This window comes from Tardiphaga sp. (assembly GCF_041424195.1).
Classification (GTDB): Bacteria; Pseudomonadota; Alphaproteobacteria; order Rhizobiales; family Xanthobacteraceae; genus Tardiphaga.
This window is the reverse complement of record NZ_JBGMOE010000205.1, coordinates 115,344-171,778: the sequence shown is the minus strand read 5'-3', so window position 1 is coordinate 171,778 and position 56,435 is coordinate 115,344. Positions and strand designations below refer to the sequence as shown.

The following is a 56,435-nucleotide window of genomic DNA, read 5'->3' as shown; positions in this document are numbered from 1 at the left end:
GGCGATGTCAGGAGATCTGAAACCGCGCGACGAAAAGAACCTGTCAGAATCGATCAAAATGGCAGCGGCGGCAAAAATGCCGTTGATTGTCAGTGGCGCTGGCAGCAAGTCAGGTATAGGCCGGCCGAATGGATATGCGATGTCTGTTACGACACAGCGTATGCAGGGAATATCGCTCTATGAGCCAACGGAGTTGGTGATCGGGGCTCTTCCCGGAACACCACTGTCCGAGATCAATCAGACGCTTGCAACACAGAATCAAATGCTGCCGTTCGAGCCGATGGACTATCGGCCGATTTTCGGCGGGCGCCATGAGCCGACGATCGGAGGAATCGCAGCAGGAAACGTTTCAGGACCGCGGCGGATCATGGCGGGAGCCTGCCGTGACAGTCTGATTGGCATCCGGCTGGTAAACGGCCGCGGTGATGTCGTGAAATCGGGCGGACGAGTCATGAAGAACGTCACCGGTCTCGACCTGGTAAAGCTCAATTGCGGAGCGTGGGGAACGCTCGGTGTGTTCAGCGAGGTTATTTTCAAGGTTCTGCCAAAACCGGAATGTGCGTCTTCGCTGGCGCTGCGCGGGTTGAATGATGCGACGGCAATCGCCGCATTGACGACGGCTTTAGGGTCTCCATTTTCCGTCTCCGCTGCTGCGCATCTGCCGAAGGGTGTGATGTCAGAACCCTTGACCATCGTCCGTATTGAAGGGTTCGCGCCTTCCGTGGCGTATGGTTGCGGCGAGCTTGCCAAGCTTTTGGGACCATATGGAAAGGCCGATCTTCTAGAGGAAGAGGTGGGCACAGATATTTGGTCTGATGTGCGGGATGCGCGGTGGCTGGCTGATCCAGCGGAGAGTGCGATATGGCGACTCTCGCTGGCTCCCTCGAAAGCATCGGGTATCGTTGCTCACATTGGGCGGGTACTTGATACGCGGCATTTCTATGATTGGGGAGGCGGCTTGGTCTGGCTCGCTGTCAACGCGTCGGAAGATGCGGGGTCCAAGGTGATCCGGGATGCAATGCGCGGCCTCAATGGTCACGCGACGCTTCTGCGCGCACCGCCGCAGGTTCGAAGCAAGGTCGATATATTCGAGCCGCTTCCGCCTTCGCTCGCAGACCTGACCCGAAGGATCAAGTTTGCGTTTGACCCTGACCGTATCCTGAATTTCGGAAAAATGTACTCCGGTATTTGAAGCGCAGATCGGAATTCTATGCAAACGAACTTCTCGCTGACAGCGCTCCTCGATCCGCACATGATCGAGTCGGAGAAGATTCTTCGCGCCTGCGTCCATTGCGGGTTTTGTACTGCCACGTGCCCGACCTACCTGCTGTTGGGAGACGAGCTCGACAGTCCGCGCGGACGAATCTATCTCATCAAGGATATGCTCGAGAATGAGAAACCGGCGAGCGAGAAGGTCGTCATGCATGTGGATCGCTGCCTGTCCTGTCTCTCATGCATGACCACCTGTCCATCCGGTGTAAACTATATGCATCTCGTGGACCATGCGCGGACGCACATTGCGAAGACCTACAAGCGCCCCTTGGTCGATCGTGTTCTGAGGAGCATGTTGGCGTCGGTGCTGCCATATCCGAAACGACTGAGATTGGCGCTGTTGTCGGCTGTCGCGGTCAGGCCGATGAGGAAATGGATCGCCCGACTCCCGGGAGGCGCACGACTCGCTGCTATGGTCGATCTCGCTCCGGTTCTGAAACTGCGAAGGTTCGCTCCTCAGGGATCGGTTTTGCAGGGCAGGCGCGGCAGGGTCACAATATTGACGGGTTGCGCCCAGCAAGTCATCGATCCGAACATCAACGACGCCGCGATCCGGCTGTTGAATCGTCACGGGATCGAGGTGACAAGTCCCCGCGGCGAGGGGTGTTGCGGAGCTCTCGTGCATCATATGGGTTACGAGGAATCGGCGCTGGAGGCAGCCCGACGCAACGTTGATGCCTGGACACGGGAGCTTGATGAGGGCGGTCTTGATGCCATCATCGTCACGGCGTCCGGCTGCGGAACGACTGTCAAGGATTATGGATTCATGCTTCGCGAGGACAAGGCATATGCTCGCAAGGCTGCGCGCATTTCCGCACTCGCACAGGATATCTCGGAGTATCTCTATAAACTTCAGCTTCAGGGGCCCGTTAGGACTACGGGTCAGATCGTCGCGTATCATTCGGCGTGCTCGATGCAGCACGGTCAACGCATCGCGGATCAGCCGAAATCACTTCTGACGCAGATGGGATTTGTCGTTAGGGACGTGCCTGAAAGCCACATCTGTTGCGGCTCTGCTGGGACCTACAATATTCTGCAGCCCGAGATCGCAGACCGGCTCCGGTTACGCAAGGTGGCGAATATCGAAAAGATCAAGCCGCACATCATCGCGAGCGGCAATCTTGGGTGCATTACACAGATCGGCGCCGGGACGGCTATTCCGATAGTTCACACCGTAGAGTTGCTTGATTGGGCCACTGGCGGTCCCTTACCAGATGCCATGGAAGGCCGCTTCAGCTAAGTTCGCGTTTTATTCTGAATGGCGCGCCAAATTGCCACCACTCAGAATAGAACCGCGAACTCGTACAATTTCCATGTCCTACGAAGGCCAAGTTGAGAAGAGTGAGGAGTAGCGTTGAGAACCGTGATTATCCTCGCGAAGTGGACGCCGCCCATTGAGAGCGAGGCGCTTTATCATCCACGCCAGTGCCTTCCGTCGGCTAAAGCGCGCGGCAAAACGCATTAAGCTCCGTAGCCTCATGAGATCACTTTCCGCGCGCGCGGTCGATAAGCATGTCGATTTCCCGTTCAGCTGCCGCTGCGGATTCTTCAATCGACTCGCGGATATCGTCAGTTGACGCCATGAAGGATTGATAGTTCGACAGGGCAATGTGCGGGTTCTTTTTGGCGCGCAACCGCGCCGCCTGCGCTTCCCATGACGGGATCGGGTCGGATCTGAATTTGTGAGGAAAGTTGGTTTTCAGCCATTCAACGAGCTGGAGCATATTGCCGGTCCAGCCGCTATTGAATGCGAACTCCTTGCCCTCTTTTGAAAATGCGAGACGCCATGCCTGCGTATCAAGCACGGCACCGTCCCGTGTCGTTTCTTGTCCCTTGTAGACTCCGTCAGCAATGATATCGATGCAGGTATCCTGCTGCGAGATAATCTGGTCCATCTCGTCGGCAAGAATTGCGATTGTGTGGAGCGGGTCGTGATTGCAAGCTTTACGCAGCGCCTCGCATCCATTCGAGAAATCGTCGAACCCGCCGGGAAAGAATGTATCTCTGCGAAAATACTTCTTTGCCCGTTCGGGGAGCCGCTGGTTTGAACCCCAGCCTAGACCGCGCGATTTGTATGTGCCGAGATAAGCGCAGGTCACATCGAAATAGAAAAGCGCGAGCGCTGGAAGAATCGGCTCATGCTTGAGGCCGAGGTGATAGACCTCATTTCGATACCCATGCATGATCGTAATCGTCTGCGCCAGTTCGTCAGTCAGGCCGCCTTCGATCTTCGCGAATTTCACCTTGGCGTCAAAGTTTCTTCCGAGTGCTTTGTCTAGCGCGGCTTGATGCGGGTATTCCTCGCGACGCCACGAATACATTTTGATGTCAGACACCTTGTCTTTTGCGATCTGGTGCAGGACCAGCTCCACCGCGTTGTCGGTAAGCATTAGGCCAAAGCGTGCATTATGAATGTCGCCCTTGGAGATGTGCTCCAAAGCGAGATCAAGCTGCTCAATAACAGAGGCGAGAAACAATAGCATCTATGGAGAATGGACGAAAGTATGATTTCTGGGAAGCGAGGTTTGCTAGTGGCCTCACACCTTAGGGGCTTCCCGCGTCCTCCACGGCGTGGCCGGGAAATCGGCGCCTGAAATGTATAAGCGAACGTCGTCGCCATCGACAAGGATGAAATCCGCGCTGTTCGAAATGGAGCCACCCCGATCGCGAGCGCCGCGGACTCTTCCGTGCGGCGTATTGAACCTAACGTCCTCGTTAATCAGGTAACCATATCGGGCGAAACCGGCACCGTACAAACCGTCCGTGCCCTTTGGATAATTAGCGAACTGAACTTTATTGTATCCGGGCTTCAAAAGGCTCACGAATGCTTTCTCAGCGTCCGCCACGACTCTCTTTCTCTCAAGCTGACCAGAGAAGTCGTCATCGTCGAAATCGTGTTCCGGTTCGAACGTCTGCATAACGAGTGAATTTGTCCGAAACAAAAACAGGTAGGTTTCGTCCGAGACTCGTGCTCCCGGATATCGCTGCGGCTCATTGGCCAAGATTTCGGCTCTGGCGTGATGCCCTTTTGCGATGACACGATCAAAGCTGTCGCCGGTTTTGGCAATGCCGACATAGAGAAGGTCGTAAACGGCAAATTCTGCGTGCCGGTCTAGTCCCTCAACGCCGGGTCTTCCATGCGACCGGTCCATAAGTAGTTTTTCCGTGGTGAACCACCCGTCACTGTTTGGACCGTAGCCTGGCTCAAACGGAATCTCGTCGTCAAACTCGTAATCTTTGTTCATGAAGCGACCGGCGGCAGAGCAGGAATATCAACAGCACGACCGATGGGAACGGGTTTCGGCGGTCAGCGCCTGCAGGGGCTGATTCCCGATGTGAATCATAGCAGGCCACCCGATAGTGCATAGGAGTGGATCGCGGCCTTGGTCGCCGAAGAGACGGCGGTCACCGCCATTGGAACGAAGCCGAGCACCGAACTCGTGTAGGCAATGACGGCGTCCTCCTTGTCCTTGAGGTGCTCCACCAGCGCGCCCGTTTCGCGGATCGGACCGACAAGATGCGTGGCGACCGTATCGAGGAGCAACTTTTCCTCGACCCGAACTGTCTAAGAACCCGTACCAGGGCCCTTCGACGAGCAGGCCATGGCTTTGAATTATATAGCAATATCAATTATATAAGAGTTCGCAGTTTTATTCGGAATGGCGCGCCATTTCGCGATGTTCTCGCGCATTTCCTGGCCACATCTTTCGATCATTTCCGGCCCCGCCCGTGCGAGGCCCGGTCCCTTCGGAGGTTGCCGGATCTTCTCTATCGATCGTTGCCGCCGATCATCTTGCCTTTAAGGCGGTCGCAGACAAAGCCGGAAATGGAGCCTCAAGTCGCAATTCGTGTCGCACGCTGCATTTGGATTGAGCAGGGTTGACGAGAAGCGGACCGCTCGGGCGGTGAACGGCTGAAGTTTACGGCTGTCCGGGCCGGTTCGCCGCCGCCTCCATATTGATTTTGCTGTATCGCGGATCTCCAGTTATTTCCTCTCCGATCCAGTCCGGCAGTTTGAGCTCGAAATCCTCTCGCTTCAATTCGACTTCGGCGGTCACGATCCCCGTCAAGCTGCCGTGATAGACATCGATTTCCCAAGTCACTCCCGCATGCGGAACGTAGTGCCGAATCTTTTCCACAATGCGGCCATCGCACATCGTGTGCAGGATTTCCTCGGCATCCGATACCGGGATCGCATATTCGAACTCGGAGCGTGCCAGCCCATGACGTTGACCTTTGAGGGTTATCGTGGCGCGTTCTCCGATGATCCGAACCCGCGTCTTGCGGCCATTGGTATTGGCGACGAGCCCGTCCTTTATTCGAGCGCTCTTGGCGACGGATGATCTCCATCGATCGTCGGCGAGCAGAAATTTTCGCTCAATTTCCTGGGCCATGACGGCAGCCTACCCTTTATCAAAGTGCCGAGTGGCTACTTCCTATGCCGCCGGGTGCATGCGCGTCAATTTCGGATGCGCCCGATCGAAGTCCGGGTGCCAGCGGCAGCGCAATGGACATGCGATCATGGCGATGTGTCGTGCGGAATTGGAGATTCATGGACGATCTTGAAGGAGCTGACGAAGAGAAACGAGGCTCTTGATGAAGGTATTTTCGTATCCATGTTGGGGCTCGAATACGCTCATAACGATGAGCCCGCCCAAGTGAAGAGAATGATCGTCGCTGCCGAATGGCGCTTCGGTGAGCTTGTCAATTAGGTTCTCGCGTTCAAGCGCGATGCGCCTAACGCCGACCTGAGGGTGTGACGGTTGAAGCTTTCAGAAAGGCAAGAAGGTCGCCAACCTCACCATCCCACAGCCCCCAGAACCGCATCGTTGTGCCGGGAACGACTTTCTTTGGATTTTTCAAGAACGCGGCTAGCGAACTGTCATTCCATACCAGGCCAGCGTTAGCTGCGTCTCGCATTCCTGTTGAATATTTGTAGTCAGGCACCGCGGCTGCATGCCTGCCGAGGACGCCTTTAAGGCTCGGACCAAATGTACTGCGCTCGGATTCGAGAGTGTGACAAGATGCGCAAGCCTGGTAGATACGCCGCCCGCGCTCAATATCTTCCGCGACAGTTTGAGAGGCAGTAAATAGGATAAGTAAGTATGCCGCGCAGCGGATCGACGCTCTCACTCAGTCGTCCTTTTCAAGCGTATCCGACTGCCGTCGCACGTCAGGTGTTGCCGCTTCATCGTGCCCACTACGGCTGCTGTAGAACATCAAGGCCATAAGACCACAGCCGATAAGCAAGGAAAACGTTACGCCAAGGATAAGCGCGATCCATCCGTGGATTGACATCTGTACGTCTTCCGCTGATGTCCAAGCCATGGAGGCCCACACCACGGCGAACAGCAACATGGCGAATAACGACAGCAAGATAATGGCTTGACCCACACCGATCTTTCTCACTGCAGGGGCTTTCAATGGGTTCGGCATCACGGCGCTCCATTACGAGAGACTGGTCGTGTGAGACCTTTGAAACAGCCTTGTTCCATCATCGCCGATCTTCCTGCACACGAAGTTCACTGAAATTACCGTCCCAGCCCACCTCGTGACACCGGCCACTTCGGTTCGGTCAGTTTGCAACACGTATCACCCAATGAAATCTGAACCATCAGAAATTTCGGAGCGAGCGCGCCGGAATGAGCCTCAGATGAATTGCAATTCGATAGTCGCGCCCGATCCCGATGAACCGGGAGCATGGGAGAAGATGCGTAAGCGAAACTGACCTATCCCCAGAGCAACAAGGGTACGCGCGACACGGATTCATTCCGTCGAAATAGCCAAACACCGTGCAAGACCCGATAAAGATATCGCGCCTCGACAGAAGGCGGCCGTTCACTCAGCCATCGACAGAGTAGAGACGGCTATGATCAACGGATCGAACGCCATGAAGCACAGGCGAATTTCTAAAGATTGAGGATGAAGCCCGAGCAGTTGGAGATCGAGCGGCTGCGGGGTGAGGGCGACACGTCGCCGATCATGGCGGGCATCGCTACGGCGAAGGCCGCGTTTCCTTCTCCACGTTAGCATCAATATATGGTGATGCTTACATCCTAGTCCCGATAAGGGTCTTCCGCTAAGTATCGAAGCTGAGAAGTCTGTTGTTTGCGCCCCCGGGGGACGTGCAGGGTTACGCAACAGATCTCAGGCGAGTATGGAAGCGAGGAGAAAGACATGGTCGGTCCAAATGACAAGAGCCGTGCGCATGCGCCGCTGCATCCGTTTTTTGTTGGATTGGGTGGCGCGTTGCTCATGGCCGCTCTATTCACCGACTATATGTACACGAGCAACTCGCTGATGCAGTGGGCCAACTTCTCTGTTTGGCTGATCACTGGGGGGCTCGTGCTGGCGCTTATCGCCACGATCTTCCTGGTCATTGACTTCGCGCTCGGGAGGGCCGGGCCGATCCGTTGGTTTGATTTTTGTTTGGTAGGGGCCGCCGCAATTCTTTCGCTGGTCAACGTCTTCGTTCATACGCGAGACGGGTGGACTTCGGTTGTCCCGACCGGCATTGGGCTATCGATCATCGTTACGATGCTGCTGCTTGCCGCCGGTCTTCGCGGTTGGTGTGTTACCGCCGTCAAGACTGCGGGCTAGGGAGAAAGCGAATGATCGCGAATCGAGTTCGAGCGGTTGCGGGGCTGATGATTCTCACGCTGGTGTCCGCCTGCACTGACCAAGGCGGCGATCCATCAAAACAATATGGATCGAATCCAGAGCTTCCCGAACCTCACCAATATCTGGTGCCGCCCATGAGCGTACCGCAGGCGGTTGGCTGGAAGGCTGAGGAAACACCAACAGTTCCCGCCGGCATGCGCATCCAGGCGATGGCGACCGGACTGATGCATCCGCGCATCGTCTATCCATTGCCCAACGGCGATATCCTCGTCGTCGAAAGCAACGGTCCCGGTACCGTGCCATTCCGCCCCAAGGATTACATCTCAGGAAAAGTTAAGGCGCGAGCCGGTGCGTCCGACAAGGGCGGCAATCGCATCACTTTGTTGCGTGACGCCAATGGCGACGGCGTTCCGGAGATGAAGACTGTTCTGGTCGACCACCTGCACTCGCCGTACGGCGTAGCGTGGGTGGCGGACACCTTGTACGTCGCCAACACCGACGCGATCATCGCCTTTCCGTTCACACCGGGACAGACGCAGATTACGGCGCCCGGCACAAAGCTTGCCGATTTGCCCGCAGGCCCGATCAACCACCACTGGACCAAGTCAATGGTGGCCAGCCCGGACGGGTCAAAGCTCTATGTCGGGGTCGGCTCTAACAGCAATATCACCGAGAATGGGATAGACATCGAAGAAGGGCGTGCGGCCATCTACGAGGTCGATCGCCTGACGGGGGCCAAGCGCCTTTTCGCGACCGGAACGCGGAATCCGACGAACCTCGCCATCCAGCCTGGAACGGGGCAATTGTTCGCTGTAGTCAACGAGCGGGACGAGATCGGGCCGGATCTGGTTCCGGATTATCTATCTTCCATCAAGGACGGCGGTTTCTACGGCTGGCCCTATAGCTATTGGGGACAGCACTTGGATGAACGCGTCCATCCGCAGAATCCTGCAATGGTGGCGAAGGCGATCAAGCCGGATTATGGCCTCAGCTCCCATGTTGCGGCACTCGGCCTCGCATTCAGTCAAGGAGAAACGCTGTCACCGACGTTCGCCGATGGCGCGTTTGTGGGCCAGCATGGCAGCTGGAACCGTGACCCGCTGAACGGCTACCAGGTGATCTTCGTTCCATTCGTGAATGGACGGCCGAGCGGGATGCCGACCCCGGTGGTGACGAACTTCCTTGCACCGGATAGAAAAACGGTTCACGGGCGGCCGGTCGGCGTGGCGCTTGACCGGACCGGTGCTCTGGTCGTTGCTGACGATGTCGGGAATACGGTCTGGAGAGTGAGCGGCTCGGTCGGCCGAGAAAAGTTATCGACTAGTCAGTAGACGCGTCGGGACTCCTCGCGATGGCGCGCGGAATTTTCCGCGGGCTGTAGTCAGTCCGAACATAACTGAATCGGCTGTTGAAGCAGTATGCTCTGCTCGCGCTTCCTTTTCGATGGCTACGGATCGATTGCCGTGTCGGTGCTCCCGGGGGCTCGCTTGTCTCCGCCGGCGGTTGGAAGCCGCCAGCTGTATCTGATCCCCATCACGCGAAGAAAAAAGCACAGTGCCAACCCCACGGTCGTTACGGGGACTTGAGGAAGCTCTAGTGCATGACCTATGACCACAGCTGCTGCGCCGGCCAACGCCGCGACCGCATAAAGTTCTGCACGCAGCACGGTCGGGATTTCGGCCAGCAGCACGTCGCGAACCATACCGCCGCCGATCCCGGTCACCATGCCGAGCACTATCGCCATGACCGGGTTCAGTCCGTAGGCGAGCGCTTTGGACGCACCTGCGACGGCAAAAAAAGCGAGTCCTGCGGCGTCGAATAGAGAGACTGGGTTCGACATCCGAACGACCAAGGGGGAGAAATAGAAAGTGACTACGCCGGCAAAGAGCGACACGGCGAGATAGCGCCAGTCATTGATGGCGCCGGGAGGAATCGCGCCGATCAGAACGTCTCGGGCGATGCCTCCCGCAGTAGCCGCCGCAAACGACAATACCAGAACGCCGAATAAATCCAGCTTTCGTGTGACGCCTGCCAATGCGCCGCTAAGCGCAAAGACGAAGGTACCAGTCAGATCGAGCACAAGCGGGAGTTGCTCCATAAGCGGGCTTTCAGGCGTTCAACCGAAAGGTAGATGCGCTTTCGGTAAATGGGATCCAGTCGACTGTCATATCTTACACCGTCAGCCATGTGCGGGTTGCCACGACCAGCGTTTCAACTCCCATTTGTAAGGTGGGATGGAGAACGGGTGCGAATTTTGGGCTGTGGTTCACCGGAAGTTCGTTGAGCCGGTTTGCCTCTTTCGCCTTCGTATAAGTCTCCGGATCAGTACCGCCGACAAACCAGAAAACCGAGGGAACGTGCCACCCCGATCCAAACGATCCGAAATCCTCGCTGGCCGGCGCCGGGCCGGTTTCCCGGACCCGGTCCGCTCCAAAATATCCCCGGAATGCGTCGACCACCCGCTTGCTTGCGTCTCGATTATTGACGTTGAGCGGATAGCTATCGAGCGTCGTGATCTCGGGCGGGCGGGGCGCGCCGGAAGCGGCCGCCTCGGCGTTGACGATCCGTTCGATTGCGGCCAGTACCCGTGTCCGGACGCCGGCATCGAACGTTCGGACATTAAGCTTGATGATGGCTTCGTCGGGAATGACATTCTCCTTGGTGCCTGCCTGCAAAACGCCAATCGTAACTACGGCCGCTTCAGCGGCCGCAAGCTCGCGCGACACTATAGTTTGAAGCCGCATGACCGTGGATGCGGCCATGATCACAGGATCAATACTTGCTTGCGGCATTGAGCCATGCGCGCCGCGTCCGAACAGGCGGATCTGCAGACTGTCCGCCGCGGACGTGATGGCGCCGGCGCGTCCGGCGACCGTACCCGAAGGCCCCACCATGACATGCTGGCCGAGGATCACGTCGGGCTTTGGGAAACGCTTGAACAGACCGTCCTCGATCATGGCCTTTGCACCTTCCGCCGTCTCTTCTCCCGGCTGAAAGACCGCCATCAAAGTACCCTGCCAGCTTGTTCGAGCGTCGGCGAGCAGCCTGGTTGCACCGGCGAGCCAGGCCACGTGCATGTCGTGGCCGCACATATGCGAAACAGGCACCGTCTGGCCTTCCCGATCTGTCGCTGTAACCTTACTGGCGTAGGGCAGGCCTGTCGTTTCCTGGATTGGCAACGCATCCATATCAGCGCGCAGCATGACAGTTGGGCCATCGCCATTACGAAGCAGGCCAACCACACCGGTCTTGCCGACGCCCGTCGTAACTTCATAGCCGGCCGCGCGCAGGCGGTCCGCCGCGAGCTTTGCAGTTCGCGTCTCCTGCATCGACAATTCCGGGTGTGCATGCACATCCTTGTAGAACTCGGTCAAATCGGAGAGCAGGCCGTCAAGATTGCGTAAGACCGGGTCGGAAGAGTTCGCATTGTTCGTGTTCATCGACGCCTCCCTCGCATTCTCAAAGTCATGCAACCTTGCCCTCTTTTGGTCGAAGCACAAGCCGTGAGCGAGGAACGAAATCAAATTGCCGCGAGGTCATCCTGCGACAGTCGCGCCGCTGGACTGGCGCGACCAAGTCTTTGCAAAGGCCCCAGGTGCTCAGTGCAAATCAAGGCTGGTAGCCTATTTCTCAACCTGATCGTCTATCTGTTGAAGAGGTCTTCATTCGACGATTCATCGAACACGATGGCGATGCTCACAAAACTCATTTCTCGTTCTTTGCCGGTGCGGACGCACCAGGTCTCATCGCGCAACAATCCATTACGTATAACCTTGGACGGCGTATAGTAAGCCTCCTCGTATCTGCCTTGCATGCTGCGAGCGTTAATATCCGTGCTGATATCTCCCGGTCATGGGTGGTGTGACCTCACTACGGCGGCAGGAGCAGCGCCGGATACGCTTGCCGATTTCGGATGAATTTCAACGGTCGCGGTCATACCCACGACGAGCCGCACATCCGGCGGACATCTCCGATCACGCCGTCTGTTGTCTGTCCGGCGGAGGAGATGGGCGCAACTTTTCCGGCTTCTTGTCGGCAAGCTTAGACCAGGAGCGGTAGTAAGCGACCGCCGTCATCAATGCGATGCCGACGACGCTCACAACAATCTGCATCCAGATAGCGCTCGAAACCTCAACCAGAATGACATGGGCTGCGACCGCGAGAAAGACGCCGATGCAGAACACCTCAAGAGATTGCTGGCCGCACTTGATCATAGGCTGCAGAATGGGCCATTGAAGGCCCAGCCAGTCGCGCGGCATAAACCGTGAGATGAAGAAGAATAGTACGACGAAATGGAGAAGGCGGTAAGGTGCAAGATTAGTCTTGTCGTTCGGGTTAAATGTATCGACGAGCTTTGCGGGCATCAGGTGGGCGACTTCCGGAAATCGACCAGCCATCGTCATGACCAGAGCAAAGACGAGATAGACGCTACCCAGCACCAATAGCGCTCGCGATCGAATTAACGACCTCGACTCGATTGATCCCCCAAGTGCGAACCATCCGCCGAAGACGAAAAGAAGCTGCCAGCAAAATGGATTGAAGTACCAGTACCCGGTTGGGTAAGCGCGCAGATTCCAGTCGAAATAACGCGCTGCCAGATAAAGAAGAAAGGATAGTGCGAGCGCTAAGTTCGGCCGTCGCAACATCACCCACAACACAAGAGGGAAAATGACCATGAGGAGAATATATAGTGGCAGAACGTCCATATTTACGGGCTTGAACGCAAGTATGAGGCCTTCATACAAGGTTCTGGCTGGATCATTCATAAATCCAGCAACGTTGAAGTCGTTGTTCAGGTTTGGATCGCCATAGCGGTGAGATAGATATCCGATTTCAGCGATATACATCACGAACAAGATGATGTGCGCGACGTAAATCTGCCAAGCACGCTTGATGAGACGGGTCCCACCTATAACGAAGCCTCGTTCAACGATCATTCGCCCGTAGACGAATGATGCCGTGTAGCCCGAGATGAAAACGAAAAGGTCAGCAGCGTCGCTGAATCCGTAATTGCGTTGAGTGATCCAATTGACCACGTTGTTCGGAATGTGGTCGAGAAAAATCGCCCAGTTAGCAAACCCGCGAAGCAGATCAAGGCGATAGTCTCGCCCCCTTGGCGGCAAAATGACCTCGATTGTCACGGTGTTGCTCCCTCTGCCTCATTTACGACGCGGCATTTACGGCCGGCCCCACTTCGCTGGAAGCACGTGCCGACAGATAGCTGCGGTACTCGCCTGGCCGCCAATATCAACGTCGCATCTTCCGACGCGCTGGATCGACCTTCCTCGGTGTTGAATCAACTTGCTTCAATACCCAACGCCCATGATTTTGGAAGACAACGCGGCCCGGCTGCTGAAGCTGGAGCCGAAGTAACGAGGCGCCCCGTACGCGTCGTGGCGCAAAGATCAAGGCTCGGCAGCAACCGGACGGCGGGCTCTCTGTCACGCGGCGAATTGCATCTCCCTGTCCGTATTGATGCTCGCCGGCAACATCGAAGGGCGGTGCCAATCACCCGGATACTGCGTTTTTCTGGATCATGAAGTTATCGAAGAATGCAGCAAGCCGGCCAAACCCGTCGAGTGGAAGAACGTCCGCGATATATTGGTCCGGTCGTACGATCACCATGCAGCCGGATCGGCGATCGATGCCGCGCATAGTAAAAATGTCGCCGCCCTTCACGTCCGGACAGAACATTTTCTCGTAATCGTACAGTCCGTAACGCCCCCTCCGGGGCAATAGAAATGGGGGCATGGCTTCGATGGCAAGTTCGCGACGGTCCTGCTGGAATACCGCACGAACGTCGATCACGGAATCGATGTCCTGGCCCGCCGGGGTAAATTTCCGCACGGGAGAACTGGGGCTGTCCAGAAATTCGCACAAGGCTCGAATGCCGGAGTCGGAAGCGGCGGGGTCCTCGGCTCCGGAAAATGCAAAAATCCGCCACCGGCCATCGGCCTTGGCCACGTGACCCAGATGAAGTGGCCTGGCGTCCGCTAGGCGGATCACGGGTGCGGAATGAAAGCGCATGCCGATCACCAGCCCTTCCGCAAGATGCTGATGGGTCGGTTCGCCGGTGAGTATCGACGGACGATAATGCGCCGCGGTGCCCGCCGTATAGCGTCCGTGCCGGACAAAATATCGCTGGGTCTCGGCGGCATCGAATCCTTCGCTCGATCCAAGCAAGGCAGCCCATTCGCGGTCGAAGTCGATCAGTTCCTTCGCGACGGCTTGACGTTCCGCCGAGTAACTGTGCAGCAAGTCCGGTACGCACCGTTTGTTCAGCACCGACGCCAGTTTCCAACCGAGATTGAAAGCGTCCTGCATGGAAACGTTCATGCCCTGGCCGGCCTTCGGGCTGTGCGTATGGCAGGCATCCCCGGCAATGAACACGCGCGGCGAGCGCCGTGCGATTTCCGCTTCCGGCACGTCATCGAACTTGTCGCAGATGCGCTGGCCGATCTCGTACACCGACCACCACGCCACTTCCTTCACGTCCAACACGTACGGTTTGAAAATGCGCTGAGCTGCCGCTATCAGGTCCTCGGCCGTGATCTTGCGGTTCGAAACCCGCTCGCCAGCCTCGAGCTTATCCATCTCGATATACAGCCGAACGAGATAGCCGCCCTCCCTCGGGATCACGAGTATGGTACCCTCGTTGGCGGACTGGATCAGTGACTTGCACCGGATATCGGGAAAGTCGGTAACGGCCAGCACATCCATGACACCCCAGGCATGGTTGGCCGAGTCCCCGTGTAGGGTGCGTCCGATCGACTTTCGCACGGTGCTGCGCGCGCCGTCGCAACCCACCACGTAGCGGGCTTTGACAGTTTCGATCTGCCCGGCATGCTCGAGCCTTGCCGTTACCGGATACGCATGAGCATCGTCGGCCGCGACCGATGTATCGATCTGAAGATCGAGTAGCTGGCGCGCGTAGTAAGGCTCCAGCGCTGCCGGTGATTTTTGCATCACGTCGAGATAGAAGTCATGGACGCGCGCCTGGTTCAGCACGACATGCGGGAACTCCGACAGCCCGTCCTCGGTGTCCTGCACGCGGCCACTGCGGGCAATGGTTGCTTGCCCATTTTGCGCGGGCTTCCAGAAGGTTGTCTCGTTGATCCAGCAGGCTTCCCGCAGCACCCGCTCGCTGAAACCGAAGGCCTCGAACATTTCGACCGTGCGGCAAGCCACACCGTCGGCCTGGCCGAGAAGCAGCGGGCCTGCTTTTTGATCGACGATGCAGGTCTTTATTTCGGGAAAGGCCGAGAGTTGGGCGGCCAATGTTAGTCCGGCAGGTCCGCAGCCAATAATGAGGACGTCCACTTTCTCCGGAAGAGTCCCGGAACTTCCGGAAGTGAGATGCCGCTTTGCGGTATCCGAAATATCCGGGTCACCGGGTTCGAAACCATTGAAATGAAATTGCACGAAGCCTCCTATGTCGAACGCCGCCCGGCATCGGCTGGGCGCACCGGGGCTCGAGATGTCTCGTTGTTTAGATCGACAAGCCGTGCCATCAGCTTGAGCAAGGTCTTGCGATCGGCCGGCTTGAGCGCCGCAAGCATTCGGGACTGGGCGCCGCTGACGGCCGGCTCGACACCGCGCAACTCGTCTGCTCCGGCGCGTGTCAAGTAGAGCAGCTTGATGCGCTTGTCGTCAGGGCCGGCTTTGCGCGCGAGGAGTCCTTTCGTCTCGAGTCGTTCGATGACACTGCCAAGCGTCGAACGGTCGAAGGCAATCAGCGCAGAGAGCCGCGTGGCATCAATCCCCGGATGCGCGCGAATTGCCACAAGCGCGGCATACTGCAGCGGCGTCATGTCGAACGCCTTGCACTCCTCCATGAAGATAGCGACGGCGATCTGCTGCATTCTGCGAAACAGATGGCCCGGCATGCCGTAGAGATCGTCCATTGACATCAATGGCTCCTTGACTGTCTTCGCACTCTTGGTCCGGGCCTGCATCCACAAACGCCTTCATGTTTCTCAAGCTGCGGTGCGTTGCCGCGGCGGGTATGCGACGGATCAGATTCCAGGATATCGGGACTGAAGCGTCCAAGGCCCCTCGATATCCAAGAGCACCATAACGGGGATGACATGCCGCAGCGGAAAGCCGCGCGCCCTAACATCCTGCGGAATTACTCTGATCGTCGTTTATCAACGATAATCGACAGTGTACAGTCTTTCAGTATACTGTCAATCAACTTGCTAGGCGCACCCCTTATGAAGCCATCCGCACGGCAGGGTCAAACAGCCAGACCGCTTCCAGCTTGATCCGGTCTACGTGACCTCGGGGCTGAACACGTTATTTTTGTCGTGAAGGGGGGGCGGTTTGTGTTCGCCGAAAAAGTGGTCCCCGGCGATCACCCGATTACCGTAACGACAGGTTGGCCGCTCTCTGCCCGTCCGATAACACGCGCGTACGGATGACCATCCTCGACGATCTGGCGCGTGATCGCCTCCGCGCGATTTGCACGGCAGGCAATCAGCAATCCGCCTGATGTTTGCGGGTCGGTGAGGAGTTGGCGTTGCCATTCGGGACAACCAGGATCGAGGCGAACCTCGTGTCCGTAGCTCGCCCAGTTGCGACCGGAAGCTCCGGTCAGGAACCCCTGTTCAATCAGCTGTTGAGCCTCGGGGAGCGGGGGAATATCCGCTGCGTTCAGTATGATGCTGACGTTCGACCCGCGAGCCATTTCCAAACTATGCCCGAGCAAGCCGAACCCGGTCACATCCGTCATGGCATGTACCGACGCATCTGCAGCGAGCTTCGTTCCGACGCGATTGAGCCGTGTCATCGATCCAATCATATCGGCATACGCGACGTCCGATAGCGCACCTTTCTTGAAAGCAGCCGCATAGACGCCGACGCCGAGCGGTTTGGTCAAAATGACGGCGTCTTCGGCCTGCGCTTCGGAATTGCGGCGGATATGTTTTTCCTTGCAGGTGCCGATGACGGCAAGTCCGTAGATCGGTTCGGGAGAATCGATGGAGTGACCACCCGCGACTGGAATACCGGCGGTCGCGCAAACTGACGCCCCGCCCGCGAGAATCCTTGCCGTCATCTCGGTGGGCAACTTGTCGACGGGAATTCCGAGGATTGCCAGAGCCATGATCGGGGTTCCGCCCATGGCGTAAATGTCGGATATCGCGTTCGTCGCGGCGATACGCCCGAAATCGTAGGGATCGTCGACCATCGGCATGAAAAAGTCCGTCGTTGCAATAACGCACGTTCCATCTTCAAGCCGCCATACCGCAGCATCATCACCGGTCTCGGTGCCGACCAGCAGCTGTGCAAAAGGCTGCGCCGCGGGTTGATGCGCGAGCAACTGTTGCAGAACCGAAGGCGCCAATTTGCAGCCGCAGCCGCCGCCATGCGCAAGGCTGGTGAGACGTATGTCGTGGATCTTCATGTGTTCAACTCATGCGATGTGGATGTGGCGTTCCCGCGGATCGGAAGACGCGCATGCGCTGCGGATTGCCGAATGCTACGCGCAGGCAGCGCAGCATCGCGCTGAATACAGCAGGATCGATTGGTGGCGTGGCTCTGTAGTCCAGATAGATGGGCTTCACTGTGATCGTTGTCGTTTCACGATCTTCAAGCGATGACCTCCGGCGCGCACCCGCACCGTTGTGGCGATTCAGGTCGCTGCGATCAGGCCGGCAGATTCCACGACATGACCGCGAAAGTCTGCTCCTGGTTGCTATTCCGGCGTTTGACGAGGAGAAAACTGCTTCGCTGGCCCTTTCAGATCTTTGCCCGTTGCCATCGCGGGCTGATCCTTTGCCGCTTCGGCATCTTGCGAACCGGTGGTTTGACCGATCGTTTGAGAGTTCTGGTCGCGGGCTCCGCCAGTCCAGCCCGTCGAGCCCTTGCCATCCGGCGTGGTGCCGGAGCCACTGGAGTGCGGAGCTGCTGCGGGTCGCTCCATCGCATTGGTCGACGGGTCGTTGTTCTGGGCAAACGAAGACGTTCCCGACACCATGATAACGGCGGCCAATGGAATAAGACCGATGTTTTTCATCATTGCCTCCGATGTGGGATGTGATGAAAAACGGCTGGCCGGAACAAAAGGTTCCTGGGCTCGGAGAAGAGCCGACGAAATAAAACGGGTGACGCAAGCGCGGGGCCCGCTGAATATGGTGGCAACTCCGCATCACGTCGCCGTCATGGCGCCTGAGCCATCGCCTGCCGGGGAAGTCCTGCCACCAGTGAGACCGCGGCGCCGGCCTTCAAGAGATCGCGTCGATTAAAGGTCATGATCGCTCCCCTTTTTTTCCTGATGTGAATAATCGGAGGTCGTTTCAGGCTCCCGGATCTTGTTCTTGATGAGCTTTCCGGTTGCGGGCTCAATGTCGACCGTGTCCCACTGGAAATCGGCTTCGACCACGAGCAAAGGCTTCATGTTTGCGTCGAGAACGTAGGTCGTGGGGAGCGTGGTGACATGCCATGACTTCGTCACGGTCCGCTCGCGATCCAGCAGCACGGGAAAATTGACCGGTGTCTGTTCGAGGACACGTTTGAGCCGTTGATCGATATCGGCGACGGATATGGCGATGACTGATGCGTGAGCTGCCGAGCGGTCGAGAAAGCGGGTCAGCGCGGGCAGCTCTTCGCGGCACGGTGCACACCACGTCGCAAGGAAATGGACGAGCACGGTGTGGCCTTTGAAGGCTTTCAGAGGAACGGTCGTCCCGTCCAAACCTGGCAAGGAAAAATCAGGCTTTGCAGGTTCGTCGATGCGCTTCAATTCAGTCGCGCGCGAGTCCAACGAGAACGCCAACACAAAGAATGTCGCCAGAATCGCGATTCTGAACGCGAGCCCTATATCTCCAAACTGCGCGCCCCGAAACTCGGGAGCCGATGGATAGGTCACGCCACATTTTGGGGATCAACGCGCGCTGGCGTCAACGCAATTCGACGTGTTTGCAGAGCGCTTCAGCGCAGCTGACGAAATCGAGCGCTTGCCGCATTGCAGCGACTACCTGCTACAACGCTGTCCGATATCTGTTTCCCGATCGGCTCGAATGTTGCGGCGCCGCAGACATTCTTCCATGCGCGACATTTGTATACGTTGACTTTAACTATCTCTGAACATTACGTTACCGATGCTCAGATGGATTCTACTTCCAGCGCGCTTATGGCGCGCCCGACATGGCGTCCCCCGGTGGGGCCGTGATCTCGAAGGAGAACCAGCCATGAATATGGAAATCTCGCGACGTCAATTTTTGAAAAGCGCCGGCGGGGGGCTTGCAGGCACCACACTCGGCGCTCTTGGTTTCGGCGGAATTGAGGCGGCTCTGGCATCGTCGATCCGCCCTTTTAAACTGGCCGGGGTCACGGAAACCCGCAACACCTGCACCTACTGCGCCGTCGGCTGCGGCATCATCATCCACTCCAAGGGCAGCCTGGCGAAGGGTGAGAGGGCCGACATCCTCCACATCGAAGGCGATGCAGATCACCCGACCAATCGGGGCACGCTCTGTCCCAAGGGTGCAGCACTTCTCGACATGGTGCATGCGGAGACCCGCCTGAAATATCCGATGCTTCGCAAACCCGGCTCGGACAAGTTCGAGCAGATCTCCTGGGATGTGGCGCTCAATCGCATCGCGCGGCTGATGAAGGATGACCGGGACAAGAACTTCGTCGCCAGAAATGGCGACGGCGTTACGGTCAACCGCTGGCTGAGCACCGGTTTCCTCGCGGCTTCTGCAACGACCAATGAAACGGCGTGGGCGACCTACAAGGTCGTTCGCAGCATGGGGATGCTGGTCTTCGATAATCAGGCGCGCGTTTGACACGGCCCCACGGTAGCCAGTCTGGCTCCAACATTTGGCCGCGGCGCGATGACGAATTCGTGGACCGATATCAAGAACACGGATCTCGTGATCATTATGGGTGGCAACGCTGCTGAAGCGCATCCGTGTGGATTCAAATGGGTCACGGAGGCGAAAGCCAACCGTGGTGCGAAGCTGATTGTCGTCGATCCGCGATTTACACGTTCGGCGTCGGTCGCTGATGTGTATGCGCCGATCCGCCAGGGCACCGACATCGCGTTCCTGCTCGGCGTGATCAAGTACTGTATCGATAACGACAAGGTCCAGTGGGAGTACACCAAGGCATTCACCAACGCGCCGTATATCGTGAAAGAGGGCTTCGGCTATCAGGATGGCCTGTTCACCGGCTATGACGAGGCCAAGCGCGATTACAACAGGTCGAGCTGGGATTATGAGCTTGGCCCGGATGGCTACGTGGTCTCCGACGATACGCTGCAGAACCCGCGTTGCGTCTGGAAACTGCTGAAGCAGCATATTGCGATCTACACGCCGGAAATGGTCGAGCGAATCTGTGGCACACCGAAGGACAAGTTCCTGAAAGTGGCGCAGATGATCTCGGAGTGCTCGTCACCGACCAAGACGATGACATCGATGTATGCGCTCGGCTGGACCCAGCATTCGAAAGGCTCGCAGAACATTAGAGCGATGGCGATGTTGCAGCTCATTCTGGGCAATATCGGCGTGCGCGGCGGAGGCATGAATGCTCTTCGCGGTCACTCCAACATTCAGGGATTGACCGATATCGGTCTGATGTCGAACCTGATCCCGGGCTATCTGACCATCCCGACGGAAAAAGAGCCGACCTTCGACACCTATATGTCGACGCGCGGCTTCAAGCCATTGCGTCCGGATCAGATGAGCTACTGGCAGAACTACAAGAAGTTCTTCGTCAGCTTCTTGAAGTCGATGTGGGGGCCGGCGGCGACGCCGGAGAACAACTTCGCCTACGACTACCTGCCGAAGCTCGATCTTCCGGGCTACGACATCTTGCGCGCCTTCGAACTGATGAACGAGGGCAGGATGAACGGGTACTTCTGTCAGGGATTCAATCCCCTGTTGGCGTTCCCGAACCGCAAGAAAGTCACGGACGCGCTGTCCAAACTCAAGTTCCTCGTCGTCATGGATCCGTTGCAGACCGAGACGGCGCGGTTCTGGGAGAATCACGGCGAACATAACGACGTCAACTCGGCGAGTATCCAGACCGAGGTGATCCAGCTTCCCACGAGCTGCTTTGCCGAAGATACCGGTTCGCTCACGAATTCGGGACGGCAGTTGCATTGGCACTGGGCGGCCGGCACGCCGCCGGGCGAAGCCAGGCATGACACATGGATCATGGCGCAGCTCCATCAGCGTCTGAACGAGCTGTACAGGAAAGAGGGCGGCGCATTTCCCGATGCGATGCTCAATCTGGCCTGGGATTACAAGAATCCGGAAGAGCCAAGTCCGGAAGAACTGGCCAAGGAGTTGAACGGTTCGGTGCTCGAAACGGTCATCGACCCGAACGATCCAACCAAGGTTGTGCTGGAGAAAGGCAAGCAGGTGGTCAGCTTTGCCGCCCTGCGCGACGATGGCAAGACCGCGTGTGCCTGCTGGATCTATTCCGGTTGCTACAACGAGGCAGGCAATAACATGGCCCGCCGCGACAATAGCGATCCGGACGAGACCGGTGCGTTCTCGAAGTGGGCGTGGTCCTGGCCCGTCAACCGCCGAATTATTTACAATCGTGCGTCGGCGGACATCAACGGCAACCCCTGGGATCCGAGCCGCAAGCTACTGTGGTGGGACGGCGCAAAATGGACCGGCTATGACGTGCCGGACATCGCACCCAACGCCAAGCCGGGTGTGGTGGGACCCTACATCATGAACCCCGAAGGCACCGCACGACTGTTTACGCGGGGCATGATGCGCGATGGGCCGTTCCCGACGCATTACGAGCCTTTCGAATCGCCGATCGTCAACGTCATTGCACCCAAGATTCGCGGCAATCCGGTCGCTCGCGTTTTCAAGGGCGATATGGAGCAGTTCGGTGAAGCCAGCGAGTTTCCATACGCGGCGACCTCCTATCGGCTTACTGAGCACTTCCACTACTGGACCAAGCACGCCCAGATCAACGCGTCATTGCAACCAGAGTTCTTCGTCGAGATTTCGGAGCAGTTGGCCGCGGAGAAGAACATCAAGCTGGGCGGATGGGTCCGGGTCTGGTCCAAGCGCGGATCGGTGAAGGCGAAAGCCGTCGTGACCAAGCGGATCGCACCGCTGATCTGCGACGGCAAGGCGGTCCATGTCGTCGGTATTCCCCTGCATTGGGGCTTTACCGGCGCAGCCAGGAAAGGGTTCGGGCCGAATTCGCTCACGCCCTTTGTCGGCGACGCCAACATCGAAACGCCCGAATACAAGGCGTTTCTGGTCAATATCGAGCCCATCGCCGGGCCGGTGGCATAGGGAGGCACGTACATGTTTCCTCCGCTTCCGAACCCAACCGTAAAGCCGACGCCTGCTCAATTTGGCGAGCAGGATCTGGTTCGTCGTTCGGCGTCGAGCGTGCCTGCACCGGAGCGGCAACTCACGTCTGTGGCGAAATTGATCGATACGTCCAAGTGTATCGGTTGCAAGGCGTGTCAAGCCGCGTGCCTTGAGTGGAATGATCTGCGCGAAAAGGTCGGATACAATTCTGGCGTCCTGGACGATCCGCTCGATCTCACGCCGGCCAGTCTGACCGTCATGCGGTTCAGCGAGTGGATCAATCCCGAGACACAAAATCTCGAATGGCTGATCCGCAAGGATGGCTGCATGCATTGCGCAGATCCAGGCTGCCTCAAGGCGTGTCCGGCTCCCGGCGCGATCGTGCAGTATTCCAACGGCATTGTCGATTTCGACCACGATAAATGCATTGGTTGCGGGTATTGCATCAAGGGATGCCCCTTCAACATCCCGCGCATCTCCCAGGTAGACCACAAGGCGTACAAGTGCACGCTCTGTTCGGATCGCGTCGCCGTCGGACAAGGCCCGGCCTGTGCGAAGGCCTGTCCTACCCAAGCAATCGTCTTCGGCACCAAGGAAGAGATGAAGCAGCACGCCGAGGGCCGCATCAAGGATCTCAAGTCACGCGGCTTCAAGAATGCCGGTCTTTACGATCCACCGGGCGTAGGCGGAACTCATGTCATGTACGTGCTGCATCACGCCGACAAACCGGAGATTTACGCGAATCTTGCAAAGGACCCGAGGATCAGCCCGGTCGTTGAATTGTGGAAGGGTGTGACGAAGTATGCAGGTCTTGCCGCGATGGGTGGTTTCGCGATGTTCGGTTTCCTTCACTATCTGATTTCGGGTCCCAACAAGGTTTCCGAAGAGGATGAAGAGAAAGCTGAGCAATTGACCAGGAGTGACGTGTCATGACCGCTTATGATGTTGAACGGGGTGATGCCGTTCACCCCGGTAAGCCGGTCACGGTCGACCGCTATACCGGCGGTGCGCGCATCAACCACTGGATCACGGCGACGTGCCTGGTCCTGTTGGCCTTGTCCGGACTCGCATTGTTTCATCCGAGCCTGTTTTTCCTGACCGGGCTGTTCGGTGGCGGACAGTGGACGCGTGCGATCCATCCCTGGATCGGTGTTGTGCTGTTTTTCAGCTTTACCGGCCTGTTCATTCGGTTCTGGCGGGCGAACCTGTGGAAGGCTGAGGACGGCACCTGGCTCGCGCGGCTCAAGGATGTTCTGACCGGCCACGAAGAACGCTTGCCGGAGGTTGGCAAATACAATGCCGGTCAGAAAGCGGTTTTCTGGGGGATGTCGTTTCTCATCCTGATTCTGATCGCGAGCGGTTTTGTGATCTGGGACCAGTACTTCGCTGCATATTCGACGATCGACCAGAAGCGTATCGCCGTTCTCGTCCATGCAGTCGCCGCGGTGACTATCATCTGCGTCTGGATCGTGCACGTCTATGCAGCCATCTGGGTGCGCGGCACGATCAGCGCGATGACACGAGGCCGCGTCACCGGCGGGTGGGCATGGCGGCACCACCGGAAATGGCTACGGGAATTGGTCGGAGGGAAGGGACGTCGTTCTTGATCGCGGGTTATATCATGTCGGCTTAGGGAGTTGTCGAGGTGCACGTGGCCCGGCGGGTTCGTGAGGTCATTGATGGATAAGGTTGACGCGCCTGGGCATGACGCTGTGCCGATCGGCGAGATCGCCGAGCCGCCGTTTGCGCGTCTCCCCGATCCGTCGACGCTATTTCAACTCAGAGCAGAGCGTTTCCGCGATCTGGCTGCGGGAAGTGAACTGGCTCCCTTTCTCTGTTTTCTAGCAGACCTTTCGTCATCTCAGCACGGGTTGCAGGACGGTCTGCCTGACGTTGACCTCCCGATCTCCGAGGATCGCGAGCGCGCACGCGCCCATGGGATGCCGCCGCTTGATCGCAACCGCTTCACGATCGATACCGCTTTTGATGCAACGCTCGGTCGCTTGTTGCAGGCAGTCGCGCTGATCGAAATGCCGGACACTGCCAGGACTGCACTGGCGCGTGTTACCGACGCGGATTCCGAAGCGCGGATCCGCATGGCGCGGGCTGTGCTCGCGAACGAAATTCCCGTCGAGGAATTTGCCGAGCATGTCTTTATCGCGGCAGCTTTGCAGGTTCACTATGCTCGCCTGGCTTCACGGCTGGACCCGAAAAAGCTCGTTCCGGTCGGTGACGGCATATGTCCGAGCTGCGGCGGAGCCCCCGTTGCGTCAATGGTTGTGGGATGGCGTGGCGCGCATGGCGCAAGGTATTGCGCGTGTTCCATGTGCGCGACGCAGTGGCACTATGTCAGGATAAAATGCACGCTGTGCAATTCAACCGAGGGCATTTCCTACCGCGAGATCGAGGGAGGGGATGGAACCGTCCTTGCGGAAACCTGCGAGTCATGCCGGGGTTACGTTAAGATTCTGCACCAGCACAAAAAACAAGAGCTTGATCCCATGGCCGACGATGTCGCCAGCCTCGGACTGGATCTCTTGCTGCGGGAGGAAGATTACCACCGCGGCGGCCTCAACCTCTTCCTGCTTGGCTATTGAGGCAAGTCATGGAGAAAACCGTATTCGCTAACCTGCGCGGACTTCCCTCGGTGGACGGGGTGCTCAAGACTGCGGTTGCGGCTGATGCGATCAGGCGCTTCGGCAGGTCGGCGGTCGTCGGCGCAGTCCGTCATGTGATCTCTCAATCCCGCGCAAACGGGGCCGTGCCGGACCGGCCGGAGGAGGTGACCGCAGCGGCTGTTTCACTGCTCGAAGCGCAGGAGCGGCCGAAGCTCCGGCCTGTGTTCAATCTGACCGGAACTGTCCTGCACACCAATCTTGGCCGCGCTGTTCTTGCCGAATCCGCGATCGAGGCTGCGGTTACCGCGATGCGCTCGGCGATGGCGCTCGAATTCGATCTTGAGAACGGCCGGCGTGGCGAGCGCGACGATCACCTGCGTGACCTCTTGTGCGAACTCACCGGCGCCGAGGATGCGACTGTTGTCAACAACAATGCCGCGGCGGTTCTGATCGTGCTCAACACGCTTGCGCATCGGCGCGAAACAATTGTTTCGCGCGGGGAGTTGATCGAAATCGGCGGGGCGTTTCGGATGCCCGAGATCATGTCCCGTGCGGGCACGAAACTCGTCGAGGTCGGGACGACCAACCGCACACACACAAGAGATTATGTTGGAGCGATCGGCGCGAAGACGGGAATTATCTTCAAGGTTCACACCTCGAATTATCGGATCGAAGGTTTCACCAGGGAAGTCAGTGCCCGCGAACTGGCGACGCTGGCCTCTGAACGCAAGATCCCGATGGTCCACGATCTGGGGTCGGGAACGCTAGTCGATCTTGCGCAGCTCGGCCTTGCCCATGAGCCGACAGTCGCTGAGGCGATTGCGGATGGCGCCGATGTCGTAACCTTCTCCGGCGACAAGTTGCTGGGCGGTCCGCAGGCCGGATTCATCGTGGGATCTAAGGATTTGATCGCCGCCATCAATCGCAATCCGATGAAGCGGGCCCTGCGTCTGGACAAGATGCGGATTGCCGCGATTGAAGCGACGCTGAAACTCTATCGCGACCCGGACAGGCTTGCCGAGCGGCTTCCCACTATCCGGCTGTTGTCGCTTTCCCAATCGGCTGTTGAAGCGCGTTCGCGCCGGCTGCTGCCAGATGTGCAGGCAGCGGTCGGCCCATTGTTTTCCGTTGAGGTTACGGCCTGCGAAAGCCAGATCGGTTCGGGAGCTTTGCCGCTGGTCACCATACCGAGCGCCGGCCTCGCCATCCGCTCGTCGTCGGCGCGTGGTGCGGGGCGTCTCCTGAAACGCCTGGCAAAAGAGTTGCGCGATCTCGATATTCCTGTGGTCGGAAGAATCGAGGAGCAGGCGCTGGTTCTCGACCTGCGATGCCTTGATGACGAACCCGCGTTCGCAAGGAATCTCGAATCGCTCGACCTTTCGGAGAAAAGCGATGAGAGCGCCTGACGCCGTTGCTCGGACGATCGATGCGCAATCGGTTTCGGCTCAGATGGATGCCGCCTCTGAAGCCGCGAACCGCGGAGATTATCCGAGGGCCCTCGAAATATGGGGACCGCTCGCGCACGCCGGAGTAGCCCGGGCGCAGGCCCATATCGGAACATGCTTTGCCGAAGGCCTGGGTGTCGAGCCGGATTTCGTGCTCGCAGCAAACTGGCTGACATTGTCGGCGGAGGCAGGTGATCCGGCGGGGCAACGAAATCTGGCTGCCCTCTATTTCAGGGGAGACGGCGTCAAGGAGGATTTCAGGCGCGCGGCCGCGCTCTATCGCTCCGCCGCGGAGGCAGGCGATGGGCCAGCGCAGGACATGTTGAGCTGGATGCTGCTCGAAGGAGAAGTGATTGTTCACGATTATGCTGATGCGCGGAAATGGGCATTGGCGGCCGCCGAACAGAACATCGCCTCATCCATGACCCGTCTTGGCATGCTCTATCATAACGCCATTGGCGTCGAGCGCGATCCTGCGCTGGCGGTTTACTGGTGGCGTCGGGGTGCAGAGCGTGGAGACGCGGACGGTCAGGCGATGCTCGGGGCCGCATATTATCTCGGAGCCGGCGTCGAACGGCATCCACGCCAAGCTCTGATCTGGCTGTTGCGGGCTCATGCCGGTGCAAGCCCGCTCGCATCGCGATTTCTCACTGCAGCACGCTCGGTCCTTTCGGACTCCGAAGTCGCGGAGGCTGAACAATGCGCGGCGCTGCCGCTACCCGAACCATCATCATGATTATCGGAACCGCGGGCCATATCGATCACGGCAAAACGTCATTGGTGCGTGCACTGACCGGCGTGGAAACGGATCGCCTGAAGGAAGAAAAGGCCCGCGGCATCTCCATCGATCTTGGTTTTGCCTATCTTCCGGCACCGGATGGAACGGTCCTCGGGTTTGTCGACGTTCCGGGCCACGAAAAATTTATTCATAACATGCTCGCAGGAGCCACCGGAATCGATTTCGTGATTCTGGTCGTGGCGGCCGATGACGGGATCAAGCCCCAGACGCTGGAGCATCTGGCGATTGTCGATCTTCTGGGAATCGAGCGAGGCGTTGTCGCGTTGACAAAAACGGACATTGTTTCCCCGTCGCGGCTGGACGGCGTGTCGAGGGAGATCACGCGACTGCTGCAGCAATCGAAGCTGGCCGGCTCTGACATCTTTCGGGTTTCGACCGTTCGCGACGAAGGCATAGCCGAGTTGCGGGATCATTTATTCGATGTCGCCAAGACAATCGGCGCACGAGTGTCTTCGGACCTTTTTCGCCTTGCTGTCGATCGATCTTTCACGCTTCCCGGCACAGGAACTATCGTCACGGGCACGGTTCTGTCCGGAGCCGTATCGAACGGCGATCACGTGATGATTTCTCCCCCCGGTGTGACGGCTCGCGTGCGCTCCGTTCATGCGCAGAGCCGTCCATGCGCGCGCGGCATTGCCGGTCAGCGTTGTGCTCTCAATCTGGCGGGAGAGGGTATCAGCAAGGACGCGATTACCCGCGGTGACATGGTGCTTGACCAGAGGCTGCATGCACCGACAAACCGAATTGATGTGGAGTTACAGCTGCTCGCTTCAGAGGCCAAGCCAGTCACGCAATGGATGCCCCTCCATCTCTTTCATGCGTCCGTGGACGCCGGGGCGCGTCTGGTTTTGCTGGAAGATACGCTGCTAGTGCCAGGTCAAACTGGTGTGGTGCAGCTTGTGCTGGATCGGCCCATTGCCGCAGCGGTCGGGGATAGATTCGTTGTGCGCGACACCACCGGCCAGCGGACAATCGGCGGCGGGAAATTTCTGGATCTGCGCGCCCCGGCCCGCAAGCGGCGGTCGCCGGAGCGGATGGCTCAATTGCGTGCTTGCCATATCGATGATCCCGAGGTGGCGCTGGCGGCCTTGCTTGAGATCCCGCCGTGGTTTGTCGAACTGTCGGCGTTTGCGCGTGACCGCGTTCTTTCGGAGAATGGCGTTCAGGAAATCGTCGATCACTTGTCCGCTGTCACTTCGCGCACAGCCGGCGGTGTATTCGCCATGTCCGCACCGGTATGGATTGAGTTCAAGCGAAGTTTGCTCGCGACGCTGCAGGCATTCCATGCGGATAACCCCGATTTACAGGGTATCGGTCTCGAGCGCTTGAGGATGCAGCTTGAGCCGCGTCTGCCGGCACCGGTGCTGCTTTCGATTCTCGGCGGACTTGTCCGCAGCAAGGAGATCGCTCTGGATGGGGCATGGGTGCGCCTGGCTGGGCATGAAGTGCGCCTGACCGTCGAGGATGAAAAACTCTGGCCGAGGATAGCGATGTTGCTTTCCGGTTCGGAGCGTTTTCGTCCACCAAGGGTGCGTGACATTGCAGGCGTGCTGGGATCGCATGAAACCGACATACGGCGCTTGTTGAAACTGCTTGGGCGTATGGGCCGAGTCGATGAGGTCGCACACGATCATTTCTTCTTGCGGGAGACGGTTGCCGAAATGGTCCGGATTGTCGCAGGCCTGAGCCAGAGCCAGCCGCTTGGTCAGTTCACAGCATCGCAGTTTCGCGATCAGGTGGACAATGGCCGCAAAGTCGCGATCCAGATCCTTGAATTCTTCGATCGTCACGGCGTAACGCTTCGCCGAGGCGATCTTCGCCGCGTTAATAGGCATCGGCTCGATTTGTTCGGCAGAACGATAGAAGCCGCTCCTGACAACGCTTCGAATTTTGGAAGGGAAGCGTCCCCGGTGGGGCGTCCGGACTTCAAATCCGGGAGGGGCCGCGAGCCGGTCCTTGGTGGGTTCGACTCCCTCTCTCTTCCGCCACGCTAGAAAGGAAATGCGATGGATCCCGCAGCATCCTTCATTGACGTGCTGAAACTATCAGCGGATCGAAGCTCTGTGGCGGAGGACGAGTTTCGCCGCAGTATCGCCGAGCGGATGAAAGAGCTGGAGAAACAGCGTTCCTTCGCATTTCGAAGACTGAATCTCATGAAGGAGCTCTCCGGCGTCATTGCCCAGGCTGAAAGCGAAGAAATTGCGGTCGCGGTCGCGACCGCCGTTCTGCGTCCAAAACTGGGGTGGGTGAATGACAGTGAAGCCCGGAGTGAGGTCCTGTCACGCTTTGCGCCGGTCGCTCAGGCCATGTTTGCGAGTCTCGTGCCCAGCGCAGATGACAACGAAGAGAAGCCCGATGTGATCGAGTCTCTCCGCGAATTCGAAACCTGGTACGCGGCAACGCATCCAAATCCGTTCTGGGTCCTGTTTGAGAATTACATGCCGGAGACGCCCGTTGTCGATTTCTGACGCAATTCTCACTGATTTCGATCGCTGGATCGCTACGGAATTTTCGAAGACGGGGGCATTCACAGCGTTCGTGGTTCTGATTGAGATCGCTGAGAATAAAGTCACTCCGCTGTGCTCAACTTATTTTAACGTGATCGGCGATGACGTCGACTGGAGTGGAATCACGGTTCTGTTCGCTGGAGCGGGACGGGAATGGGATGGCGCTGCTTTCTTTCCGAACGTGGCTCCTTTCGGTGGGCCATTGGACAATTCTGTCGCGCGCCTGCAGTTGCGTGGACTTGAGGAGCGGCTTGATGATGACCGTTTGGTGCTGAATGAAGGGCACTGTTTCGACAAATGGGGACGAAGAATGAAGATTGAGGAAGTCGAAGGGGAATGATTCACGCTTGGTGCGCGTTGGAGGGATTGAACGACTGAACGATTGCCCGCCGCCGAATTTGCCCCATCGCGACCTGTGGCATCCTCTTCGGGCAGGAATTGCCGTCAATGAGGCTTGCCGCGTCGAAACGCTCCAGAAGAAATTGGGACACGAAATCATCCTCACGGAAGCAGTGGCGCGCCATATCGATGGTGCCCCGTTCCGGCTGGGTGAGCATCCGTTGAAGGGAGTGTCGGCCCGAGGTCGCTGTTCTGCCCCGATCAATGATTGAGGCAATAACGATGCGACCGGCCGGTCGGCGCGTGTGCCAAAATACAAAGGCCAGCACTTTTGGGCAAGACGTGGGTGAAGCGATGTACCAATAGTCCCGTGCTTCCATGCTCGCCGAAGCGAGTTGGCGGAAGCTCACTGAGGAGCGCCTCATCGAAAACATCGAGGCGACGAGATCCATTCAGGGCGAAGCCGCTGTAACCACAATCACGGAGAAGATTAAATGTCGTTCCAAGAGATGCTGACGCCTCAGAACAGCGCCATCGCGCTGATCGATTTTCAGCCCGCGATGTTCCAGGGCGTCCAGTCGCATGATCGTCTTGTCACATTGAACAACGTCCAGATTCTTGCAAAAGCTGCGAAGCTCTTCAAGATTCCGACCGTTCTCACCACCGTCGCGGCAGAGTCATTTTCCGGCCCGTTCATCCCCGAGGTGGTGTCGCTGTTCCCGGGACAGGAAATCATCGATCGCACCTCGATGAATTCGTGGCTCGATCCGAACTTCCGCAAGGCCGTCGCCGCCACCGGCCGCAAGAAATTCGTGATCGCCGGTTTGTGGACCGAAGCCTGCGTGATCTTCCCGACCCTGGACATGCTGCGCGAAGGCTTTGAAATCTACATCGCTGCCGACGCCTGCGGCGATCTCTCGCCGGAAGCCCATGAGCGCGCCATGCAGCGCGCGATCCAGGCCGGCGCTGTGCCGATCACGTCCTCGCAATATGCCTACGAGCTGCAGCAGGACTGGGCGCGCAGCGAGACCTATGAAGGCATGATGGACATCCAGCGTGCACATTCGCCCTATGGCATCCAGATCCGCTTTTCGAAGTGGGCGCTGGGCGAGCACGCCTCCGAAGGCGGCCCGGCCAAGTAAGCCGTCACGTCAAACAACCGAGGACAACGACATGAAAGCGCACATGATCTCACTGGGCGCAGGCCTGCTGGTGGGCGTCATCTACAGTCTGATCAATGTGCGCTCTCCGGCGCCACCGGTGGTGGCGCTGGTTGGCCTGCTCGGCATTCTCGTCGGCGAGCAATTGCCGCCACTGGTGCGGAGCATCTGGCAGAAGGAGCCGGTGGTGCAGTCCTGGCTCGAACAGGTGAAGCCACACATGTTCGGCCATCTGCCGAAGGGCCAGCGCTCCGATACGCGTGTTGTGGCCGAGAAAGCGCCGCAGCCGCCCGCCGGCGGCTAGTCGCCGGAAGATGCGTCACGATCAGATCGACCGTTCAATTCACGACCGCCGAAGGAGCTCCCAATGACCGAGCCGCAGACCCCCGATCTCATTCTCCATCGTGGCCTGTTCACGACGCTCGATCGCTCCAATCCCGTCGCCAGCGCGGTGGCCATCAAGGATGGCCGCTTCACTCATGTCGGCCACGACGCAGAGATTCTGCCGCTCGCTGGACCGAAGACGAAGGTCGTCGACCTCAAGGGCCAGCGCGTGCTGCCTGGCCTGATCGACAATCACCTGCACATCATTCGCGGTGGTCTGAACTTTAACATGGAGCTTCGCTGGGATGGTGTGCGCTCGCTGTCCGACGCCATGAGCATGCTGAAGCGTCAGGTCGCCATCACGCCGCCGCCGCAATGGGTGCGCGTGGTCGGTGGCTTCACCGAACATCAATTCGCCGAGAAGCGGCTGCCGACCATCGATGAGCTCAATGCTGTCGCACCGGATACGCCGGTATTCCTGCTGCATCTCTATGATCGCGCTTTGCTCAATGGCGCCGCATTGCGTGCCGTCGGCTACACCAGGGACACGCCCAATCCGCCGGGCGGCGAAATCATCCGCGACGCCAACGGTAACCCGAACGGGCTGCTGCTCGCCAAGCCCAATGCCGGCATTCTCTATGCGACTTTGGCCAAGGGGCCGAAGCTGCCGTTCGACTATCAGGTCAATTCGACCCGTCACTTCATGCGCGAGCTCAATCGCCTCGGCGTCACTGGCGCGATCGACGCCGGCGGTGGCTTCCAGAATTATCCGGACGATTACGCCGTCATCCAGAAGCTGCATGACGAGAACCAGCTCACCATTCGTCTGGCTTACAACCTCTTCACCCAGAAGCCGAAGGGCGAGAAGGACGATTTCCTGAACTGGACCAAGACGTCGAAATACAAGCAGGGTGACGACTACTTCCGCCATAACGGCGCCGGCGAAATGCTGGTATTCTCGGCCGCCGATTTCGAGGATTTCCGCCAGCCGCGCCCGGATATGGAGCCGGAGATGGAAGGCGAACTCGAGGAGGTCGTGCGGGTCCTCGTCCAGAACAAATGGCCTTGGCGCATGCATGCGACCTATGACGAGACCATCAGCCGCGCACTGGATGTGTTCGAGCGCGTCAATCAGGAGATGCCGCTGGAAGGGCTGAACTGGTTCTTCGATCACGCCGAGACGATCTCGGATCAGTCCATCGATCGCATTGCTGCATTGGGCGGCGGCATCGCGGTGCAGCACCGCATGGCCTATCAGGGCGAATATTTCGTCGAGCGCTACGGCCATGGTGCGGCCGAAGCCACGCCGCCGGTGTCGAAGATGCTCGCCAAGGGCGTCAAGGTGTCCGCCGGCACCGATGCGACGCGCGTCGCGTCCTATAATCCCTGGGTGTCGCTGTCCTGGCTGGTCACGGGCCGCACCGTTGGCGGCATGCAGCTCTATCCGCAGCGCAACTGCCTCGACCGCGAAACGGCATTGCGGATGTGGACCGAAAACGTGACGTGGTTCTCGAACGAAGAAGGCAAGAAGGGCCGTATCCAGGTTGGCCAGCTCGCCGATATCGTCGTACCCGATCGCGACTTCTTCTCCTGCGCGGAGAACGAGATTGCCGACACCAGCGCAGTGCTGACAATCGTCGGCGGCAAGGTTGTCTTTGCCGCCGGTGATTTCGCCAGGCTCGACGAGAATGCGCCGCCGCCGGCGATGCCGGACTGGTCACCTGTGCGCACCTTCGGCGGCTACGGCGCTTGGGCTGCGCCCGATGCGAATCGACAGGTCGTCGCTCAAAAGATGGCGATGAGCTGCGGCTGTGCCAATTCGTGCGGCGTGCATGGTCACGATCATGCCACGGCATGGTCCAGCAAGCTGCCCATCGCCGATCTCAAGAGCTTCTGGGGCGCGCTCGGCTGCGCATGCTGGGCAGTATGATCACGAATCTCGCACGTCGCGTGATCGGTGCGCCCGTTGTGCACTGGCTGGGTTTGCTCTGCCTGTGCGCGGCCTATCTGCAGGGTGGGTTGGTGAAGGCGTTCGATCTTCCCGGGGCCATCGCCGAGATGAACCATTTCGGGCTGCAACCCGCGGCGCCCTTCGCATTGGTAACGATCGGGCTCGAACTGGTGGCGTCGCTGTTGATTCTCGGTGGCGTGTTGCGCTGGATCGGCGCACTCTCGCTTGCAGGTTTCACGCTGATGGCGACGTTTCTGGCGAACCGGTTCTGGGAGCTGGCGCCACCGGAGCGTTTCATGAGCGCCAATTCGTTCTTCGAACATATCGGCCTGTGCGGAGGGTTCCTGCTTGTTGCATGGCATGACCTCAATGATCGGGCCGGGAAGGCAAAATTATGAGCAGCCCGGCTCCTCCCATGCCGACCACCAGCGCCTTCGCGCCATTTCGCCAATCCGTCTTTGCGGTGATCTGGGGCGCGACGGTGATGGGCAACACCGGCAGCTTCATGCGCGACGTGGCGAGCTCATGGCTCGTCACCGATCTCTCCGCGGCACCGGCGGCGGTCACCATGATCCAGGCGGCTGGAACGCTGCCGATCTTCCTGTTTGCGATCCCCGCCGGGGTGTTGTCCGATATTCTCGATCGCCGCAAATTCCTGATCGCGGTGCAGGTGCTGCTCGCCTTGGTGAGCGGGATGCTGATGATGCTGTCCCATTACGGGTTGCTGACGGTCAATCTGCTGATCGGGCTGACCTTCATCGGCGGCATCGGCGCCGCACTCGTGGGGCCGGCATGGCAGGCGATCGTGCCGGAGCTCGTGCCGCGGCAGGACATCAAGAGTGCGGTCGCGCTGAATTCGCTGGGCATCAATGTCTCGCGATCGATCGGCCCTGCGGCCGGAGGCATTCTGCTGGCGACATTCGGTGCAGCCGTCACCTATGGCGCCGATGTCATCAGCTACATGTTCGTCATCGCAGCATTGCTGTGGTGGCCGCGCGCCAAGGCCGAGAACGACGTGTTGTCGGAGAAGTTCTTCGGCGCGTTCCGGGCCGGGTTACGCTACACACGCTCCAGCCGGGAGCTGCATGTCGTGCTGCTACGCGCAGCGATCTTCTTTGCATTCTCCAGCTCGATCTGGGCGCTGCTGCCGCTGGTGGCCCGTAATCTGCTGGGTGGCGATGCCAGTTTTTACGGCGTACTGCTTGGTGCGGTCGGCGCAGGCGCGATCGGTGGCGCGCTGGTGCTGCCCCGGTTGCGTGCGAAGCTCGACTCCGACGCGTTGCTGCTGATCGCCGCGCTGTTGTCAGCATGTGTGATGGCCGTCCTGTCCTTCGCGCCGCCGAAATGGGTTGCGCTGCCGGTTCTGTTGCTGCTCGGTTCGGCCTGGATCACGGCGCTGACGACATTCAGCGGCGTCGCGCAGGCGGTGTTGCCCAATTGGGTACGTGGCCGCGGTCTCGCGGTCTACCTGATGGTGTTCAACGGTGCCATGGCCGCCGGAAGCCTCGGCTGGGGCGCGGTGGCCCAAGCGCTGAGCCTGCCGGCGACGCTGCTGGTCAGCGCCTGCGGTCTCGCCGTCGCCGCCTTCATCATGCACAGGGTGAAGCTGCCGACAGGCGAAGCCGATCTCGCGCCGTCCAATTACTGGCCGGAGCCGCTGACGTCGGACGAGGTCGAGCACGACCGCGGTCCCGTCCTGATCCTGATTGAATACAGAATCGCGCGTGAAAACCGTAAGCCGTTCTTCACCGGACTCAAGCGTCTCTCCGAAGCGCGTCGCCGCGACGGCGCCTACGGCTGGGGCATCACCGAGGATGCCGCCGATCCGGAGAAGATCGTCGAATGGTTCCTGGTGGAATCATGGGCGGAGCATCTGCGGCAGCATCACCGCGTCTCGAAGGCTGATGCCGATGTACAGCGCGAGATGACGCAATATCACGTCGGCCCCGATGCCCCCGTGGTCCGGCATTTCCTGACGCTGGATCTGAAGAACCCAATGTTGAATCCCGAACCGGTTAACCAGCACTAGTCGCCACAAGGACTGCCAGGATGCGTTTTCTCAGATTTACTGCCGTCGCTGTCTCCGTCGCCTTGCTATCGGTCGCGCCGCGAGCCGCATGGTCGCGCGAGGCGCCGGCGAAGACCGGTTTTGCGGTCGGCGCACAATATGATACGACGCATGTCTATGTGGCGCCGGACGAGGTTGATCGCTTTGTCGAGAGCTTCCTCGCGACTTTTGGCGGCAAGAGCACCAAGCAGGTCGTGGCCACCGTGACGCCAACGCCAAGCAGCACGACATCGCAGCTTCTGCTGACCCCGGCGGGCTCGGTCTCCGTGTTCGGATTCAAGACGCCGATCCCTTATCCGTTCGGTCATGAGCGTACCGGCTATCTCGTCACCGATATCGATGCGGCCGTCAAAGCCGCGCAAAGCGCGGGCGCCGACGTGCTGGTCAAGACGTTTCCCGATCCGATCGGCCGCGACGTCGTGGTGCAATGGCCGGGCGGCATTAACATGCAGCTCTACTGGCATACGGCGGCGCCGTCCTATGCGGAGCTGCAGACAATCCCGGAGAATCGTGTCTATCTGCCGGCCGGCCGGGCCGACCAGTTCGTGAAGAGCTTTGTCGCTTTCTCGAAAGGCAGCGTTGTCTCCGATACGGCGAAGGCGCCCGGCATAGAGATCGGCCGCCCTGACGATACCTATCGGCGGGTCCGCATCACGTCGAAGTTTGGCAAGATGACTGTACTGGTGACCGACGGCGTGCTTCCTTATCCCTACGGCCATGAGTTGGCCGGTTACGAAGTGCCGTCGCTCGACGAGACGTTGGCCAAGGCGAAGACAGCCGGAGTCGCGGTGCTGGTCGAGCCCTATGTCGCGGATGCACGCCGCGCCGCCCTGGTAAAATTCCCCGGAGGCTATGTTGCCGAGATCCATTCCGCTGTCGGCAAGTAAAGCTTGGGCAGCAACGACCGTGCTGGCCATAAGCGTGGTCGCGGCGCTGCCGTCGCCTGCGCGTGCCGACGACACCGCGTCACCGCCGACACGCCCAAAGATTCTTGCCAACCGCTGGCAGGAAGACTGGTCTGCACTCGCCAATCCGGCGTTGCGCACGCAGCCCTTTGACGCGCTGAAATATATCCCGCTCTTCATCACCGATCCGAAAAGTTACATTTCGCTGGGCGCCAATCTGCGCGAGCGCTTCGAGATCAACGACGCACCTAATTTCGGCGTCGGCAACACGCGTAGCGATTCCTATCTGCTGCAGCGGCTGCAGATGCATATCGATATCCGGTTGAATGAGAACTGGCAGATTTTCACCCAGCTTGAAGATGTGCGAACCATCGACAAGGCAAGTATTTCACCGGTCGATCAGAATCAGCTCGATCTGAGACTGGCCTTTATCGCCTATACCGGCGCGCTGGGGGACGGCACTTTCAAGGCTCGCGTAGGCCGGCAGGATTTTGCTTTCGATCTGCAACGCTTCGTGTCGTCCCGCGACGGGCCGAATGTGCGGCAGTCCTTCGATGCGGTTTGGGCGGATTACGAGACCGGGTTGTGGCGTTTTATCGGCTTTGTCAGCCAGCCGGTGCAATATCGCTTTGGCGATGTGTTCGACGACTTCTCCGGCCAGAATTTCCGCTTTAGTACCGCACGTATCGAACGCAAGGTGTTCGGCGACAACGAACTCTCTGGCTACTACTCGCTGTTCGAGCGGTCGTCTGCGCGTTATCTCGACGCCTTGGGCGAAGAGACCCGCCATGTCTTCGACGTCCGCTTTGCCGGCAATGCCAAGGGCTTCGATTGGGATCTCGAAGCGATGGGCCAGAGCGGTCATGTCGGCGCCAAGGACATCGAAGCCTGGGCGCTGGGTGGCCGCACTGGCTACACATTCTCCAACGTCGCGTGGACGCCGAGGATAGGCTTGCAGGCGGACGCAGCATCGGGCGACGGCCGTGCGGGTGACAACACGATCGGTACGTTCAATCCGCTGTTCCCGAACGGCTACTATTTTTCGCTGGCTGGCTATACCGGCTACGCCAACCTGATCCACCTCAAGCCGACACTGACGGTGAAGCCCATCGCAAATCTGACCGTGACCGCCGGGGTCGGCATGCAATGGCGCCAGACGGTTGCCGATGCTGTCTATGTTCAGCCCAACGTTGCCGTCGCGGGCACGGCCGGGCAGGGCAGCCGCTGGACTGGTGTCTATTCACAGCTTCGCGCGGACTACGTTTTCAACGCCAACCTGACCGGCGCCGTCGAGGCGGTGCATTATGCCGTCGGTGATACTGTGCGGAATGCCGGCGGCCATGACAGCAATTATCTCGGGCTGGAGCTCAAATATGGGTGGTAAACGCGCGCCCCGCCGGCCATGCGAAGGCGGTTTCATTTTATGCCGCCGCAGAATAGGTTACGCGACCGCCCGCCATCGGTCCCATTTGGCGTAATGGTTCGGATGACGCCGACATGAGTGGCTGACATGTGGAATGAACGCGATCGCCTCGCGGCCTTGCATCGATATGATATTCTCGATTCTGCATCTGATGCGGATTTCGCGGACTTCGTGCAGATCGCGTCGGATATCTGCAACACGCCGATCGCTGCCATCAATCTGATCGATGAAGGCCGACACTGGACGCTCAGCGGTATAGCGCATGGCGACCAGGAGCTGCCGCTCAATCATTCGATCTGCGCGCAGGCGATTCGTCAGACCGATCTGTTCGTGGTCCCCGATCTGTCCTCGGATATACGCTTCCAGAACAATCCATTGGTGAGCGGGGGGCCCAGGCTCCGCTTCTATGCCGGCGCGCTGTTGGAGACGCAGAAGGGCCTGCCGATTGGTACCGTCTGCGTGCTCGACCATACGCCGCGTCCGGATGGTCTTTCCGCCCGCCAGCGCTTCACGCTACAGGCGCTCGCGCGGCAGATCATGAACCAGCTCGAGCTTCGGCGCGCGATGATGGACATCACGACCGGAAACGCTGCGCGCGAGAGGCTGGAAGCGTCGCTGAACGAAAAGGAAGCGCTGCTCAAGGAAGTGCATCATCGCGTCAAGAACAACCTGCAGCTTATCAGCAGTCTCTTGAACCTGCAGGCGTCGCGCATCACTGACCCGATCACCGCGGCGCTATTTGCGGACAGCCGCAACCGTGTGCGGTCGATGGCGCTGGTGCACGAAAATCTTTATCGTGCCGGTAACTTCGCAGAGATCGAGATGCAACCCCATGTGCTCAGTCTGTGCACGCATCTGCGCCGCGCCTATGGGCGGGCTCGCGTCGAGATCACGGCCGAAAGTGATGCCGTCACGTTGGATATGGATCGCGCAGTGTCCTGCGGCCTCATCATCAACGAGCTCGTCTCCAATGCGTTCAAACACGCCTTTCCCGGCGAGCGTAGCGGATATATCAAGGTTCGGTTCGGCCGCAGCGACAACGGGACATGCATTCTGACCGTCGCGGATGACGGCATCGGGATGCCCGAGCAGTTCGACTTCATCGAAACCAGATCACTCGGTCTGCAGCTGGTGCGCGATCTCGTCGAGCAGCTGCATGGCACGTTCTCTGTCGACGGCACCGGCGGCACGACTTGTACCCTTACATTCCAGGCGGGTCGTGGCGCGAGGCTCGCGCCATGACAACGCGCGCCCGCGTGATGGTCGTCGAGGACGATCGCATCGTTGCTCGCGATATCAGCGAGCAGCTCGGCCGGATCGGTCATTCCGTGATCGGGGTGACCGCCCGCGGCGAGGCGGCCGTTGAGCTTGCGATCAGCAATCGCCCCGATCTGGTGCTGATGGACATCCGCCTGGAAGGCGAGATCGACGGCATCGATGCCGCCCGGCAGATCCGTGCCAGATGCCAGATCCCGGTGGTGTTCCTCACGGCCTATGCCGATGACGAGACGGTCAGGCGGGCCAGCCAGGCCGAGCCGTTCGGCTATCTGCTGAAGCCGTTCGAGGATCTGCAACTGCGCACCGTGATCGAAATGGCCTTGTACAAGGACCGCGCCGACCGCAAGCTGCGCGAGAGCACGGCAGCGCTTCAGATGGCGCAAGCGGAACTGGCGCGCATGTCGCGGATCACCACGATGGGACAGCTTACCGCGTCCATTGCGCATGAAGTCAATCAGCCGCTGATGGCCGTTGTCATGAATGCCGAGGCCTGCGTGCAATGGCTGAGAGGTGACAAGGCCAATGTCGGTGAAGCCCGCGCCGCTGCGGAGCGCGCCATCGCGGAGGGGCATCGCGCCGGAGCGATCATCCAGCGCGTTCGCGCGATCGCCCGCAACGCGCCCGTGGTGTTCGAGTCGCTCGACCTCAATGAGATGATCGAAGGCGTTCTTTTGATCGCACAGCCGGAGCTGTCGCGACAGGGGATTGCGCTGGACGTTGATCTTCAGCCCGATCAGCCGTCGATTGTTGGCGATCGGGTGCAGTTGCAACAGGTGATGTTGAATCTGGTGTCCAACGCGGCGGATGCCATCAACTCATCGGAGAATCAACAACGGTGTGTGACTGTCGTGTCGGCGATGGACCCACTGGGAGAGGTTTGCGTCACCGTCGAAGATGCGGGGGTGGGTATCGATCCCGATTATCTGGATACGATATTCAATCCGTTCTTCACGACCAAGCAGGATGGTATCGGCATGGGGCTGTCGATCTGCCGTTCCATCATCGATGCCCATGGCGGAAGGCTCTGGGCGGAGCCACGCGTGCCCACTGGCACGCGCTTTCGCTTCACGCTGCCGCCGCGTACGCTGCAGGTGACACCGTGATCGCAAATTCGGAGTCGGTCACCGCAGTTGTCGCCGTCATTGACGATGACCAGGGTATTCGCGAGGCCCTGGACGGCATGCTGCGCTCTGTCGGTCTTCAGGTCGAGTGCTTTGCCTCGGCGCAGGAGTTCCTGGCCAAAGACGACCGGGACAAATTCGGCTGCATCGTTCTCGACGTGCATCTGCCCAACCGTAATGGTCTCGATTTTCTCGACGATCTGGCTGCCCTGCATGTCACGACGCCGGTAATCGTGATTAGCGGCTTTGCCGATGTGCCGATGTCGGTGCGGGCGATGAAGGCCGGCGCCATCGAATTCCTGACCAAGCCCGTTCGCGCGATGGATCTTCTTGCTGCGGTTGAGGCCGCTGTGAAACGCGACCGTGCGACGAAGCAAGCGGCCGAGAAAATCGCCGGCCTCAAGGCGGATTTCGAGACCTTGACGGTCAGGGAGCGCGAGGTGTTCGCATATGTCGCCGCCGGCTTGATGAACAAGCAGATTGCGGCTGCGCTGGACCTGAGCGAGGCCACGATCAAGCTCCACCGCGGCACGGTGATGCGCAAGATGCGTGCGAACTCTGTCGCGGACATCGTCCGGATGGCTGACCGGTTGGGACGTGAACCACCCTCACTCGCCTAGACCAAGGTCTAGTCGGCCTCCACCATGCTCCAATTGTCTTTCTGCATCCGATTCCTCATTCATGGAAGGCATGTAACGTCGGCTATGCGCAACGATGCGTGTGGCTGAATTGAAACCTGCGGCAGTTCGGCGGGACGCATGAATGCGTTCTGACGATCTGCAGCACGCAGCGACAGGGTGTATGATGACGGGTAACCGAATTCCCGACAATGCATCATATGCGGGACCGGTCCGCACGCTTGAGCAGCCGCAGGTCCCGCTCAAGCCGAAATTGAAGATCGATGTGTTCGGCTGTCCTGCCAGCAAGCTCCACAAGGACCAGGAGCTGCGCGGCGCCGGCATCAAGTTCTTCCGCAAGGGCAGCGAGGATCCTCATCTCGGGCAGATTGCGACGGGAGCCGACGATCGCGGCTTCCTGATCGGTGTCTCGCAAGGCCGTGGCCACCGGCGCCGCATTTTCCACGAGCATCACGCAACCAGCCATGAATTCAAGGAAGGCTCGATCTATATCCGCAATCTCGCTGACGATTATCGTGCCGATCTGCAGGGTGCGTTCGATTTTCTCCTGATGGAGGTGTCGCGGCCGTTCCTGATCGAATTGGCGCAGGAGCACGGGTGGTGCGGCGCGGTCGACCTTGCCTGCCGCGCCGGTGACACCGATCCCGTCTTGTTGCGGCTCGTCAGCGTGGTCGAGCCCTTGCTGCAGAAGAGTAGCGAGGCGAGCCCGCTGTTCCTCGACCAGCTCGGAACGACGATCGGCATTCATCTGATCGAGCGATACAACAATGCGACCAGTCTTGAATCCACGTCGCAAGGCGCGGCGTTATCGCGGCCGCAGCTGGCGCTGGCCATCGAAATGCTCAGCAACAACGCTGCCGGCAATGTACGCGTTGCTGATGTTGCAAAGGCCTGCGGGTTGTCGCGCGGCTATTTTATCCGCGGCTTCAAGAAGGCGACGGGCAAGGCGCCTCACCAGTGGATCCTGTCCCATCGCGTCGAGCAGGCCCGAGGCCTTCTGATGAAGGCCGATATGCCGTTGGCCGATGTCGCGCTGGCTTGTGGCTTTGCTGACCAAAGCCACTTCACGCGCGTATTTTCCGGTGCGACGGGACTGCCGCCAGGAGCGTGGCGCCGTGCGGCTGGTGGCGGAGCTCTCGCCGGTTGTCTCTCAGGGCGCGAGAAGTAAAAATATATGGGCGCCTTTTCAGCGCCTTCCCTTGGTTGCGTCAGCTGCTAACGACCGCTGCCGGCACCAAGTGGGCATTCCTTCGAAGTGGTGAGGGAGGCTTAGTGACCGGGGGAACGTCGCACCGCGCAACTGTCGTAGATATCCGTCGATCGCCTCAGATGTCACCGCACCGCCAGCTCTCAAACCGGCTGTCGGGTGCACCGTCAAATCCCGGGATCAAAAATCGGTTCGTGGACACGCCAGGCAAAGATCACCGATGCGGTCAATCCGAATGCAATGATCACATCGGCAGGGATGGAAAATTTAATCCAAAGCGGCAGAAGAGGTGTGATGATCAACGTATGACTCAGGTCGAGAGCGTCCCATGCGTCGCCCAAATAGGTCCATGTGCTGGGAGCCGCCTCGATCTGCATTGCGCCACAGGCAATCAGCGCGTCGTCACCGGAAAACTTGGGATCGCCGGTATGTGGCTTGCCCGTCTTTATACGGGACGACGCGACTGAGGCCGGAATCGCGCTTGAGATTTCGAGGTACCTCCGAAAATTGCGAGCCGCCGCTCGGGTCAGGCACTATAGATGTGATCGGTTGGCGCTAGTTTTCGTCGCCTACGACAGCTGCGAATTCCATTTTTCAGAAGGAGTTTTCCTATGTTGAAATATTACATCCAGACCACGGAAGCCCTGAAGAATTTGCGCACAGACGAGGGCGGCGTGGTGTCGTTCGAGTACATTATCGTCGCGGCTTGTATCATCGGCGCAGTGGCTGCGGCGTTCGGTACGGGCGCTACTGGTGCCATCGGGACGGCGCTGTCTGGCGGGATCACCGCTATCACCACCAAGTTCACTGCCGCCGTGTAATACGGCTATCTGACCCCGGAGGGAGGCATCGGAATGTGCCTCCTACTAGAATTTTAACCAGTCGGCAGCACGGCAATGTCTTCATCTTGTAAAGAAGGATTTTTCCTATGTTGCAGTATTATCGTAAAGCCACCGAAGCGTTGAAGAACCTGCACACAGACGAGGGTGGCGTGGTGTCGTTCGAGTACATTATCGTCGCGGCCTGTATCATAGGCGCAGTGGCTGCTGCATTCGGTACCGGAGCTACTGGTGCCATCGGGACGGCGCTGTCTGGCGGGATTACCGCTGTCACCACCGCCTTCACTGCGGCCGTGTAATACGGTTATCTGCCCCCCTCCCGGGGGCACCTCCACTTTTCAATGTGACCCTACTGTAAGTTTATTAAGTCGCCCTCGCTTTTGAGGCCTGCATTTCATGAATTGGATTGCTCCCACAGCCTCGTTTCTGCAGATCGTATTGTTGCTATACGTCGCAACGATCGATATCGCGACCCGATTGATCCGAAATGAAATTTGTCTGGCGCTGGCGCTGCTTGGGATCGCCGGTCAATTTGCCGGTCCGATGCAAATTGCCGAATCTCTGATCGCCGTAACAATCCTGTTCCTGCTGCTGCTGGTCATCTACCAGCGAAGATTAATCGGCGGCGGCGATGTCAAGTTGCTGGTTGCCTTGGCGATTGGTCTCCCATTGGTGGGCGTGATCCAGTTGTTGACCATCACCGCGCTGGCGGGCGGAGTTCTTGCCCTGGTGCATCTGATGATGCGCGTGCTGCCGTATCCCAGGCTGGCGCCCGCGGGATCGTCATTCGTACGGCGCGTCTACGCGATCGAGCGTTGGCGCCATTTGCGACACGCACCGCTGCCTTACGGGGTTGCGATCGCGTGCGGTGGCATTTGGATTATTCTCACCCGAGGACTTTGACATGTCATCCACGTTGCGTCTCTCGATTATCATGGTGCTGGTGCTCGCAACCGCCGCGCTCGGGCTCATTGCCTATAACATGAACCTGCCGAAAGTGCAGGTCCCGGTAGTGGAGGTCACGGTGAAGGCGCCGGAGCCGCTCACGGTCGGCTACTTTGTCGCGGCGCATCCGCTGCCGAGAGGGACGCTGGCTCGCGATGAAGATTTCACCGTACGCTCGGCATCGCCGGGCAGTGTTCCGGCAGGGGCGATCCTCGATACACCCGACGCCAAGATCGGAATTCGCGGATCTCTGGTTCGCAACTTCCTCGACACGGGCAGTCTCGTCACATCGGAAAACATCTTGCGACCGCGAGAACGGGGTTTTCTCGCCAGCGTCCTGGCACCGGATAGCCGTGCCGTCAGCATCAACGTTGACGCGGCGTCTGGTGTCTCTGGCCTGATCTGGCCGGGTGACTATGTGGATGTCGTGTTCACCCAAGAGCCGACGACGGCGAGCGAGGATAAAACATCCCAACAGCACGGCATGCTGAGTGAAACCATTGTTCAGAACGTTCGGGTCGTCGCGATTGACCAGGAGATTGTGCAGGGTGGTCCAGCCAACAACGCCGCCGCCGGCAAGGTCGCGCGCACGGTAACGTTGCAGCTTGCGCCAGAGCAGGTCAGGAAACTCGCCGTCGCAGGACAGCGTGGCAAGCTCACCTTGGCCGTACGGTCAGCTGTCGACCGGCAGGATACAGCGGACGCGGACACGACAGTGGTGGTTTATGCGCGCAATAACGGTACGAAATTCTCAGTCAAGAAGGAAGATGCCGGGATTTCGCGCACTGCGCTGAGCGAGGGGAGGTCGTGGTGAACGTCAACATAGCAATAGCCAGTCCGCCTGAAGAACCGGCGTCTCTCGTAACACGCAGCCGAATCGTCTGTTTCGTAAATGACGAGCTTAGTGCAGAGGCTCTGCGCAAAGGCCTGGAAGGTAGCAACCTATCGATCAGGCGTGGCACGATCCGTAATGCCATCCGGATGCTCGAAACCGACACAGAGCTATTCGCCTTGGTGGTAGACATCAGTGGAATCGATGATCCGTTTACCGAACTGGAACGGTTGGCCGCTGTCTGCCCACCCGATGTCCGGGTGGCTCTGATCGGTGAGAGCAGAGAGATCACCTTCTACCGCGAGCTTATGGAAATCGGCTTGACGGAGTACCTTCCGAGGCCGCTGACGCGTGATTTGGTTTTACACCAGCTACGTCCGAAACTGCTAGGCGACGTGGCGCCCGGGACGGCGGATCGTGGCGGGCATGTAATCTCGATCTGCGGCGCTCAGGGGGGGGCGGGAGCGACGAGTATCGCCATCAATCTCGCACTGCAACTGGCCGAGACCACTAAGGCCAAGGTCGCGCTGCTCGATCTTCATCTGCAGAACGGCGAAACGGCGGTGATGTTGGGTGTTCGGCCTGGGCCAGGGTTGCGTATCGCTCTGGAAAACCCGATGCGGGCGGACACCTTGTTCCTCGAACGCGCGGCAATTGAGATCAACGAGCGGGTTTGCCTGATCTCGGCCGATGAGGACCTGGATGCGCAGCTGGACATCACGGAAGCCGGCGTGAGGCATGTGCTGGGTCTGCTCCGTCAGCGGTTCAATTACATCGTTGTCGATATACCGGTCCCGTTTCCGCCATCCATCCATCCGGTGATCATGCTTTCTCGCCACGTGCTCGTGCTGCTGGAAGCGGAGGTGACGGGCCTTCGCAATGCTCATGCACTCCGCACCGCCGTCACCAACATCGCCGGCAAGGATCGAGTCTTTACCTTGCTCAATCGTGCCAATCGTGCCGGGGGCCTTCCCAGTGCAACGATCGTCAAGGCCCTGGGTGCGGAACCCGATATGGTGATTCCCGATCTTGGGAAGGGAATGACCGAGGCGGTCAATCTCGGAATTCCAGCTCTCAAGCACGTGAGAGGGCTGCGACGTCACCTCGCCCCGATCATACGGGAGATCGCGGGTGTAGGCGCCCTGCGGCAGGGATGGTTGAGGAGGCTGTTCGGGTGACGAAAAAATTCGGCACGCGTGAACGCGACGGCACGCCAGCTCGTTTCCTGGCATTGACGCCAAGCGACAGCACGCCAGCTCCTTTGTTTGTATCGATGCCGAGCTTGCCAGCATCCACGCCAAGCCGGCCTGCATCGGCGCCTAGGCGCGACGAATCTTCGTCCGAGAGGCCCGTGATGCCAGCTTCGCTACGCGAACGGGTCATCGAGCAGATCGAGCCATCGGTGGCCGCAACGGTTTCGCGCGAAGTCCTTCGGCGGCAGATCGAGGAAATCATCCATGGAATCGCCAACCAGGAACGGCTCGAACTGTCGGGTCGCGAGCAGTTTCAGCTAGCGGACGAGATAGCAGACGACATGACCGGCTACGGGCCGCTCCGTCCGCTCCTGCTCGATGAATCGATCAACGATATCATGGTCAACGGACCAAGTAACATTTATGTCGAGCGAAACGGCAAGCTGGAACGGATCGCGATACGGTTCCGCGACAACGATCACATCGCATCTGTGGCGCAGAAGATCGCGTCTCAGGTTGGACGACGCGTTGATGAATCCAGTCCGATGGTCGATTGCCGCTTGCCGGACGGCAGCCGGGTCAACATCATTTTCCCGCCACTGGCGATCCATAGCCCCTGCATTTCCATCCGAAAATTTCCAAGTCGCCGTCTGGATATGGCCGGAATGATCAATAACGGCTCAATGACCTCCGCGATGGGGCACTTGCTGGAGATTGCCGCCCGGTGTCGGCTCAATATTCTGGTTTCTGGCGGTACCGGCTCTGGCAAGACGACACTGTTGAACGCCATGAGCCAATTCATTGATCACAGTGAGCGCGTTGTCACCATCGAGGATGCGGCAGAGTTGCAGCTTCAACAGCCGCATGTGATCAGCCTGGAGACCCGGCCTCCCAGCCTCGAAGGCACCGGACAGGTAACGCAACGCGATCTGGTGTGGAATGCCTTGCGGATGCGTCCTGACCGGATCGTGGTCGGCGAGGTGCGCGGCGCTGAAGCGTTTGACATGCTGCAAGCAATGAACACCGGCCACGATGGATCGATCTCCACGGTACATGCGAACTCCGCCCGCGACGCACTGACCCGCATTGAAAACATGGTGCAGATGGGACAGCCAAATCTGCCACTGCGGGCGATCCGATCTCAGATTATCGCTGCGCTGGATATTATCGTGCAAGTCGAGCGCATGCGGGATGGACAGCGCCGCGTTATCCAAATTAGCGAGGTGATCGGCCTGGAAGGCGATGTAATCACGACTAATGACATCGTGGCGTTCCAGTACGAAGAGGAGGACGTTCACGGGCGGATCTCGGGCACCTATCGGTCCACACATGCCATCCCGAAATTCAAGACCCGCCTTGCCTACTATGGGCTCGATCGAGCCTGGGCCGAGGCTATGAGGCAGTTATAATGATGCAGTCTTTGACTCTCATTGTCCTGGTGCTCCTGATGTGCGCGTCAGCCATGACGTTGTGGCTCGGCACTCGACAAAGCTGCATCGATCGTAACGTGGCGATAGCCCTGCCAGCCTCAGATTCAGCGGGCATGCCTTCGATTCGTCGGTTAGAGGCCGGGTCCCGGTGGATGTTTCTCCACCGCCTAGTCTATTACAAGGCTGGGACAGCTTACGCTTGGCACCCCGCCTATGTGCTACTTGCCGGTGTCATCGCAGCAGCGACAATCTTCTATGTTAATAGCCTGCTGAACTTCTCTATCCTCTACGCGTCTTTCGCGGCTGCAATTGTCGCCTTCATGGTGGTGCGAGGTTTGTTTGGATGGCAGCAACGTCGTCTCGCCAATCAACTTTTTCGACAGCTACCTGACACGATCCAGCTGGTGACGAGCACTGTTCGATCCGGGTTGCCGGTGAGCGAAGCATTTCGCATCATTGCTCGCGAGATGCCACAACCAACATCCGGGCAGTTTGCTATCGTATGCAGCGAAGTGACTATGGGAAGCTCTCCAGAGGAAGCTGTGGAAGCTGTCTATCGGCGAACGCAGTTGACCGAGTATGGAATCTTTGCGGTGACACTTGCGGTCCAGCTGAAGTCCGGTGGCAGTTTGACCGAAACGTTGCAGACTCTGGGAGACACCGTGCGGCAGCGTGTTGCGCTCGCCGCTCGCGCGAAGGCTCTGGCAGGAGAGGTGATCTTTTCCTCTCGAGCACTTTCATTGTCGCCCTTCATTGTAGGTGGGTTACTATACGCGATCAATCCGCAAACAGTTGATCTACTGATCTACGATCCGACCGGAAACATGCTCCTGGCTTACGCAGGAGCATCAGTGCTTGTCGGGACCCTTGTGATACGTTGGATGGTCAGAAGGGAAACAGAACTATGACTTTTGGTTTCAGTTTGGTTGCCCTTGCCATAACACTTGCGGCTGCGACCTTGGTGTTGATCATTTTCGAACTACACTTTCGTGCGTTGAACATGCGGGTGTCAAATGCCGTGATGGGCGTTCCTGGCCGGTCAGCGCCCTTCGGAGACATGACTGGGTGGCTTTCATCGCTCGGGGCGCGGTATCGACGCTTCTACTCTGCAGAAAATCTGGACCAACTACGAACAATCGTTCACTCGTCAGGCTTCAATCCTCATCGGACCTTGACGATCTGGATTGGTGTCAAAACTGTCAGCATGTTCTTGTTTCCGACTATTGGCTTGTTTGTCGCGCAGCTTTCAGGGAAGTCGCTGATCGATGGGCTGATCTTCATTCTTATTGGGGTCGTGATTGGAATTATGGGGCCGCGGTTGATCCTGTCGGTGCTGAGACGGCGTTTTAACGCCGGCATCCGGCTAGGCACGCCGGATATGATCGATTTACTGGTTGTCTGCAGCGAAGTGGGAATGGGTCTGGAGAGCGCGCTCGAACGAGTAGCGGAAGAAATGAACCAGACTAATCCTGCGATGGCCCGGGTCCTGTACAGCCTTCTTGACGATCTGCGGATATTGCCAAATCGCAGCGAGGCATTCGAAAAATTAGGATCTACGTCAGAAGGACTTCGCCGGTTCGGCATCATGGTCGGCCAAAGCCTGCAATACGGAACGCCGTTGAGCCAGGCGCTGCGCAGTATCGCTGTCGACCTTCGGCGAGAACGTATTACCCAGCTGGAAGAAAGAGCACACAAGTTAGGCGCCAAGCTGACTATTCCGATGGTGTTGTTCATGCTTCCAGCCATGTTCATCATTTTGGGTGGAAGTCCGTTTCTGCACCTCATCCGTACATTCTCCAGCTTCGGGATGAACTAAGCCATGAGCACGATTGCCCTGTCGAAAAACTGGTCTTACGAGCGGACGATGCAGTTGTTTGGCGGCATGTGGTTCATGTTGCTGGCACTTTTGCTCGCCATCAAAATTGGGACATCGCTTACCGATCCCTGGCCATCGCTTCTGTCGAGTTTTTGCCTTGCCATCTTCTACACGCTGCTGACGGTGTTGATCATGACCAGGCCACCGGCGAGGGCGCAAGCGGCCGGCCTGCTGCCCAGGATAGCTGCGTTCGTCGGCAGCTATATGCCATGGACAATCACCTTCTTCGGCCAAACCGACCAGGCGTTGCCAAACTTGCTGGCCACCGCTTGCGTGCTGATCGGCATGATCATGATGCTTGTCACGATCCGGCATCTAGGCCGGGCGTTCAGTTTGGTACCGCAGGCGCGTTCAGTGGTGCAAACAGGTCCTTATAGATGGATCAAACACCCACTCTATCTCTCGGAAGAACTCGTGATACTGGGTGTAGTCCTGCAACACCTGACACCGGTAACGGTGATCGTTCTGGTCCTCCATATCGGCGTTCAAGTATGCCGGATTCTTTATGAAGAAGACCTGCTTCGGCGCAGTCTCCCCGAGTACTCCAGTTACGAAGCATCACGCTGGAGATTGGTTCCTTATGTTTGGTGAGTGAGCCATGAATGGCCGGCTTGTTATGGACATGTGTGTTGATCTGCATCGGTCCAACACTGACCCAAAGGGGGCACCGTGCTGCATTTATTGCCCTGTCGAGATCGGCCCGTGAGCCGTAGATTATCTTTCGTCGCGGATCAGCGCGGCGCCGCCGCGTTTGAGATGCTGATCGTCTTCCTTTTCCTGGGGGTGAGCCTGCTTCTGCCGCTTGCCGACGTTGCTGCCGCTGGCTTTCAGTTTGTATCGGCGTGGGAGGCGTTGCGGGCCTTCGGGCAAAAGATCCAGTACGCGCCGCCATCGGACGTTACCAACTGGGCAGCCTGGAAGTCGGCACTCCCGACTTCGGTTTCAGGTTATCCCATCAACAATCTCCAGGTCCTCTGCGGTGACGCCATAACCGCCTGCTCCGCAACCAACGTTGGTTCGCCGAAGTACTATTCATACACGACGACCGTCACCGTGGCGCCCATCATATTAACGACGGTGTTATGCACGAGTGGTAACGCCAATTCTTGTTCGTACACGCTGTCTTACTCGGCACGGTTTCAATAGGAGTGGTCCATGCGTAGCTTGCTTCGCTCTCGTCGTGGTTCCGTCGCCTTCGCCACCGTTATCGCTCTGATACCGCTGATAGGAGTGGTCGCACTCGGGGGCGAGGCGGGATCGTGGTACGTCACCAGGCAACACGCGCAGAATGCCGCCGATGCGGCAGCCTATTCGGGCGCCATGCAGCAATTATGCTTATCGAACGCACCCTGTGCGGTTACACAAACAGTGGACTATCGCGCCAAGCAATCTGCGGCACAGAACGGGTTCTGCAACGCGAGCGCGACCTCCTATCCCGGCTCACAATGTAGCACTAGCCTTCCGACAGGAGTCTCGCAGACCGTCACGATCACTCCGCTCGCTTCATGGAACGGGACCGCCGGAACCTTCGTTCAAGCCACGGCTAGCCAGCAACAACCGGCATACCTGGCACAAGTGCTCGGTTTGTCCACCGTCAATATTGGTGCGACAGCCGTGGCCGCAGTGCAAAGTCTGGCTGCGCCGGCCTGCGTCTTGGCATTGACGGGCTCCATCAGTTTCCAGGGCAGCCCGAACATCAACGCGCCGAACTGCGGTATGGCCTCGAACGATACGGCCAAGGATGCAATAAACTTTACTGGCGGCGGGACGACGATGAATCTCGGCTCGCTTTCGACTGTCGGCGGATGCACGGGGAGCACAACGTTCTGCAACAAAACGCTGACTTATATGCCGGCCCCGACTGTCGATCCCTTCTCGGCTCTCGATGGGGCCCTCACCACGTTGTGCGGAGCGAGTCCCACGCTCCCCGCCAAATGCGGTCTCCCGACATGCAGTGGATCGAAGCTCGTGGCTTACAGCGCAACCTCTAGCCCACCCTTCTGTACGAATAGTGACCTCCACATCACAGGCAATGGGACCGAAACTCTGTCCCCCGGCGGGAACACGGGCTGCCCGACGTCCGCATCCAGCTGCATATACTTCATCTCGGGTACTCTGAGAATCACAGGGACTCCCATCATTTCGGGTACGGCTACCTTCATTATGCTGCCAGGGGCAACAATCAACAACCAGGGGAATGCAGCGATCACCATTACGGGGCCGACAAGTACCTCGTCGATCTCCGTCCCTGCGGCCCTTCAGCCTAACGCAGCCTTGTTCCAGTACATGGCCCTTTATGCTGCCCCGTGTCCTGCATGTTCGGCCCCACTGAACAACATGACCTTTGGGGGAAATACAAACATCACGCTCAACGGAAACATCTACGCGCCGACCGAAAATGTGACGTTTCAGGGCAATCCTACTATTACCGTAGGCGGCGCAGGAGGCGGCTGTGGCCAGCTGGTCGCCGCCTCGATCGCGTTCAATGGCAATGCCACCTTCAACAACAACCAGTGTGGGACAACGAGCGTGCGTCAAAGCAAGTATGTCCAGTTGGTGCAGTGATGAGAAAGCTCGATCAACGCGGCATGGCGGCGTTCGAATTCTGCCTTGTCGCCGTGCCGCTTCTCACGTTGATGTTCGCCATCTTTGATCTGGGGCGTTACGCAATCACCATGCAGTCATTGCGGACGCTCTCGAATGCTGGTGCTCGCGCTATCATGATCAAATGCTACACAGATGCCGCAATCAAAAAACAACCTCCCGCTTGCAGCGGTGATCCCTTGCCATCCGATGCAGCCAAACAAGCGGTTGCGCCCTTCCTGTATAATGGCGGTCTCACGCCGACGCTGAGCGTACCAGCGACCGCAGCCTCCCCAATTACTGTTACGGCATCTCAACCAGGTTTTACCATGATTATGCCGATATGGGGCACAGCATTGAACGCGCCGAGCGCGTCTACCTCAATACCGTTCTGACAGATTCCCAAGCCTCAGTCCTGGGATGGGCCTGTACGGTAGGCGACGAAGAGTTAGTTCTTAGCAGGCGCAATATGACCATCGACCAGAGACTGAAAGTGGTGCCCGCTGGCAACATCGGGAAAGTTTCGTCTGAGTCGCGATAGCCCGGGAAAGGTCTATCCTTGCTAACGAGGCGCATGACGGATGATGATCTTGACGCATTTTACGGCTGGCGCGCGACCGGGAAGTGCCCTTTATGAGGCCGGAGTTGATTTTGTGCCCACGCGCAGCGCGCGCCGAGAAGTATAATTACGAAGGTAACGATTTGTAGTGGGACGGATTGTAAGCTCTGCGACGTGGTGCATGAAGGAGAGCTGTTAGGACGCCGAGGAAGTACATTGCGGGGGCGGCCGTGGATCGCGGCGAAGGGGGATCGGATGAGTAGCGATCGCGTTTCGGGCAAGGCAGGAGCGAGGCTCCTCGCCTTGAGCGTGATAGTTCTTGGCGCTGCGCTTGCCTTGTTTGGTTCAGTTGACCGCGCGGGGGCTGCGGATCGGCGGGGCTCCTCCAGCGGAGTCTTCGTCAGCGAAATGACCGACGTCCAGCGGGTCAAGGTGACCCTCAACAAGTCACGCACCTTCAGGGTCGATACAGCTTTTTCCACCATTGTCGCGGGCTCGCCTGACATCGTCGACGTGAAGTCGCTAAGCGATCACCTGATCTACATCCAGGGGAAGCAGACTGGTACCACCAACGTCATCCTGTTCGATAGTTCGATGAAGCAGATCGGTATCCTCGATGTCGAGGTCGCGATCGATACCGGCAATCTGCAACAGAACATCCAATCCAGTACCGGCGCGCGCGGCATTCGCGTCTCCGCCACGGAGGGCCAGGTGGTATTGAGCGGAACGGCGGTCGATGCCGTCGCCGCCGAGCGGGCCATGGCGATTGCCACCGGTTCCGTTGCCAAGGGGGGCGTCGTCGTCAACGCCATGAGCGTGGCGGGGCCGCAGCAGGTCATGTTGGAGGTGCGTTTCCTCGAGGTGTTTAGAAAGGCTGGGCGCGACCTCGGCGTCAACCTCTATGCCGCCAATGCAAACGGCACGAACGTCGCTAACACGGGTCTTGGCGGAGCTACAAACGTTGGGCGGTCACCCATCGGTGGTGTTAATAGCACCGGTAGTAGTCCTGTCGGCGCCAATCCTGCTGGCAGCCTTCCCCTACTAGGTACGGCGGCTACGCTAGCGAGCGGAGCGACCCCGTACGGCGCATTGCTCACAAGCATTCTCAGGCTCAACAACGGCATGTCGATCGACAGCCTGGTGACGGCGCTGGAGACCAAGGGCGTATTGCGCCGCCTGGCCGAGCCGAACTTGATGGCATTGTCGGGCGATGCGGCGCGCTTCCTGGCCGGCGGTGAATTTCCAGTGCCGATACCCAACACGACTACAAACGGTTTTCCCACTATTACTATCGAATACAAGAAGTTCGGTGTTGAACTGGCCTTCGTGCCGACCGTTCTCTCGCGCGGCGTGATCAACCTTAGGGTTGAGCCGTCGGTCAGCGAGCTTGATTTCACCAATGCGATTACGATTCAGGGGACGACAGTTCCAGCGTTGACCCGCCGCGACGCTCGGACCACGGTCGAGTTGCGCGATGGTCAGAGCTTTGCAATCGCCGGTCTGCTGCAGACTCGCAACCGGCAGGACGTCTCGCAAGTGCCCTGGATCGGCTCGGTGCCGGTGCTCGGGACTCTGTTCCGCAGTTCGTCCTACCAGCAGGAGGAAACCGACCTGGTGATCATCGTCACGCCGCGTCTGGTGGTGCCAGCCGTGCCTGGGCAGCGATTGGCCTCGCCGCTGGACTCTCGCCTGCCGGCCAATGACGTCGATTTCTTCCTCAACGGTCAGATGGAAGTGCGCAAACGGTACAATGATTATGTCAATTCTGGCGGCGAGGTGAAGGGACCTTATGGCCACATCATCGCCCCTGACACTCGCTTGTCCAATCCGCCGCCCGCTGTTCTCTCGGACCAGCCAGTCGTAAAGACCCTTAACTGAGGAAGCGAGACATGACCGTTAGATACCTGACGCTTCTGGCTCCCTTGTTACTTGGCGGCTGCTATGGCGTCGCAGGCCACGATGAAGTCGATCGCTATTTTCAGCGCTCCGACACCATTACAATGAGCGCTGGCGACGCCAAACAGGTCAACGCCGTCACCCATACAATCCACCCGTGGCCGCGGTACGTCGGTGATCGCAGGATTGCGTATGACGCTCGGCGCGTGGGCGGCGCAGTGACACGCTATGGCAATACGAAACAGCCGGTGGATCAGCTTCCCGACATCGGCGACGCGACCAAGGCGATGGGCCAACGGCCTCCCGTCACGCAGAATATTAACATAGAGGGATTGGGGGCAGGATCGTCTTCTGGAGTATCGGTGCCGGTCGGTAGCGGAGTCGGTGGAACGAATAACTAAAGAAGGCTGGTCGTGGCGCTGGCAACAGGGCGTGCTGCCTGTTGGTGTAAAGTAATTTAGCGATGATATTTCAAACGGTGCACTGAGTCCGCTGGGGCCGGGGCGGGGGACAAAGGATTATGCGGCGTCTCATTCTCATGTTGACCTGTTTTTGGTTGGCGACAGTGCTGGCTGGCTGCGACGCCACGGTCCGGGAGGCGGCGATCGTTGCGCCTGTGGACGCCGGGGGGGCAGACCCCGTTCAAGAGCCCACCGACGTCAAATACTACCCTTCCGACGAGCCAGTCCGGATGGGACTGGAGCAGTTCAACCGCGGCAATTACGGGATCGCCCAGCGTTATTTCAAGGATGGGGTCGAGAAATCGCCAAAGGATCTGACGGCCTGGATCGGGCTCGCAGCAAGTTATGACAGGTTGCGTCGCTTTGATCTTGCCGATCAGGCTTACTTGCAAGCGATTCGGTTGGGCGGCGAAACCGTTCAAATCCTGAACGATCAGGGATATTCGTACATGCTGCGCGGCAATCTGAGTGCTGCGCGCCGGAAGTTTGAGAAGGCCTATTCGCTCGACCCGACCAATCCGGTGATCGCGAATAATCTCGAACTCCTCAACGGTAGCCGACGGTTCATAGAACGGCCGCCGAATAACCAACCCTGATCAGAACAGGCGGACTTGAAGTGTCCGTATTCAGTATCGCGGCCATAAACTGAACCAAGCCACTTCGCCAATCGCGGGGCGAGCAGCCGCCATCGGCGCTGGCGCGCTAGATCTGTGCTTCACTGACCTCGTCGCCCGATATAAGAAAAAAATCCAATGACCTTGCCTTCATCAAGGCAGATCTCCGCTTCTGGTCATGCGCGTTAGGTCCGCGGCCTAGTTGGGCGGCAAAACAGCGTCTGCTTGACGGCTATCCCTTCTTACGATGATGATCGAACCGTTGCGGGTCGTAAATCTGCTCCCGAGCAATTTCGGTATCTTCTCCATGAGCTGCGACGGCAAGGGGATCGTTCCAGCCGCAATGGGATCGCCAACATTAATTGCAGGCGCTGGCGTCCCACCTGCGGGGGCGGGTTTGATGAAGTATCGTATCAACTGAATTTCTTCCCGCGAAAGACTCAGGCCGATTTGATCAGGGCGCGGATCCGCTGCGGCCTTGTTTTTTTCAGAGGTTGCGTTTTGATCGGCTTCCAGTCTGGCCTTCTCGGCCTGCTCAAGCTTTGCAAAACGCTCCTTCAGCGGGCCAAGCTCGCGATGAAGCATGACGATGTCTGTCTTCAAGGATTTTATCTGGACCAGCGCAACCGCACCGGCGGCACAAACAAGGACCGCCACCAGGCTGATAATTGCCAGCATGATCCCTCCGACGTTTCCAGCAACTGGATCTGCTTTCGGATTTGAGAGGGCGTGCACAACATGATCTCGCCACAGCCTGACGAAGGATCGAGCTCTGTTAGAGATAGTAGAGAAAAAGCCTGCCAACCAATCAGGCGGCTTTCGATCCGAATCTGCCGCAAGGCCCGGCTGCAAGAAGGCGGGAACATGCCGAGGCGAGGGGGCAAATTCGATCGCGTCTGCTTGCTCGATCTTGTCCGAAGCTGATGAAAATCGGTCGTCGATTGCTTGAGGGCGTTCGATGAATCGGTCGTCCACGTTAGCGCTTCGCGCGGCGGTCTGCTCGTCCTCTTGCTCGCTCAGGGGAAATTTCAGCCTCTGCATCTCACGCTCGAAACCCATTAATTGGTCCTCCGTTCCAATCAGACTATTGAGCGGTTCGAACTGATGCGATGAAGAGGATGAAGAAGCGGTTGGCGAGCGCGCGGCTGAGCTTTCAAGCGACTGCAGCAAAGATAAGCCTGCATCGGTGATCTGTATGCCTGTCTCGTCAATCAAAACCAGACCGGCTTGTAACAGGTCG

57 protein-coding genes, 1 tRNA gene and 1 pseudogene (1 of these 59 only partly in view) are annotated in these 56,435 nt (G+C 58.7%); 41 read left to right on the top strand and 18 right to left on the bottom strand.

Annotated features, from left to right (window positions below; translation table 11 throughout):
- The first annotated feature begins 4 nt into the window (after nt 1-4).
- Together ACEK02_RS28770 and glcF are read left to right on the top strand one after the other, a co-directional pair.
- Nucleotides 5-1,192, top strand: coding sequence for an FAD-binding protein (locus ACEK02_RS28770; RefSeq protein WP_371424878.1), 1,188 nt, complete (start codon nt 5-7; stop codon nt 1,190-1,192).
- A gap of 18 nt (nt 1,193-1,210) precedes the next feature.
- Nucleotides 1,211-2,512 carry a glycolate oxidase subunit GlcF gene (glcF, locus tag ACEK02_RS28765; protein WP_371424877.1) on the top strand — a complete coding sequence of 434 codons (1,302 nt, stop codon included), beginning with the start codon at nt 1,211-1,213 and terminating at the stop codon, nt 2,510-2,512.
- A gap of 244 nt (nt 2,513-2,756) precedes the next feature.
- On the opposite strand, the gene ACEK02_RS28760 is transcribed toward glcF, so the two are convergent.
- The 4 genes from ACEK02_RS28760 to ACEK02_RS28745 all read right to left on the bottom strand — a co-directional run bounded on the left by ACEK02_RS28760 (nt 2,757) and on the right by ACEK02_RS28745 (nt 5,666).
- Nucleotides 2,757-3,755 carry a hypothetical protein gene (locus ACEK02_RS28760; RefSeq protein WP_371424876.1) on the bottom strand — a complete coding sequence of 333 codons (999 nt, stop codon included), beginning with the start codon at nt 3,753-3,755 and terminating at the stop codon, nt 2,757-2,759.
- Nucleotides 3,756-3,809: 54 nt separating this feature from the next.
- Complete coding sequence (locus ACEK02_RS28755; protein WP_371424875.1) at nt 3,810-4,517, bottom strand: hypothetical protein; 708 nt, start codon at nt 4,515-4,517, stop codon at nt 3,810-3,812.
- A gap of 95 nt (nt 4,518-4,612) precedes the next feature.
- Nucleotides 4,613-4,816 (bottom strand): SDR family NAD(P)-dependent oxidoreductase, encoded by a 204-nt coding sequence (locus ACEK02_RS28750; protein ID WP_371424874.1) that lies wholly within the window; start codon nt 4,814-4,816, stop codon nt 4,613-4,615.
- A 376-nt stretch (nt 4,817-5,192) separates the two neighbouring features.
- Nucleotides 5,193-5,666: a CYTH domain-containing protein gene (locus ACEK02_RS28745; RefSeq protein WP_371424873.1), complete on the bottom strand. Its 474-nt coding sequence runs from the start codon at nt 5,664-5,666 to the stop codon at nt 5,193-5,195.
- A gap of 75 nt (nt 5,667-5,741) precedes the next feature.
- Here ACEK02_RS28745 and ACEK02_RS28740 point away from each other — a divergent pair, with 75 nt between their 5' ends.
- Nucleotides 5,742-5,984, top strand: coding sequence for a hypothetical protein (locus ACEK02_RS28740; protein WP_371424872.1), 243 nt, complete (start codon nt 5,742-5,744; stop codon nt 5,982-5,984).
- 25 nt (nt 5,985-6,009) lie between these two features.
- Here the strand turns inward: ACEK02_RS28740 and ACEK02_RS28735 are convergent, their stop codons facing one another.
- Both ACEK02_RS28735 and ACEK02_RS28730 read right to left on the bottom strand, forming a co-directional pair.
- The gene (locus ACEK02_RS28735; protein WP_371424871.1) at nt 6,010-6,405 is read right to left on the bottom strand and encodes a cytochrome c family protein; all 396 of its coding nucleotides are present in this window, start codon (nt 6,403-6,405) and stop codon (nt 6,010-6,012) included.
- The gene (locus tag ACEK02_RS28730) at nt 6,406-6,708 is read right to left on the bottom strand and encodes a hypothetical protein (protein WP_371424870.1); all 303 of its coding nucleotides are present in this window, start codon (nt 6,706-6,708) and stop codon (nt 6,406-6,408) included.
- Nucleotides 6,709-7,449: 741 nt separating this feature from the next.
- Between ACEK02_RS28730 and ACEK02_RS28725 the strand changes: the two genes are divergently transcribed.
- Complete coding sequence (locus tag ACEK02_RS28725; protein ID WP_371424869.1) at nt 7,450-7,872, top strand: DUF2231 domain-containing protein; 423 nt, start codon at nt 7,450-7,452, stop codon at nt 7,870-7,872.
- An 11-nt stretch (nt 7,873-7,883) separates the two neighbouring features.
- Entirely contained in the window at nt 7,884-9,224 is a 1,341-nt protein-coding gene (locus tag ACEK02_RS28720; RefSeq protein ID WP_371424868.1) for a sorbosone dehydrogenase family protein, read from the top strand.
- Between the two features lie 116 nt (nt 9,225-9,340).
- Here ACEK02_RS28720 and ACEK02_RS28715 read toward each other — a convergent pair whose 3' ends face one another.
- From ACEK02_RS28715 to ACEK02_RS28675, 9 genes are all read right to left on the bottom strand, one after another.
- Nucleotides 9,341-9,973, bottom strand: coding sequence for a trimeric intracellular cation channel family protein (locus ACEK02_RS28715; RefSeq protein ID WP_371424867.1), 633 nt, complete (start codon nt 9,971-9,973; stop codon nt 9,341-9,343).
- Nucleotides 9,974-10,064: 91 nt separating this feature from the next.
- Nucleotides 10,065-11,333: a M20 family metallopeptidase gene (locus ACEK02_RS28710; RefSeq protein WP_371424866.1), complete on the bottom strand. Its 1,269-nt coding sequence runs from the start codon at nt 11,331-11,333 to the stop codon at nt 10,065-10,067.
- A gap of 534 nt (nt 11,334-11,867) precedes the next feature.
- The gene (locus ACEK02_RS28705) at nt 11,868-13,034 is read right to left on the bottom strand and encodes an OpgC domain-containing protein (RefSeq protein WP_371424865.1); all 1,167 of its coding nucleotides are present in this window, start codon (nt 13,032-13,034) and stop codon (nt 11,868-11,870) included.
- 367 nt (nt 13,035-13,401) lie between these two features.
- On the bottom strand, nt 13,402-15,315 hold the full coding sequence (locus ACEK02_RS28700) for an FAD-binding monooxygenase (protein ID WP_371424864.1): 1,914 nt from the start codon (nt 15,313-15,315) through the stop codon (nt 13,402-13,404).
- Between the two features lie 8 nt (nt 15,316-15,323).
- Entirely contained in the window at nt 15,324-15,797 is a 474-nt protein-coding gene (locus ACEK02_RS28695) for a MarR family winged helix-turn-helix transcriptional regulator (RefSeq protein WP_371424863.1), read from the bottom strand.
- Nucleotides 15,798-16,246: 449 nt separating this feature from the next.
- The gene (selD, locus tag ACEK02_RS28690; RefSeq protein WP_371424862.1) at nt 16,247-17,296 is read right to left on the bottom strand and encodes a selenide, water dikinase SelD; all 1,050 of its coding nucleotides are present in this window, start codon (nt 17,294-17,296) and stop codon (nt 16,247-16,249) included.
- 291 nt (nt 17,297-17,587) lie between these two features.
- A complete protein-coding gene (locus ACEK02_RS28685) occupies nt 17,588-17,908 on the bottom strand; it encodes a hypothetical protein (protein WP_371424861.1) in 321 nt (106 codons plus the stop codon).
- Nucleotides 17,909-18,051: 143 nt separating this feature from the next.
- Nucleotides 18,052-18,144 carry a twin-arginine translocation signal domain-containing protein gene (locus ACEK02_RS28680; RefSeq protein WP_371424860.1) on the bottom strand — a complete coding sequence of 31 codons (93 nt, stop codon included), beginning with the start codon at nt 18,142-18,144 and terminating at the stop codon, nt 18,052-18,054.
- Nucleotides 18,134-18,760 (bottom strand): TlpA disulfide reductase family protein, encoded by a 627-nt coding sequence (locus ACEK02_RS28675; RefSeq protein ID WP_371424859.1) that lies wholly within the window; start codon nt 18,758-18,760, stop codon nt 18,134-18,136. The genes ACEK02_RS28680 and ACEK02_RS28675 overlap by 11 nt, the downstream gene beginning before the upstream one ends.
- Nucleotides 18,761-19,082: 322 nt before the next feature.
- Here ACEK02_RS28675 and fdnG point away from each other — a divergent pair, with 322 nt between their 5' ends.
- The 10 genes and pseudogenes from fdnG (at nt 19,083) to ACEK02_RS28625 (ending at nt 29,893) form a co-directional block, all read left to right on the top strand.
- Nucleotides 19,083-22,163: a formate dehydrogenase-N subunit alpha gene (gene fdnG / locus ACEK02_RS28670; protein ID WP_371424858.1), complete on the top strand. Its 3,081-nt coding sequence runs from the start codon at nt 19,083-19,085 to the stop codon at nt 22,161-22,163.
- 12 nt (nt 22,164-22,175) lie between these two features.
- Nucleotides 22,176-23,117, top strand: a complete 942-nt coding sequence (gene fdxH, locus ACEK02_RS28665; RefSeq protein WP_371424857.1) for a formate dehydrogenase subunit beta — start codon at nt 22,176-22,178, stop codon at nt 23,115-23,117.
- Entirely contained in the window at nt 23,114-23,791 is a 678-nt protein-coding gene (locus ACEK02_RS28660; RefSeq protein ID WP_371424856.1) for a formate dehydrogenase subunit gamma, read from the top strand. Before fdxH ends, ACEK02_RS28660 begins: the two co-directional genes overlap by 4 nt.
- A gap of 72 nt (nt 23,792-23,863) precedes the next feature.
- Nucleotides 23,864-24,781 carry a formate dehydrogenase accessory protein FdhE gene (fdhE, locus tag ACEK02_RS28655; protein WP_371424855.1) on the top strand — a complete coding sequence of 306 codons (918 nt, stop codon included), beginning with the start codon at nt 23,864-23,866 and terminating at the stop codon, nt 24,779-24,781.
- An 8-nt stretch (nt 24,782-24,789) separates the two neighbouring features.
- Nucleotides 24,790-26,208: an L-seryl-tRNA(Sec) selenium transferase gene (selA, locus tag ACEK02_RS28650; RefSeq protein WP_371424854.1), complete on the top strand. Its 1,419-nt coding sequence runs from the start codon at nt 24,790-24,792 to the stop codon at nt 26,206-26,208.
- The gene (locus tag ACEK02_RS28645) at nt 26,195-26,983 is read left to right on the top strand and encodes a tetratricopeptide repeat protein (RefSeq protein ID WP_371424853.1); all 789 of its coding nucleotides are present in this window, start codon (nt 26,195-26,197) and stop codon (nt 26,981-26,983) included. The genes selA and ACEK02_RS28645 overlap by 14 nt, the downstream gene beginning before the upstream one ends.
- Nucleotides 26,947-28,812: pseudogene (gene selB / locus ACEK02_RS28640) on the top strand (selenocysteine-specific translation elongation factor); the annotation flags it as partial. The gene ACEK02_RS28645 and the pseudogene selB, both read left to right, overlap by 37 nt.
- A gap of 126 nt (nt 28,813-28,938) precedes the next feature.
- Nucleotides 28,939-29,034: transfer RNA gene (locus ACEK02_RS28635), tRNA-Sec, on the top strand.
- A gap of 18 nt (nt 29,035-29,052) precedes the next feature.
- A complete protein-coding gene (locus ACEK02_RS28630; RefSeq protein WP_371424852.1) occupies nt 29,053-29,514 on the top strand; it encodes a hypothetical protein in 462 nt (153 codons plus the stop codon).
- A complete protein-coding gene (locus ACEK02_RS28625) occupies nt 29,501-29,893 on the top strand; it encodes a hypothetical protein (RefSeq protein ID WP_371424851.1) in 393 nt (130 codons plus the stop codon). The genes ACEK02_RS28630 and ACEK02_RS28625 overlap by 14 nt, the downstream gene beginning before the upstream one ends.
- Before the next feature lies 1 nt (nt 29,894).
- Here the strand turns inward: ACEK02_RS28625 and ACEK02_RS28620 are convergent, their stop codons facing one another.
- Entirely contained in the window at nt 29,895-30,344 is a 450-nt protein-coding gene (locus ACEK02_RS28620) for a hypothetical protein (RefSeq protein WP_371424850.1), read from the bottom strand.
- A 42-nt stretch (nt 30,345-30,386) separates the two neighbouring features.
- Between ACEK02_RS28620 and ACEK02_RS28615 the strand changes: the two genes are divergently transcribed.
- The 11 genes from ACEK02_RS28615 (at nt 30,387) to ACEK02_RS28565 (ending at nt 41,928) form a co-directional block, all read left to right on the top strand.
- Nucleotides 30,387-31,034, top strand: a complete 648-nt coding sequence (locus ACEK02_RS28615) for a hydrolase (RefSeq protein ID WP_089267975.1) — start codon at nt 30,387-30,389, stop codon at nt 31,032-31,034.
- 31 nt (nt 31,035-31,065) lie between these two features.
- Nucleotides 31,066-31,356, top strand: coding sequence for a XapX domain-containing protein (locus ACEK02_RS28610; RefSeq protein ID WP_371424849.1), 291 nt, complete (start codon nt 31,066-31,068; stop codon nt 31,354-31,356).
- Between the two features lie 63 nt (nt 31,357-31,419).
- Nucleotides 31,420-33,306, top strand: a complete 1,887-nt coding sequence (locus ACEK02_RS28605; protein ID WP_371424848.1) for an amidohydrolase — start codon at nt 31,420-31,422, stop codon at nt 33,304-33,306.
- Nucleotides 33,303-33,725: a DoxX family protein gene (locus tag ACEK02_RS28600; protein WP_371424847.1), complete on the top strand. Its 423-nt coding sequence runs from the start codon at nt 33,303-33,305 to the stop codon at nt 33,723-33,725. Before ACEK02_RS28605 ends, ACEK02_RS28600 begins: the two co-directional genes overlap by 4 nt.
- Before the next feature lie 17 nt (nt 33,726-33,742).
- Nucleotides 33,743-35,356: an MFS transporter gene (locus tag ACEK02_RS28595; protein ID WP_371424846.1), complete on the top strand. Its 1,614-nt coding sequence runs from the start codon at nt 33,743-33,745 to the stop codon at nt 35,354-35,356.
- A 20-nt stretch (nt 35,357-35,376) separates the two neighbouring features.
- On the top strand, nt 35,377-36,282 hold the full coding sequence (locus ACEK02_RS28590) for a glyoxalase (protein ID WP_371424845.1): 906 nt from the start codon (nt 35,377-35,379) through the stop codon (nt 36,280-36,282).
- Nucleotides 36,251-37,684, top strand: a complete 1,434-nt coding sequence (locus ACEK02_RS28585; RefSeq protein WP_371424844.1) for an alginate export family protein — start codon at nt 36,251-36,253, stop codon at nt 37,682-37,684. The genes ACEK02_RS28590 and ACEK02_RS28585 overlap by 32 nt, the downstream gene beginning before the upstream one ends.
- Before the next feature lie 126 nt (nt 37,685-37,810).
- Nucleotides 37,811-38,965 (top strand): histidine kinase dimerization/phosphoacceptor domain -containing protein, encoded by a 1,155-nt coding sequence (locus tag ACEK02_RS28580; protein WP_371424843.1) that lies wholly within the window; start codon nt 37,811-37,813, stop codon nt 38,963-38,965.
- The gene (locus tag ACEK02_RS28575) at nt 38,962-40,104 is read left to right on the top strand and encodes a sensor histidine kinase (protein WP_371424842.1); all 1,143 of its coding nucleotides are present in this window, start codon (nt 38,962-38,964) and stop codon (nt 40,102-40,104) included. Before ACEK02_RS28580 ends, ACEK02_RS28575 begins: the two co-directional genes overlap by 4 nt.
- On the top strand, nt 40,101-40,742 hold the full coding sequence (locus tag ACEK02_RS28570) for a response regulator transcription factor (RefSeq protein ID WP_371424841.1): 642 nt from the start codon (nt 40,101-40,103) through the stop codon (nt 40,740-40,742). Before ACEK02_RS28575 ends, ACEK02_RS28570 begins: the two co-directional genes overlap by 4 nt.
- A gap of 142 nt (nt 40,743-40,884) precedes the next feature.
- Nucleotides 40,885-41,928 (top strand): helix-turn-helix domain-containing protein, encoded by a 1,044-nt coding sequence (locus ACEK02_RS28565; protein ID WP_371424840.1) that lies wholly within the window; start codon nt 40,885-40,887, stop codon nt 41,926-41,928.
- 206 nt (nt 41,929-42,134) lie between these two features.
- On the opposite strand, the gene ACEK02_RS28560 is transcribed toward ACEK02_RS28565, so the two are convergent.
- Nucleotides 42,135-42,344 (bottom strand): hypothetical protein, encoded by a 210-nt coding sequence (locus tag ACEK02_RS28560; RefSeq protein ID WP_371424839.1) that lies wholly within the window; start codon nt 42,342-42,344, stop codon nt 42,135-42,137.
- Nucleotides 42,345-42,578: 234 nt separating this feature from the next.
- Between ACEK02_RS28560 and ACEK02_RS28555 the strand changes: the two genes are divergently transcribed.
- From ACEK02_RS28555 to ACEK02_RS28485, 15 genes are all read left to right on the top strand, one after another.
- Entirely contained in the window at nt 42,579-42,788 is a 210-nt protein-coding gene (locus ACEK02_RS28555; protein ID WP_371424838.1) for a hypothetical protein, read from the top strand.
- 107 nt (nt 42,789-42,895) lie between these two features.
- Nucleotides 42,896-43,105, top strand: a complete 210-nt coding sequence (locus ACEK02_RS28550) for a hypothetical protein (RefSeq protein WP_371424837.1) — start codon at nt 42,896-42,898, stop codon at nt 43,103-43,105.
- Between the two features lie 97 nt (nt 43,106-43,202).
- Nucleotides 43,203-43,709, top strand: coding sequence for a prepilin peptidase (locus tag ACEK02_RS28545; protein WP_371424836.1), 507 nt, complete (start codon nt 43,203-43,205; stop codon nt 43,707-43,709).
- A 31-nt stretch (nt 43,710-43,740) separates the two neighbouring features.
- Nucleotides 43,741-44,565 (top strand): Flp pilus assembly protein CpaB, encoded by an 825-nt coding sequence (gene cpaB / locus ACEK02_RS28540; protein ID WP_371424835.1) that lies wholly within the window; start codon nt 43,741-43,743, stop codon nt 44,563-44,565.
- Nucleotides 44,562-45,761 carry a CpaE family protein gene (locus tag ACEK02_RS28535; protein ID WP_371424834.1) on the top strand — a complete coding sequence of 400 codons (1,200 nt, stop codon included), beginning with the start codon at nt 44,562-44,564 and terminating at the stop codon, nt 45,759-45,761. The genes cpaB and ACEK02_RS28535 overlap by 4 nt, the downstream gene beginning before the upstream one ends.
- 173 nt (nt 45,762-45,934) lie before the next feature.
- The gene (locus ACEK02_RS28530) at nt 45,935-47,185 is read left to right on the top strand and encodes a CpaF family protein (protein ID WP_371424904.1); all 1,251 of its coding nucleotides are present in this window, start codon (nt 45,935-45,937) and stop codon (nt 47,183-47,185) included.
- Nucleotides 47,185-48,114 carry a type II secretion system F family protein gene (locus tag ACEK02_RS28525; RefSeq protein WP_371424833.1) on the top strand — a complete coding sequence of 310 codons (930 nt, stop codon included), beginning with the start codon at nt 47,185-47,187 and terminating at the stop codon, nt 48,112-48,114. The genes ACEK02_RS28530 and ACEK02_RS28525 overlap by 1 nt, the downstream gene beginning before the upstream one ends.
- On the top strand, nt 48,111-49,022 hold the full coding sequence (locus ACEK02_RS28520; protein WP_371424832.1) for a type II secretion system F family protein: 912 nt from the start codon (nt 48,111-48,113) through the stop codon (nt 49,020-49,022). Before ACEK02_RS28525 ends, ACEK02_RS28520 begins: the two co-directional genes overlap by 4 nt.
- A 3-nt stretch (nt 49,023-49,025) precedes the next feature.
- On the top strand, nt 49,026-49,673 hold the full coding sequence (locus ACEK02_RS28515; RefSeq protein WP_371424831.1) for an isoprenylcysteine carboxylmethyltransferase family protein: 648 nt from the start codon (nt 49,026-49,028) through the stop codon (nt 49,671-49,673).
- A gap of 111 nt (nt 49,674-49,784) precedes the next feature.
- Complete coding sequence (locus ACEK02_RS28510) at nt 49,785-50,228, top strand: hypothetical protein (protein WP_371424830.1); 444 nt, start codon at nt 49,785-49,787, stop codon at nt 50,226-50,228.
- Between the two features lie 9 nt (nt 50,229-50,237).
- The gene (locus ACEK02_RS28505; protein ID WP_371424829.1) at nt 50,238-51,647 is read left to right on the top strand and encodes a pilus assembly protein TadG-related protein; all 1,410 of its coding nucleotides are present in this window, start codon (nt 50,238-50,240) and stop codon (nt 51,645-51,647) included.
- Nucleotides 51,647-52,060, top strand: a complete 414-nt coding sequence (locus tag ACEK02_RS28500) for a TadE/TadG family type IV pilus assembly protein (RefSeq protein ID WP_371424828.1) — start codon at nt 51,647-51,649, stop codon at nt 52,058-52,060. Before ACEK02_RS28505 ends, ACEK02_RS28500 begins: the two co-directional genes overlap by 1 nt.
- A 419-nt stretch (nt 52,061-52,479) precedes the next feature.
- Nucleotides 52,480-54,102: a type II and III secretion system protein family protein gene (locus tag ACEK02_RS28495; protein ID WP_371424827.1), complete on the top strand. Its 1,623-nt coding sequence runs from the start codon at nt 52,480-52,482 to the stop codon at nt 54,100-54,102.
- A gap of 11 nt (nt 54,103-54,113) precedes the next feature.
- Nucleotides 54,114-54,521 carry a hypothetical protein gene (locus ACEK02_RS28490; protein ID WP_371424826.1) on the top strand — a complete coding sequence of 136 codons (408 nt, stop codon included), beginning with the start codon at nt 54,114-54,116 and terminating at the stop codon, nt 54,519-54,521.
- A 119-nt stretch (nt 54,522-54,640) separates the two neighbouring features.
- Nucleotides 54,641-55,177, top strand: coding sequence for a tetratricopeptide repeat protein (locus ACEK02_RS28485; protein WP_371424825.1), 537 nt, complete (start codon nt 54,641-54,643; stop codon nt 55,175-55,177).
- A 216-nt stretch (nt 55,178-55,393) separates the two neighbouring features.
- On the opposite strand, the gene ACEK02_RS28480 is transcribed toward ACEK02_RS28485, so the two are convergent.
- A protein-coding gene (locus ACEK02_RS28480; RefSeq protein ID WP_371424824.1) for a hypothetical protein crosses the window boundary here: on the bottom strand, nt 55,394-56,435 show its 3' portion. It continues 146 nt past the right edge of the window; only the last 1,042 of its 1,188 coding nucleotides appear in the window; the start codon falls outside the window, past its right edge — the gene reads right to left on this strand; the stop codon is at nt 55,394-55,396.

Excerpts from the sequence above, each read along its gene's own strand:
- ACEK02_RS28770 (WP_371424878.1), top strand. The coding sequence starts at position 5 with ATGTCAGGAGATCTGAAACCGCGCGACGAAAAGAACCTGTCAGAATCG.
- glcF (WP_371424877.1), top strand. The coding sequence starts at position 1,211 with ATGCAAACGAACTTCTCGCTGACAGCGCTCCTCGATCCGCACATGATC.
- ACEK02_RS28760 (WP_371424876.1), bottom strand. The coding sequence starts at position 3,755 with ATGCTATTGTTTCTCGCCTCTGTTATTGAGCAGCTTGATCTCGCTTTG.
- ACEK02_RS28755 (WP_371424875.1), bottom strand. The coding sequence starts at position 4,517 with ATGAACAAAGATTACGAGTTTGACGACGAGATTCCGTTTGAGCCAGGC.
- ACEK02_RS28745 (WP_371424873.1), bottom strand. The coding sequence starts at position 5,666 with ATGGCCCAGGAAATTGAGCGAAAATTTCTGCTCGCCGACGATCGATGG.
- ACEK02_RS28740 (WP_371424872.1), top strand. The coding sequence starts at position 5,742 with ATGCGCCCGATCGAAGTCCGGGTGCCAGCGGCAGCGCAATGGACATGC.
- ACEK02_RS28730 (WP_371424870.1), bottom strand. The coding sequence starts at position 6,708 with ATGCCGAACCCATTGAAAGCCCCTGCAGTGAGAAAGATCGGTGTGGGT.
- ACEK02_RS28725 (WP_371424869.1), top strand. The coding sequence starts at position 7,450 with ATGGTCGGTCCAAATGACAAGAGCCGTGCGCATGCGCCGCTGCATCCG.
- ACEK02_RS28720 (WP_371424868.1), top strand. The coding sequence starts at position 7,884 with ATGATCGCGAATCGAGTTCGAGCGGTTGCGGGGCTGATGATTCTCACG.
- ACEK02_RS28710 (WP_371424866.1), bottom strand. The coding sequence starts at position 11,333 with ATGAACACGAACAATGCGAACTCTTCCGACCCGGTCTTACGCAATCTT.
- ACEK02_RS28695 (WP_371424863.1), bottom strand. The coding sequence starts at position 15,797 with ATGGACGATCTCTACGGCATGCCGGGCCATCTGTTTCGCAGAATGCAG.
- selD (WP_371424862.1), bottom strand. The coding sequence starts at position 17,296 with ATGAAGATCCACGACATACGTCTCACCAGCCTTGCGCATGGCGGCGGC.
- ACEK02_RS28685 (WP_371424861.1), bottom strand. The coding sequence starts at position 17,908 with ATGAAAAACATCGGTCTTATTCCATTGGCCGCCGTTATCATGGTGTCG.
- ACEK02_RS28680 (WP_371424860.1), bottom strand. The coding sequence starts at position 18,144 with ATGACCTTTAATCGACGCGATCTCTTGAAGGCCGGCGCCGCGGTCTCA.
- fdxH (WP_371424857.1), top strand. The coding sequence starts at position 22,176 with ATGTTTCCTCCGCTTCCGAACCCAACCGTAAAGCCGACGCCTGCTCAA.
- ACEK02_RS28660 (WP_371424856.1), top strand. The coding sequence starts at position 23,114 with ATGACCGCTTATGATGTTGAACGGGGTGATGCCGTTCACCCCGGTAAG.
- fdhE (WP_371424855.1), top strand. The coding sequence starts at position 23,864 with ATGGATAAGGTTGACGCGCCTGGGCATGACGCTGTGCCGATCGGCGAG.
- selA (WP_371424854.1), top strand. The coding sequence starts at position 24,790 with ATGGAGAAAACCGTATTCGCTAACCTGCGCGGACTTCCCTCGGTGGAC.
- ACEK02_RS28645 (WP_371424853.1), top strand. The coding sequence starts at position 26,195 with ATGAGAGCGCCTGACGCCGTTGCTCGGACGATCGATGCGCAATCGGTT.
- ACEK02_RS28630 (WP_371424852.1), top strand. The coding sequence starts at position 29,053 with ATGGATCCCGCAGCATCCTTCATTGACGTGCTGAAACTATCAGCGGAT.
- ACEK02_RS28620 (WP_371424850.1), bottom strand. The coding sequence starts at position 30,344 with ATGGATCTCGTCGCCTCGATGTTTTCGATGAGGCGCTCCTCAGTGAGC.
- ACEK02_RS28615 (WP_089267975.1), top strand. The coding sequence starts at position 30,387 with ATGTCGTTCCAAGAGATGCTGACGCCTCAGAACAGCGCCATCGCGCTG.
- ACEK02_RS28610 (WP_371424849.1), top strand. The coding sequence starts at position 31,066 with ATGAAAGCGCACATGATCTCACTGGGCGCAGGCCTGCTGGTGGGCGTC.
- ACEK02_RS28605 (WP_371424848.1), top strand. The coding sequence starts at position 31,420 with ATGACCGAGCCGCAGACCCCCGATCTCATTCTCCATCGTGGCCTGTTC.
- ACEK02_RS28600 (WP_371424847.1), top strand. The coding sequence starts at position 33,303 with ATGATCACGAATCTCGCACGTCGCGTGATCGGTGCGCCCGTTGTGCAC.
- ACEK02_RS28595 (WP_371424846.1), top strand. The coding sequence starts at position 33,743 with ATGCCGACCACCAGCGCCTTCGCGCCATTTCGCCAATCCGTCTTTGCG.
- ACEK02_RS28590 (WP_371424845.1), top strand. The coding sequence starts at position 35,377 with ATGCGTTTTCTCAGATTTACTGCCGTCGCTGTCTCCGTCGCCTTGCTA.
- ACEK02_RS28580 (WP_371424843.1), top strand. The coding sequence starts at position 37,811 with ATGTGGAATGAACGCGATCGCCTCGCGGCCTTGCATCGATATGATATT.
- ACEK02_RS28575 (WP_371424842.1), top strand. The coding sequence starts at position 38,962 with ATGACAACGCGCGCCCGCGTGATGGTCGTCGAGGACGATCGCATCGTT.
- ACEK02_RS28565 (WP_371424840.1), top strand. The coding sequence starts at position 40,885 with ATGCGTTCTGACGATCTGCAGCACGCAGCGACAGGGTGTATGATGACG.
- ACEK02_RS28560 (WP_371424839.1), bottom strand. The coding sequence starts at position 42,344 with ATGCAGATCGAGGCGGCTCCCAGCACATGGACCTATTTGGGCGACGCA.
- ACEK02_RS28555 (WP_371424838.1), top strand. The coding sequence starts at position 42,579 with ATGTTGAAATATTACATCCAGACCACGGAAGCCCTGAAGAATTTGCGC.
- ACEK02_RS28550 (WP_371424837.1), top strand. The coding sequence starts at position 42,896 with ATGTTGCAGTATTATCGTAAAGCCACCGAAGCGTTGAAGAACCTGCAC.
- ACEK02_RS28545 (WP_371424836.1), top strand. The coding sequence starts at position 43,203 with ATGAATTGGATTGCTCCCACAGCCTCGTTTCTGCAGATCGTATTGTTG.
- cpaB (WP_371424835.1), top strand. The coding sequence starts at position 43,741 with ATGGTGCTGGTGCTCGCAACCGCCGCGCTCGGGCTCATTGCCTATAAC.
- ACEK02_RS28525 (WP_371424833.1), top strand. The coding sequence starts at position 47,185 with ATGATGCAGTCTTTGACTCTCATTGTCCTGGTGCTCCTGATGTGCGCG.
- ACEK02_RS28520 (WP_371424832.1), top strand. The coding sequence starts at position 48,111 with ATGACTTTTGGTTTCAGTTTGGTTGCCCTTGCCATAACACTTGCGGCT.
- ACEK02_RS28515 (WP_371424831.1), top strand. The coding sequence starts at position 49,026 with ATGAGCACGATTGCCCTGTCGAAAAACTGGTCTTACGAGCGGACGATG.
- ACEK02_RS28505 (WP_371424829.1), top strand. The coding sequence starts at position 50,238 with ATGCGTAGCTTGCTTCGCTCTCGTCGTGGTTCCGTCGCCTTCGCCACC.
- ACEK02_RS28500 (WP_371424828.1), top strand. The coding sequence starts at position 51,647 with ATGAGAAAGCTCGATCAACGCGGCATGGCGGCGTTCGAATTCTGCCTT.
- ACEK02_RS28495 (WP_371424827.1), top strand. The coding sequence starts at position 52,480 with ATGAGTAGCGATCGCGTTTCGGGCAAGGCAGGAGCGAGGCTCCTCGCC.
- ACEK02_RS28490 (WP_371424826.1), top strand. The coding sequence starts at position 54,114 with ATGACCGTTAGATACCTGACGCTTCTGGCTCCCTTGTTACTTGGCGGC.
- ACEK02_RS28485 (WP_371424825.1), top strand. The coding sequence starts at position 54,641 with ATGCGGCGTCTCATTCTCATGTTGACCTGTTTTTGGTTGGCGACAGTG.